The sequence below is a fragment of the Promicromonospora sp. NPDC060271 genome (genome assembly GCF_042726755.1).
GTDB lineage: Bacteria > Actinomycetota > Actinomycetes > Actinomycetales > Cellulomonadaceae > Promicromonospora.
Genome location: NZ_JBHXBG010000002.1, coordinates 23,794 through 65,817, shown reverse-complemented (window position 1 = coordinate 65,817; position 42,024 = coordinate 23,794). Strand labels below are relative to the sequence as shown.

General features: G+C 71.5%; 37 protein-coding genes. 11 read left to right on the top strand and 26 right to left on the bottom strand.

From position 1 onward, the window contains the following. Positions 1 to 192: 192 nt before the first annotated feature. Positions 193 to 1,725: a PLP-dependent aminotransferase family protein gene (locus tag ACFWE2_RS00715; protein ID WP_377222278.1), complete on the bottom strand. Its 1,533-nt coding sequence runs from the start codon at positions 1,723 to 1,725 to the stop codon at positions 193 to 195. A gap of 152 nt (positions 1,726 to 1,877) precedes the next feature. On the opposite strand from ACFWE2_RS00715, the gene ACFWE2_RS00710 reads away from it, so the two are divergent. Beyond that, positions 1,878 to 2,807 (top strand): DMT family transporter, encoded by a 930-nt coding sequence (locus tag ACFWE2_RS00710; protein ID WP_377222277.1) that lies wholly within the window; start codon positions 1,878 to 1,880, stop codon positions 2,805 to 2,807. Here ACFWE2_RS00710 and hemC read toward each other — a convergent pair. Genes hemC through ACFWE2_RS00690 form a run of 4 tightly spaced genes read right to left on the bottom strand, consistent with a single transcriptional unit; the run spans position 2,782 to position 6,146 of the window. Next, positions 2,782 to 3,717 carry a hydroxymethylbilane synthase gene (gene hemC / locus ACFWE2_RS00705; protein WP_377222276.1) on the bottom strand — a complete coding sequence of 312 codons (936 nt, stop codon included), beginning with the start codon at positions 3,715 to 3,717 and terminating at the stop codon, positions 2,782 to 2,784. The two genes, ACFWE2_RS00710 and hemC, sit on opposite strands and share 26 nt — an antisense overlap. 5 nt (positions 3,718 to 3,722) lie before the next feature. Next, on the bottom strand, positions 3,723 to 4,313 hold the full coding sequence (locus tag ACFWE2_RS00700) for an O-methyltransferase (RefSeq protein ID WP_377222275.1): 591 nt from the start codon (positions 4,311 to 4,313) through the stop codon (positions 3,723 to 3,725). Continuing rightward, positions 4,310 to 5,293, bottom strand: a complete 984-nt coding sequence (locus tag ACFWE2_RS00695) for a hypothetical protein (RefSeq protein ID WP_377222274.1) — start codon at positions 5,291 to 5,293, stop codon at positions 4,310 to 4,312. Before ACFWE2_RS00695 ends, ACFWE2_RS00700 begins: the two co-directional genes overlap by 4 nt. 31 nt (positions 5,294 to 5,324) lie before the next feature. Beyond that, positions 5,325 to 6,146, bottom strand: a complete 822-nt coding sequence (locus ACFWE2_RS00690; RefSeq protein ID WP_377222273.1) for an HAD hydrolase family protein — start codon at positions 6,144 to 6,146, stop codon at positions 5,325 to 5,327. A 238-nt stretch (positions 6,147 to 6,384) separates the two neighbouring features. Between ACFWE2_RS00690 and ACFWE2_RS00685 the strand changes: the two genes are divergently transcribed. Continuing rightward, positions 6,385 to 7,131, top strand: a complete 747-nt coding sequence (locus tag ACFWE2_RS00685; RefSeq protein WP_377222272.1) for a GntR family transcriptional regulator — start codon at positions 6,385 to 6,387, stop codon at positions 7,129 to 7,131. Positions 7,132 to 7,309: 178 nt separating this feature from the next. On the opposite strand, the gene ACFWE2_RS00680 is transcribed toward ACFWE2_RS00685, so the two are convergent. From ACFWE2_RS00680 to ACFWE2_RS00635, 10 genes are all read right to left on the bottom strand, one after another. After that, positions 7,310 to 7,837: a hypothetical protein gene (locus ACFWE2_RS00680; protein WP_377222271.1), complete on the bottom strand. Its 528-nt coding sequence runs from the start codon at positions 7,835 to 7,837 to the stop codon at positions 7,310 to 7,312. 704 nt (positions 7,838 to 8,541) lie between these two features. Continuing rightward, positions 8,542 to 9,225, bottom strand: coding sequence for a response regulator (locus tag ACFWE2_RS00675; protein WP_377222270.1), 684 nt, complete (start codon positions 9,223 to 9,225; stop codon positions 8,542 to 8,544). A 32-nt stretch (positions 9,226 to 9,257) separates the two neighbouring features. Beyond that, entirely contained in the window at positions 9,258 to 11,828 is a 2,571-nt protein-coding gene (locus ACFWE2_RS00670; protein ID WP_377222269.1) for a DUF4118 domain-containing protein, read from the bottom strand. A 4-nt stretch (positions 11,829 to 11,832) separates the two neighbouring features. Next, positions 11,833 to 12,459: a potassium-transporting ATPase subunit KdpC gene (kdpC, locus tag ACFWE2_RS00665; protein ID WP_377222268.1), complete on the bottom strand. Its 627-nt coding sequence runs from the start codon at positions 12,457 to 12,459 to the stop codon at positions 11,833 to 11,835. A gap of 59 nt (positions 12,460 to 12,518) precedes the next feature. After that, the gene (kdpB, locus tag ACFWE2_RS00660) at positions 12,519 to 14,765 is read right to left on the bottom strand and encodes a potassium-transporting ATPase subunit KdpB (protein WP_377222267.1); all 2,247 of its coding nucleotides are present in this window, start codon (positions 14,763 to 14,765) and stop codon (positions 12,519 to 12,521) included. Next, a complete protein-coding gene (gene kdpA, locus ACFWE2_RS00655) occupies positions 14,762 to 16,441 on the bottom strand; it encodes a potassium-transporting ATPase subunit KdpA (protein ID WP_377222266.1) in 1,680 nt (559 codons plus the stop codon). Before kdpA ends, kdpB begins: the two co-directional genes overlap by 4 nt. A gap of 7 nt (positions 16,442 to 16,448) precedes the next feature. Next, entirely contained in the window at positions 16,449 to 16,541 is a 93-nt protein-coding gene (locus tag ACFWE2_RS00650; RefSeq protein WP_274993490.1) for a potassium-transporting ATPase subunit F, read from the bottom strand. Positions 16,542 to 17,050: 509 nt separating this feature from the next. Further along, positions 17,051 to 17,485, bottom strand: a complete 435-nt coding sequence (locus ACFWE2_RS00645; protein WP_377222265.1) for a zf-TFIIB domain-containing protein — start codon at positions 17,483 to 17,485, stop codon at positions 17,051 to 17,053. A gap of 77 nt (positions 17,486 to 17,562) precedes the next feature. After that, entirely contained in the window at positions 17,563 to 18,756 is a 1,194-nt protein-coding gene (locus ACFWE2_RS00640) for a hypothetical protein (RefSeq protein ID WP_377222264.1), read from the bottom strand. A 2-nt stretch (positions 18,757 to 18,758) separates the two neighbouring features. Continuing rightward, positions 18,759 to 19,868, bottom strand: a complete 1,110-nt coding sequence (locus ACFWE2_RS00635) for an SPFH domain-containing protein (RefSeq protein WP_377222263.1) — start codon at positions 19,866 to 19,868, stop codon at positions 18,759 to 18,761. 218 nt (positions 19,869 to 20,086) lie between these two features. Between ACFWE2_RS00635 and ACFWE2_RS00630 the strand changes: the two genes are divergently transcribed. Next, positions 20,087 to 20,470, top strand: a complete 384-nt coding sequence (locus ACFWE2_RS00630; RefSeq protein WP_377222262.1) for a universal stress protein — start codon at positions 20,087 to 20,089, stop codon at positions 20,468 to 20,470. Positions 20,471 to 20,497: 27 nt separating this feature from the next. Here ACFWE2_RS00630 and ACFWE2_RS00625 read toward each other — a convergent pair whose 3' ends face one another. The 5 genes from ACFWE2_RS00625 to ACFWE2_RS00605 form a co-directional block, all read right to left on the bottom strand. Then, on the bottom strand, positions 20,498 to 21,337 hold the full coding sequence (locus ACFWE2_RS00625) for a carbohydrate ABC transporter permease (RefSeq protein ID WP_377222290.1): 840 nt from the start codon (positions 21,335 to 21,337) through the stop codon (positions 20,498 to 20,500). A 5-nt stretch (positions 21,338 to 21,342) separates the two neighbouring features. Further along, entirely contained in the window at positions 21,343 to 22,224 is an 882-nt protein-coding gene (locus ACFWE2_RS00620) for a carbohydrate ABC transporter permease (protein WP_377222261.1), read from the bottom strand. Between the two features lie 4 nt (positions 22,225 to 22,228). After that, a complete protein-coding gene (locus tag ACFWE2_RS00615) occupies positions 22,229 to 23,557 on the bottom strand; it encodes an ABC transporter substrate-binding protein (RefSeq protein WP_377222260.1) in 1,329 nt (442 codons plus the stop codon). 73 nt (positions 23,558 to 23,630) lie between these two features. Continuing rightward, positions 23,631 to 25,802 carry a glycoside hydrolase family 36 protein gene (locus tag ACFWE2_RS00610; RefSeq protein ID WP_377222259.1) on the bottom strand — a complete coding sequence of 724 codons (2,172 nt, stop codon included), beginning with the start codon at positions 25,800 to 25,802 and terminating at the stop codon, positions 23,631 to 23,633. Between the two features lie 86 nt (positions 25,803 to 25,888). Next, positions 25,889 to 26,926, bottom strand: coding sequence for a LacI family DNA-binding transcriptional regulator (locus ACFWE2_RS00605; protein ID WP_377222258.1), 1,038 nt, complete (start codon positions 26,924 to 26,926; stop codon positions 25,889 to 25,891). A 294-nt stretch (positions 26,927 to 27,220) separates the two neighbouring features. On the opposite strand from ACFWE2_RS00605, the gene ACFWE2_RS00600 reads away from it, so the two are divergent. Further along, positions 27,221 to 29,884: a hypothetical protein gene (locus tag ACFWE2_RS00600; protein WP_377222257.1), complete on the top strand. Its 2,664-nt coding sequence runs from the start codon at positions 27,221 to 27,223 to the stop codon at positions 29,882 to 29,884. 83 nt (positions 29,885 to 29,967) lie between these two features. Here ACFWE2_RS00600 and ACFWE2_RS00595 read toward each other — a convergent pair whose 3' ends face one another. Beyond that, positions 29,968 to 30,864, bottom strand: coding sequence for a ketopantoate reductase family protein (locus tag ACFWE2_RS00595; RefSeq protein ID WP_377222256.1), 897 nt, complete (start codon positions 30,862 to 30,864; stop codon positions 29,968 to 29,970). 57 nt (positions 30,865 to 30,921) lie between these two features. On the opposite strand from ACFWE2_RS00595, the gene ACFWE2_RS00590 reads away from it, so the two are divergent. Continuing rightward, complete coding sequence (locus tag ACFWE2_RS00590) at positions 30,922 to 32,082, top strand: GTP 3',8-cyclase MoaA (protein ID WP_377222255.1); 1,161 nt, start codon at positions 30,922 to 30,924, stop codon at positions 32,080 to 32,082. Between the two features lie 57 nt (positions 32,083 to 32,139). Next, a complete protein-coding gene (locus ACFWE2_RS00585) occupies positions 32,140 to 33,471 on the top strand; it encodes a glycosyltransferase family 4 protein (RefSeq protein WP_377222254.1) in 1,332 nt (443 codons plus the stop codon). On the opposite strand, the gene ACFWE2_RS00580 is transcribed toward ACFWE2_RS00585, so the two are convergent. Then, positions 33,437 to 33,856, bottom strand: coding sequence for a molybdenum cofactor biosynthesis protein MoaE (locus tag ACFWE2_RS00580; RefSeq protein WP_377222253.1), 420 nt, complete (start codon positions 33,854 to 33,856; stop codon positions 33,437 to 33,439). The two genes, ACFWE2_RS00585 and ACFWE2_RS00580, sit on opposite strands and share 35 nt — an antisense overlap. Before the next feature lie 85 nt (positions 33,857 to 33,941). Then, positions 33,942 to 35,210 carry a gephyrin-like molybdotransferase Glp gene (gene glp / locus ACFWE2_RS00575; protein ID WP_377222252.1) on the bottom strand — a complete coding sequence of 423 codons (1,269 nt, stop codon included), beginning with the start codon at positions 35,208 to 35,210 and terminating at the stop codon, positions 33,942 to 33,944. Between the two features lie 82 nt (positions 35,211 to 35,292). Between glp and ACFWE2_RS00570 the strand changes: the two genes are divergently transcribed. Next, on the top strand, positions 35,293 to 35,931 hold the full coding sequence (locus tag ACFWE2_RS00570; RefSeq protein ID WP_377222251.1) for a hypothetical protein: 639 nt from the start codon (positions 35,293 to 35,295) through the stop codon (positions 35,929 to 35,931). 60 nt (positions 35,932 to 35,991) lie between these two features. Here the strand turns inward: ACFWE2_RS00570 and ACFWE2_RS00565 are convergent, their stop codons facing one another. Continuing rightward, positions 35,992 to 36,483, bottom strand: coding sequence for a dsRBD fold-containing protein (locus ACFWE2_RS00565; protein ID WP_357505405.1), 492 nt, complete (start codon positions 36,481 to 36,483; stop codon positions 35,992 to 35,994). 152 nt (positions 36,484 to 36,635) lie between these two features. Between ACFWE2_RS00565 and ACFWE2_RS00560 the strand changes: the two genes are divergently transcribed. Next, positions 36,636 to 37,814, top strand: coding sequence for an XdhC family protein (locus tag ACFWE2_RS00560; protein ID WP_377222250.1), 1,179 nt, complete (start codon positions 36,636 to 36,638; stop codon positions 37,812 to 37,814). Positions 37,815 to 37,841: 27 nt separating this feature from the next. Here ACFWE2_RS00560 and ACFWE2_RS00555 read toward each other — a convergent pair whose 3' ends face one another. Both ACFWE2_RS00555 and ACFWE2_RS00550 read right to left on the bottom strand, forming a co-directional pair. Continuing rightward, positions 37,842 to 38,177 (bottom strand): DUF86 domain-containing protein, encoded by a 336-nt coding sequence (locus ACFWE2_RS00555; protein WP_377222249.1) that lies wholly within the window; start codon positions 38,175 to 38,177, stop codon positions 37,842 to 37,844. Continuing rightward, positions 38,174 to 38,713 (bottom strand): nucleotidyltransferase family protein, encoded by a 540-nt coding sequence (locus tag ACFWE2_RS00550; protein WP_377222248.1) that lies wholly within the window; start codon positions 38,711 to 38,713, stop codon positions 38,174 to 38,176. The genes ACFWE2_RS00555 and ACFWE2_RS00550 overlap by 4 nt, the downstream gene beginning before the upstream one ends. 70 nt (positions 38,714 to 38,783) lie before the next feature. Between ACFWE2_RS00550 and ACFWE2_RS00545 the strand changes: the two genes are divergently transcribed. The 3 genes from ACFWE2_RS00545 (at position 38,784) to ACFWE2_RS00535 (ending at position 41,930) form a co-directional block, all read left to right on the top strand. Continuing rightward, positions 38,784 to 39,809, top strand: a complete 1,026-nt coding sequence (locus ACFWE2_RS00545; protein WP_377222247.1) for a S66 peptidase family protein — start codon at positions 38,784 to 38,786, stop codon at positions 39,807 to 39,809. A 134-nt stretch (positions 39,810 to 39,943) separates the two neighbouring features. Beyond that, positions 39,944 to 40,363 carry an Hsp20/alpha crystallin family protein gene (locus ACFWE2_RS00540; protein WP_377222246.1) on the top strand — a complete coding sequence of 140 codons (420 nt, stop codon included), beginning with the start codon at positions 39,944 to 39,946 and terminating at the stop codon, positions 40,361 to 40,363. Between the two features lie 280 nt (positions 40,364 to 40,643). After that, the gene (locus ACFWE2_RS00535) at positions 40,644 to 41,930 is read left to right on the top strand and encodes a family 16 glycosylhydrolase (protein ID WP_377222245.1); all 1,287 of its coding nucleotides are present in this window, start codon (positions 40,644 to 40,646) and stop codon (positions 41,928 to 41,930) included. The last annotated feature ends 94 nt before the right edge of the window (positions 41,931 to 42,024 follow it).

The window sequence follows — 42,024 nt, the reverse complement described above, 5'->3', positions numbered from 1 at the left end:
TTGTCAAACGCTCGCCGGACGTCCCCCCCCGGGCGGGTTTTTGAGTTTTTTCCCCCCTGATGTCCGCCCCGGGGGGGGGGGGTCAAAAACACTACGGGTCCGCCCCTTACCCTATACGCGGTAATGGCCCTCACTGGTTTGCGAACGACCGGATCGCATAATTCATCACCGCACGTCGAACGGCGTTCTTGATTACCCGAGAACCTGCGCGATCCGGCGCACCGCCTCGTGGAGCTGGTCCGGGGTGCTCGCCGCATAGCCGATCACCAGGCCCGATGGCCCGTCGCCCAGCCGGTACGCCGAGAGGGGCTGCACACGAACCCCCGCACTGCCCGCCCGCCGGACGACGGCGGCGTCGTCGATACCCGGCACCGTCACGAGCAGGTGCAGGCCGGCGGCCACCCCATGGGCCGTGCTGCCGGGCAGCTGGGTCGCGAGCGACGCGAGCAGGGCGTCGCGGCGGGCACGGTGCCGCCGTCGGACCTGGCGGAGGTGTCGCTCGAACCCGCCGGTCGTGATGAAGTGGGCCAGCGCGAGCTGGGACAGCGCCGGACCGGCGAGGTCGGACCAGTAGCGGGCCTCGACCAGCTCGGCCTGGAGCGCGGCAGGCGCGAGCAGCCAGCCGATCCGGATGGCCGGGGCGAGCGACTTGGACACGCTGCCGAGGTGGACCACATGGTCGGGCGCGAGCGCGCGCAGCGCGGGCACGGGCGGGCGGTCGTAGCGGTGCTCCGCGTCGTAGTCGTCCTCGATGACCAGCCGGCCAGGCAGGTCACCGAGGCCCGGCGGTGGTGCGGTGCGCGCCCAGGCGACCAGCTCCCGGCGTCGGTCCGGGGCGAGCACCACGCCGGTGGGGAACTGGTGCGCGGGAGTGACCACCACGGCGTCCACGCCGGTCCTGTCGAGCGCCGCGACGTCCAGGCCGTCCTGGTCGACGGCGACGGGAACGGGTTCCAGGTCCCACCGCCGCAGGTGCTCGCGGGCGCCGAAGGATCCCGGGTCCTCGAACCCGATCCGGTGCAGCCCGCGCGCACCGAGCGTCCGGGCGAGCAGCGTGAGGCCCTGCGAGACGCCGTTGACCACGAGGATGTCGTCCGGGTGCGCGCGGAGTCCCCTGGTGCGCGCGAGCCAGCCGGCCAGCGCCGTGCGGAGGGCCGGGAGTCCGCGCGGGTCGCCGTAGCCGAGCTCGCTCGACGCCAGCCCGGACAGGGCCGCGCGTTCCGCGCGGGCCCAGGCGGCGCGCGGGAAGGCGGAGAGGTCGGGCAGCCCTGGTGAGAGATCGATCAGGTCGGTCGCGGAGGCCGGCGGGCCGGTCGGCTCCGGTGGCATCGCGCCGGCGAGGCCCGACGGCGAGGCGGCGCGCCCGCCGGCACCGGCCGGCTCTGCTCCGGCGTCGGCGGGCGGTGTTCCGCGGACCGGCCGCGCCCTCGGGGCGGTCGTCGGGGCCGACGGGGCAGACGTCGGGGCCCAGGCCGCGCGGACCGTCGTACCGCCCCCGCGCCGGCCGGACAGCAGACCCTCGTCCGTGAGGCGGCGGTAGGCGTCGACCACCACGCCGCGTGAGCAGCCGAGCTGGTCGGCGAGCACACGCGTCGCGGGCAGCCGGTCGCCCGGGGCGAGCCGGCCGTCGGACACGGCGTCCCGCACCGTCTCGACCAGCCATGCGGTGAGGTTCCCGCGGCCGGCTTGCGCGGGATCGAGCTGGAGGAAGTCCGCCCCGGGCATCTTGGTCCCCTCGATCGAGGTCAGTTTGGCACTGTCAGATATACCAAAGTTCGAGCAGGCTCGCGGACATGACGACCAGGACGCCACCGGCCTTACGGGCTCCCGAGCCCATCCCTGCCGAATCCGGCCCCGAGCACCACACCCACCCGCACGTGAGGCAGTGGTCCGGGCCGCTGTACGCGGGTATCGGGATGGTGCTGGTCGGCAGCCAGGTCGCGGTCTCCGGCGTGCTCGCCGACGCCCCGCTGTTCGCCGTGCAGGCACTCCGGTACACGCTGGCCGCGGTGGTGCTGTTCCTGGTCCTGCGGTTCACCGGGCGCTCCGTCCCGGCACCGCGTGGCCGGGAGTGGGTGTGGCTCGCGGGTGTGGCGCTGACCGGGCTGGTGCTGTTCAACGTGGGGGTCGTGCGCGGCGTCGCACATGCCGAGCCCGCGGTGATCGGGGTCGCCGTCGCGGCGGTGCCCATCCTGCTCGCGCTGGTGGGGCCGCTGCTCGGGCAGACCCGGCCGACGCCGGCGGTGGTGGCCGCCGCGGTGGTGGTGACCCTCGGCGCCGTCCTGGTGACCGGCGGTGGGCGTACCGACGCCGCCGGACTGGGCTACGCGCTGCTGACCCTGGTCTGCGAGGCGGGGTTCACGCTGCTGGCGATCCCGGTGCTGCGCCGGCTCGGGCCGCACGGCGTCTCGCTCCACGCGGTGTGGATCGCGGCGGTGGCGCTGTGGGCGCTCAGCCTGGCGGCGGAGGGTCCGGGCGCCGTCGGGACCCTGCGGGCGGAGCACGTGCCCGCGATACTGCACCTCGCCCTGGGCGTCACCGTCGTCGCATTCCTCCTCTGGTACACGGCGGTCGGCCGGATGGGTCCGGGGCGCGCCGGGCTGTTCACCGGGATCGTGCCTGTCGCGTCGGCCGTCGGCGGGGTTCTGCTCGGCGGGCCCGTGCCCGGGCCGGTCGTGTGGCTGGGCGTCGCGGTCGTCGTGGCCGGCGTCGTGCTGGGGATGCGCCCCGGTCCCGTGCGGCCTTTGGAGGTCCGGACGCAGACCCCTGCGATGACCCGGGTCAGGGAGTCTGCGCGGCGGCGCTGATGACGTCCCGAGCCCCCTGCTTGACCAGTGCGAGTGCGACGCTCATGCCCAGATCTGCCGGGGTGAAGGCGCCCGAGTCCTCCGCGGTGGCCAGGGCGGTCTTCCCGTCGAGCGAGTAGACCGCACCGCTCAGGACCAGCTCATCATCGACATGCGTTGCGTAGCCGGCGATGGGGCTGTTGCAATGGCCCTGCAGCACGTGCAGGAACATTCGCTCAGCAGCGGCCTCGCGCCACGTCGCGGGGTCGTTGAGCGGGGCCAGCACCTCAAGGGTGGCGTCGTCGTCAGCACGGCACTGCAGAGCGAGAATGCCCGCCCCGACGGGCGGGAGCATGACCTCTGGCTCAAAGATCTCGGTGATCGCGTCGACGCGGCCGATCCGTTGCAGCCCACTGACAGCCAGGATTGCCGCGTCCACCTCACCGCCGGCGATCTTCTCCAACCGCTTGTTGGCATTGCCGCGGAACAGCACGAAGTCAAGGTCAGGGCGGACGGCGGCAAGCTGAGCCCGTCGACGCACCGAGGAAGTACCGATCTTGGCCCCGGCACGTAGCTCAGCCAACCGGAGCCCGGCCGGGCTGACGAGGCAGTCGCGCACGTCATCGCGCGCGAGGTAGCCCGCGATCGTCATGCCCGGCGGGAGCGGCTTCTCGCCGGGCATGTCCTTGAGGCAGTGCACGGCCACGTCCGCGGCTCCGGCGGCCAGGACGGCGTCGACCTCGCGGACGAAGTTCTCCTTGCCGCCCAAAGCGCTCAGGCTGCCGGTCCACCGGTCCGCGGTAGTCGTTACGGGGACGACCTCGACCTCCAGGTGCGGTGAGGTCTGGGCGAGGAGGCCGCGGACGCGCTCGACCTGGGCGCGCGCCATCGGCGACGACCGGGTCACGATCCGCAGGACGGGGGAAGACATGAGGCCTACGGTATCCGCGCCGGGGCCTTCTTCGCCGCGACAAGGAGCCCACTGGCCCACCCGATCGGAGTCGCGACCATGTCGGGTCGAGGCCAGGACCGCCAGAACTGCGCAACGCGCTCCGGATGGTCAGCGGGCCAGGTGTCCTGCGGCAACAGATCGTCCACGACATACAGCCCGCCTGGAGCAAGTAGATCGGCGAGCAGGTCGAGCTGCTCGAACTTGCCGGGTCTCCAGTCGACGAAGGCCAGGTCGAACAGGTCGCCCTCGTACTCCTGCAGCCACCGGCCGGCGTCGGCGCAGACGAACTGCACCCGTGCGTCGTCGGCGAACGTCACCGACGCGGCCGCGTGGACCCGTGGGTCGATGTCGATCGTCGTCAGATGAGCGCTCAGATCCATCCCGGACAGCATCCACGCGACACCGGCACCGACGCCGGTGCCGATCTCCAGGAACCTCCCGCCGGGCTTGGATGCCGCCAGGGTTGCCAGCAGCGAACCAGTGCGGTCCTCGCATGACATGTGGAACCCGAGCCGGTCGGCCGCATCCTCGACGGCAGCGAGCCGGCCCGGACGGGTCAGTGGCGCGTCGTTCATGATTTGGCTCCGTCGTGCAGGGACTGGGCGATCGACGCCGCTGCGAAGGTCAGGACGTGGTCAGCCCCCAGCCGGAACAGCATCCGGTGGTAGTCCAGAGCCACCTGGTCGGGTAGGTCACGTAGCGCAGCCCACTCGCCCGACGTCGAGTACGCCACCACTGGCACGGAAGTTTGGCCACCGAGCGCGCTCAGCGCATCGGTGTTGGTCATCACCGGCTGCAGCGTCAGTGTGTCGGCACCTTCGGCGAGCCACCGGTCTGCGCATGCCATCACATCGGGCACGAGCCGGGCCGGATCTATCTGCAGCCCGTGGCGACGGCCGGACGCCGGCTGGGTGCCCATCACGTTCCTGAACGGCCCGTACAAGGCAGTGTCTACTGCGATGTTCGGATTCACCGATACATCGCGCCAGCCATCGGAATCGAGCGCCCGGCGCACAATCCGGATCGAACCGTCGAGCATCGCTGTAGGAGAGACGACGTCGACCCCTGCGCGCGCGTGCAGCACAGCCATCTCGCCCATGAGCTCGTAGGTGCCGTAGAGGTCGATCCGCCCGTCCGAATCGCGCAGGACGCACTCGTGCGATGACGTCCAGGAGCATCCGCACACCTCGGTGGTGATCGCCAGGTCGGGCGCCGCCGCCTTGATCGTCTCGACCGCCAGGATCATGCGGTTCCTCGTGGCTCTTGCGCCCGAGGCATAGGCGTCGCGATCGTGCCCCGTCACGAACACCTTCACACCGCCAAGTCCCAGGTCTGCAAGGCGAAGCACCTCCTGCTCAAGCCCTGCCAGATCGACCTCGCCTGGGAGTGCGCCTGTCGCCTCGCCGTCGGGACGGACCAGGAGCGGCGCGGACAGTCGGCTGGGGGCGAGGTCTTCCCTGTCGTACAGGCGACGGATCGCGCCCCTTGCGCGCCCTGGGTTGACCCCGTCCGGCCTGTGCCAAGGCCTTGCTTCACGGTTCGCGGTCTCAAGCATCGGCGGTACTCCTCTGGCAGTGAGCGGACAGTCAGGTGAGAGACGTGGAGAGTGGACGGCGAAGTGACCGACGGCCATCCACCGTCCCGAACGCCAGGGAGCGCAGGACCGGGACGACGCCGTGGTCGTCGATGGTTCCGGTGACGTGGTCGGCTAGGGCTTTGAGAGCATCAGGCGCATGCGCCATCGCCACTCCGTGGGCGGCCCAGACGAGGGCTTCGGCGTCGTTCATGCCGTCGCCGACAGCGACCGTGAGTTCGGGCAGGACGCCGAGGTTGGCGCGGATCTTCTCGAGCGCGGAGGCCTTGGACCTGCCTGCTGGAGTCACATCGAGCCACCCGTCACCAACGCGGTTGACGGTCACTCGCAGGGCACGGAGCCCGTCCACGATCGAGTGGACGTCGTCGGCCTGCACGATCACCCGGGCAGAAGACAGCTGCCCGATCGCGTCCCGGTCCACGATGCGTTGTGTGCCATTGATCTGGTCGGGCTCGAACTGCTGGTTCACCCAGTAGCCGACGCCGGTCTCCTCCACGCCGATCCGGGCCCCAGGCAGCAGCCTCAACGCGAGATCGATCACCGGGCCGACGTCGAAGCGCAGCACATGTTCCAGCACGAATCCAGCTGAGGCTCCTGGGGTCAACCGCGCCGTCACCGCGCCGTTCGAGGCCACCACTCGACCGTTCGTGATCCCGAGCTGGTGCGCCACCGGCAGCACGCCGACGAGCGACCGGCCCGAAGCCAGGATCACGTGGTGCCCCGCGGCTCGCGCCCGCTTCACCGCCTGCACGGTGACCTCGGGCACGGGCTCCCCGGTCCGCAGCAACGTCCCATCAATATCGAGCGCGACCATGTGCGCAAGCCCCATCCCATCCCCCTCGTGCGCTCGACAGGTTCTCGGCATCGAGTTGTCGCGCGGCTTGCTCTAGTGTCTAGAACCACGTGCTTATGTCTCACTCAGCTGCGCACTGGCCAGAACAGGGCACTTTTCAGCACCTCGCCGGAGCTATGCTGGTGTGGGTGTCCTGGCGTGCTCCGCTATCGACAGTAGAGCAAGAAGTAGAGCACGGCAAGACAAAGTAGAGCACTCGATGGAGGGAAGAGAGCGCGACATGGCCAAATCTGCGGGATACGCCGCGATCGCCGAGCACTTCCGGAATCTGATCCGCGACGGCGCCATGCGCCCTGGCGACAAGATGCCGACCGTGCGGAAGGTCATGGAGGAGTGGGAAGTCTCCAACGCCACCGCTGTCAGGGCCTACAAGGTCCTCAAGGAGGAAGGGCTGACTGCCGCAAGCACCGGCGCCGGGACCGTCGTCGCGAGCTACAGCAGCGACAACATCGCCGCTCGCGTCCGGACGCACGCGGCTACAGGCAAGGCGCTGGCGACCGGAGAGACGTCGGAAATTATGGAGGTCAGCACCGTCGGTGCCGACGAGGCCATAGCGGCGCGGCTGGGCGTCGAGCCCGGCTCACCGGTGCAAGTCCGACAGCGGCTCGTCAGGCGCGGCGGCTCACCAGTTCACCTGTCGTCGTCCTACTACCCGCCGTACGTCGTGGAGGCAGCACCAGAACTTGCAGAGCCGGTCTCCACGGGTGGCTCACGCGAACTGGCAGCCGAACGGCTCGGGGTGGCCCAAGGGCGCGTACTCGAAGAAGTAACCTCCCGGTTCGCCAGCGATTCCGAGCGGGCGGCCCTGGGGCTCACCGGCACGGTGATCGTGACCCAGGTGCTCCGGACTGTTTTCCTGACCGATGGACGAGTTGTGGAGGTCGCCGTCAAGGTCAGCCACGGCTCGACCGTGCTCAAGTGGTCGACACCGCTCGCCGACGGGTAGTCACGCCAGTACTGGCGATGCTCGTCCCATGACGTGGCGGACCCGGTCGCCACGTCCCACGCCAGGTCCGCGATCCGCTCGCTGCCCATACGACGTCAACGGCGACTGGATGGCGATGGCCCACACCCAGACAACGCCTTCCCGACCCCGGCTGCAGAACGCGCACCGGAGCAGCTGACTAGTCACGAGACCGTCGCCGCCAGAGTCTGAGTTCCGGCCCTTCCAGGCTTCCAATGCGCAGTTCCGACCGAGCGGCGACGAGAAACTCGGCAAGAGCAACTTCACGGTCTGCCTTGCCCTCTGCGTTCACCTTTACCGCCAGGATGGCCCTCGTCTTCGCATGCAGAGCTGGTGAGTACAACTGGATGCGACTCAGCGCATTTTCGGTTGCCTCGTCTGCGGCCTCAATCGCACGCGAAAACCGCTCAACCTCAGCGTTCATCTCGACCCGGTCGTACACGGGGGACCCGTCTGCATCCGTCACGCTGCGGTCCGAGATCGCTTCTCTCATGGCCCAATCCTTCTCGTGAAGCGCGCGTGAAGCCGTCAAAAAATCGACCACCGCGTCGCGGAGATTCGCCGTACGCATCTCCCAACGCTTCTCCCTCGCCTCCACGTGGAAGTGCAACAAACTGAACAGGGCAGTACACACGGCACTGACGACACCTGCGGCAACGGCTGATGTGGCAACGACTTCAAGGTTCATGCGGAGACGGTAGCCCGCGTCAGTCGCGTGGCATTACCCTCGGCCGCAGGTGGCACTCCGCGGCTAGTCCTGGCCACCCGAACCGGCGGTCTGCGGGCGGCGGATGGGCACCACAGTTCGTAGGCTGGCAGGGCGACTGGCCGCAAACGTCACGATCGCGCCCACGAGATCATCTCCAAGCAGACCTCTTGGGCAGGTCGAAGAGGAGAGAGGCTGGTATAGCACCCGTAGCGGTCAGGCCTCGACCCGCCGCAGGTCTCGGCCCAGGAGACGCAGGGCGTCGAACCATGGGTCGGCGCCGGTCTCGGCGAGCGGCTCGCCAAAGACGCCGCGCGACCCGCCGGGCCGGCTCGCGATCTGCCGAGCGAAGTCGAGGACCAGCTCGATGACGTCGTCGGGCCGGTAGGTGTCGACGAGCGCCGTCGCGACGTCCCAGGCGTGGACCGCGGTGTCGAGCCCCTCCGGCCGACCGCGCGACCTTCGAGCGGGCGCTCACCGGGCTGGTCGAGTCGCTGGACGACCCTCGCGACCGCCGAGGGACCGGGTCGGCCTTGTCCGCCTCGCGACTTCGGTCGGCTGCACGGCCGCTGATCTCGCTTCGGTCGCTTGCCCTGAGATCAGTCAGTTGACTGACCGATCTCAGGGCAAGCGACCGAAGTCACGGAGGTTCCGGTGCACAGGACCGAACTCGCCGGAAAACCAGCTCACTCCTCGAAGCGGTAGCCCGCTCCCGGGTGGGTCAGGATGTGCCTCGGGTGCGACGGGTCCTTCTCCAGCTTGCGGCGTAGCTGCGCCGTGTAGACGCGCAGGTAGTTGGTCTCGGTCGAGTACGCGGGGCCCCAGACCTCGTGCAGCAGCAGCTTGCGGTCCACGAGCCGGCCGCGGTTGCGCACCAGCACCTCCAGCAGCGCCCACTCGGTAGGACTCAGCCGCACGTCGGACCCGTTGCGAGAGACCTGCCGTCGCGCCAGGTCGATCCGCAGCTCCCCCGCGACGACCACCGGCTCCTCCGGGTGGGCGGGTTCGGCCCGGCGGACGGCGGCGCGCAGCCGCGCGAGCAGCTCGTTCATCGCGAACGGCTTGGTCACGTAGTCGTCGGCGCCCGCGTCGAGGGCGTCCACCTTGTCGTCGCCGAGCTGCCGCGCGGACAGCACGACGATCGGCACCCGCGTCCAGCCGCGGATCCCCGCGATCACGTCGAGGCCCGGCATGTCGGGCAGCCCCAGGTCGAGCAGCACCACGTCCGGCCGGGCGGACGCCGCCGCGTCCAGTCCCGCCGCACCCGTCGGCGCGACCGTCACGTCCCAGCCGTGCGCCCGCAGGTTGATGGCCAGGGCGCGGGCGAGCGCGCCGTCGTCGTCCACCACGAGGACACGGTTGCCCGTCACCGCCCGTCCTCCCCCACCGTCCGGCACCTCCGTCACGGAACCATCCCATCATCCGGCGCCGGTTCGCGCGGCACGGTCAGTACCATCGTCAGGCCCCCGCCGGGGGTGTCCTCCGCCGCGATCCGGGCGCCGACGGCGTCCGCGAGCCCCGACGCGACCGCCAGCCCGAGGCCGAGGCCGTCGACGCTCGTGTCGTCGAGCCGCTGGAAGGGTTCGAACATGGTGGCCTTGCGGGCGTCGGGCACGCCGGGCCCGGTGTCGGCGATCCGCAGCTCCACGGCCGCGCGCGTCGCGGACGCCGTGAACAGCACCTTCGTCCCGGGCGGGGAGTGCCGGACCGCGTTGGAGACCACGTTCGCCACCACCCGCTCGAACAGGCCGGGGTCCGTGTGCACGAGCGGGAGGTCCTCCGGCACGTCGAGCGCGAGGTCGGAGAGCCACGGCTCGACGGCGATCGGCACCACCTCCTCCAGCGACGCGGCGCGCAGCACCGGCCGGACGGCGCCGGTCTGCAGTCGCGACAGGTCCAGCAGGTTGCCGATGAGCCGCTCCAGCCGGTAGGTCGAGTCCGCGATGGTGGCCGTCAGGACGTCCCGGTCCTCGCGGTCGAGCTCGACGTCGGGCGAGGCGAGACCGTCCACCGCCGTGCGGATCACCGCGAGCGGGGTGCGCAGGTCGTGCGAGACGGCTGCGAGCAGCGCGGTGCGGGTGCTCTCGGTCCGCTCCAGCACCTCCGCCTGGGCTGCCTGCTCCCGCAGCCGCCGGTGCTCCAGCACGATGCCGGCCTGTGCGCCGAACGCCTCGACGACCTGCCGGTCGCTCGCCGGGAGGACGCGGCCCGCGAGGACGAGCCGGTGCCTGTCGTCGATCGCCACCTCGGTGACGGACCCGTCGTCCGTGGCACCGGACCCGCCGGACCCTGCGTCGGAGCCGGCGCCCGACCCCTCCTCGGCGGTCGCCCACGTCTCGTGGGCCACCACCGTCCACGGCGCGCGGTCGTCGGCGCGTTCCTCGAGCCGCACCTCGGCCATCGCGAACGTCTGGGCGAGGCGTTCCACTATCGCCTGCGCCGTGTCCTGCCCCGAGAGCACCGAACGCGACAGCGCCGCGAGCGTCGACGCCTCGGCCCGCGCCCGGTACGCCTGGGTGGAGCGCCGCGCCGCGAGGTCGACCACCGAGGCGACCGCGACGGCGACCACCACGAACACGGCGAGGGCGAACACGTTCTCGGCCTCGGCGATCGTCCAGAAGCCCACCGGAGGTGTGAAGAACCAGTTCAGGCACAGGTTCGACACGACGGCTGCCACGACCGCAGGCCACAGCCCGCCGATCAGCGCGACCCCGACGACACCCGCCAGGAGCACCATCGCGTCGGTCGCGAGGGCCACGTCGTTCCGGCCGATCAGCAGCAGCACCCCCGTCAGGGCCGCCGGCAGCACCAGGGACGATCCCCAGCCCGCCGCCCGGCGCCTCGGGGACAGCGACGAGTACCGGGACCCGACGCCCGTCCCGACATGGGCCCGTTCGTGCGTCACCAGGTGCACGTCGATGGCGCCCGACAGACGCGCGATCTCCGCGCTGGAGGACCCGAGCAGGGCCTGCCGCCACACGCTGTGCCTCGACACGCCCACCACGATCATCGTCGCGTTCACCCCACGCGCGAAGTCCACGACGGCGGTCGGCACGTCCTCCCCCACCACCGTGTGGAACACCCCGCCGAGCGACTCCGCGAGCGCGCGGTGCGCCGCGATGGTGGCCGACGGCGTCGACGGCAGGCCGTCGGTCGGCAGGACGTGCACCGCCAGCAGCTCGGTACCGGCCGCCCGCTGGGCGATCCGGGCCGCCCGGCGCAGCAGCGTCTCCGTCTCCGGGCCACCGGTGACGGCCACGACGATGCGCTCGCGGGCCGGCCACGTGCCGCCGATCGAGTGGTCGGCGCGGTACCTGGTCAGGGCGTCGTCGACGCGGTCGGCGAGCCAGAGCAGGGCGAGCTCGCGCAGCGCCGTCAGGTTGCCGACGCGGAAGAACGACGACATGGACGCGTCGATCTGCTCGGCCCGGTACACGTTGCCATGCGCGAGCCTGCGCCGTAGCTGCTCGGGCGAGAGGTCCACGAGCTGGATCTGGTCGGCCTCGCGCACCACCTTGTCCGGCACCGTCTCGCGCTGCCGGACGCCGGTGATGGCCTCGACGTCGTCCGTCAGGGAGGCGAGGTGCTGCACGTTGACCGTCGTGACCACGTCGATGCCGGCGTCCAGCAGGTCGTGCACGTCCTGCCAGCGCTTGGGGTGCTTCGAGCCGGGGGCGTTCGTGTGCGCGAGCTCGTCCACCAGCGCCACCTCGGGCGCCCGCTCCAGCACGGCTGGGACGTCGAGCTCGGTGAGCGTCGTGCCCCGGTGCTCGACGAGCCGCCGCGGAAGCATCTCGAGGTCCCCCGTCCGCTCGACCGTCGCCGTCCGGCCGTGCGTCTCGACAAGGCCGATCACGACGTCGGTACCCCGTGCGCGGCGGCGGTGCGCCTCGTCGAGCATGGCGTAGGTCTTGCCCACGCCCGGGGCCGCCCCCAGATAGACGGTGAGGCGGCCCCGGCGTCCGGTGGTCATGGCCTCAGTGTGCGTCATCGAGGGCGAGGTTGAGCTCCAGCACGTTGACGCGCGGGTCGCCCAGCACGCCCAGGTCGCGCCCGGCGGTGTGCTCCGCCACCGCCCGCTCGACGTCGGCGACGGACAGGCCGCGCGCCCCCGCGACCCGAGCCACCTGGATCGCCGCGTACGCGGGACTGATGTGCGGGTCCAGGCCGGAGCCCGACGCCGTGACGGCGTCGGCCGGGACGTCCGCCGGGTCCACACCTTCCAGGGCCGCCACCGCGGCCTTGCGCTCCTCGATCGTCGCGACCAGGTCGGGGTTGAGGGGACCCAGGTTGGACCCGCCCGAGGCGAGGGTGTCGTACCCGTCCCCGGCCGCGGACGGGCGGGGGTGGAAGTACTCGGGACCCGTGAAGCCCTGTGCGACGAGCGCGGAGCCAACGGCGTCGGAGCGCGAGGTGGTCGGGGCGCCGTCGGACCGGACGAGCGAACCGTTCGCCTGCCAGGGGAAGGCCACCTGCCCGACGGCGGTCATCGCGAGCGGGTACGCCAGCCCGGTGACGAGAGTGAGGACGAGCAGCATGCGCAGCCCGGCCAGCGAGTGCCGGGTCAGCGTCGCGAGGTCGCTCGCCACTGTTGTCGTTGCCATCTGAGTTCCTCTGTGTTTCTTGGCTTCTGTGTTTCTGGGCTTCGAGATCGGGGTCCGGGCTACAGGCCCGGGAGCAGCGAGACGACCAGGTCGATGAGCTTGATCCCGATGAACGGGGCCACCAGCCCGCCGAGGCCGTAGACCAGCAGGTTCCGCGTCAGCAGTGACGACGCGGACGCCGGCCGGTACCGCACCCCGCGCAGCGAGAGCGGGATCAGCGCGAGGATGACCAGCGCGTTGAAGATGACGGCCGACAGGATCGCCGAGCCTGGGCTCGCCAACCGCATGATGTTCAGCACCTCGAGCTGCGGGAACACCGTCATGAACATGGCGGGCAGGATCGCGAAGTACTTCGCGACGTCGTTCGCCACGGAGAACGTCGTCAGGGCGCCGCGCGTGATGAGGAGCTGCTTGCCGATCTCCACGATCTCGATGAGCTTGGTGGGGTCGGAGTCGAGGTCCACCATGTTGCCCGCCTCCTTGGCGGCGGACGTCCCGGTGTTCATCGCGACGCCGACGTCGGACTGGGCCAGCGCCGGGGCGTCGTTCGTGCCGTCGCCGGCCATGGCGACCAGCCGGCCGCCCTCCTGCTCGCGGCGGATCAGGTCGAGCTTGTCCTCGGGGGTTGCCTCCGCCAGCACGTCGTCCACGCCGGCCTCCTCCGCGATCGCCCGGGCCGTCACCTGGTTGTCGCCCGTGACCATGACGGAGCGGATGCCCATGGCGCGCAGCTCGTCGAACCGCTCGCGCATGCCCTCCTTGACCACGTCCTTCAGCCGGACGACGCCGAGCACCCGCGCGGGCGCGTCGCCCACCTGCTCCGCGACGACCAGCGGCGTGCCGCCCGTCCGGGAGACGGCGTCGACGTGCCCCTCCAGCTCCGCGGTCTCCTGCGCGGAGACCTGCGCACCGGTGCTCTGCACCCAACGCTGGACAGCGCTGGCGGCCCCCTTCCGGATGCGGCGCACCGACGTGTCAGACGCAGGGGTCACCCCGGTGACCTGTGGGTCTGACACGGGGAGGTCCACCCCCGACATCCGCGTCTGCGCCGTGAACGGCACCCACTCCACCCCGTCCGTTGAGTGCTGGATATTCGCCCCGTCAGACCCCGTTCGGGGGGCGAAGATCCCGCACTCAGCGGAGGGGTGGCTTGCGTCCACCAGCTCGACGATGCTCCGGCCCTCCGGCGTCTCGTCCGCGAGGGAGGCCAGCCGAGCCGCTGCCGCCAGCTCCTTCGGCGTCACCTCGCCGACCGACAGCACCTCGGTCGCCCGCCGGTTGCCGTAGGTGATGGTGCCGGTCTTGTCGAGCAGCAGCACGTCGACGTCGCCCGCCGCCTCGACCGCGCGGCCCGACATCGCCAGCACGTTGCGCTGCACCAGCCGGTCCATGCCCGCGATGCCGATGGCGCTCAGCAGCGCGCCGATCGTCGTCGGGATCAGGCAGACCAGCAGCGCCACCAGGACAAGCAGCGCCTGCCGCGAGCCCGAGTACACCGCCAACGGCTGCAGCGTGGCGACCGCCAGCAGGAACACGATGGTCAGCGACGTGAGCAGGATGTTGAGCGCCACCTCGTTCGGCGTCTTCTGGCGCTCGCTGCCCTCGACGAGCGCGATCATCCGGTCCACGAACGTGGACCCGGCGGGCGCCGTGATCCGCACGACGACCTGGTCGGACAGCACCACGGTGCCGCCCGTGACCGCGCTGCGGTCACCGCCGGACTCGCGGATCACCGGTGCCGACTCGCCGGTGATCGCCGACTCGTCCACGGACGCGACACCCTCGATGACGTCGCCGTCGCCCGGGATCGTCTCGCCCGCCGCGACCACCACGACGTCGCCCACCTGGAGGGTCGAGGACGGCACCTCGACCGCCGGCAACAGGTCCAGCCCGGTGCGGGTGGCCAGGGTCTCCGGCGAGGCGTCGACCTTGCGCGCCGTCGTCTGCTTCTGCGTGGCGCGCAGCGTGGAGGCCTGTGCCTTGCCGCGGGACTCGGCGATGGACTCCGCGAGGGTCGCGAAGAGCACCGTCGCCCACAGCCACACCGTGATCCACCAGGCGAAGACGCCCGGCTCGATGATCGCCAGCACGGTGGTCACGAACGCGCCCACCTCGACGACGAACATGACCGGCGAGGTGTACAGGACGCGCGGGTCGAGCTTGCGCACCGCCCCCGGGAACGAGGCGCGTACCTGTGCCCAGGTCAGGGCACGAGGTGTCGTGCGCTTCGAGTGGTGCCGGCTCTCCGCGTCGGTCACGGGCTCGTGGATGGGGACGTCCGGGAGGTTCCGGGTGTCGATGGTCATGACAGGGACTCCACAACGGGACCGAGGGAAAGAACAGGGATGAACGTGAGCCCCACGACGACGATCGCGACCGTGGCCACCAGGCCGACGAACAGCGGGCGGTGCGTCGGCAGGGTGCCCGCCGTCGCGGGGACCGCCGTCTGGCTCGCGAGGCGGCCGGCCAGCGCCAGCACCAGCGCGATCGGGACGAACCGGCCGGCGAGCATCGCCAGGCCCATCGTCACCTCGTAGAACGGGGTGCCGGTGGTCAGGCCGCCGAAGGCCGAGCCGTTGTTGTTCGCGGCCGAGGCGTACGCGTACAGCACCTCGGACAGGCCGTGCGGGCCGGACTCCTGGATACCTGCCAGGCCCGGTTCGACGACGACGGCGACCGCCGTGCCGACGAGCACCAGGGCGGGCACCGTCAGCACGTACAGCGCGACGAGCGTCATCTCCTGGCGGCCGATCTTCTTGCCCAGGTACTCGGGCGTGCGACCCACCATGAGGCCCGCGATGAACACCGCGACCACCGCGAGGATCAGCATCCCGTACAGGCCGGCTCCGGCCCCGCCCGGGGCGACCTCCCCCAGCAGCATGTTGAACAGCACCAGGCCACCGCCCGGCGCCGTGAACGAGTCGTGCATCGAGTTGACCGCACCCGTCGACGTCGCCGTCGTCGCGACCGCGAACAGCGCACTTCCGGCGAGCCCGAACCGGGTCTCCTTGCCCTCCATGGCGGCGCCGGCCGCGTGCGGGGCAGCACCGGGGCCTGCCAGCTCCGCCCAGGTGGTCAGCACCAGCGACGCCAGGAACAGCGCGCCCATGGCACCGAGGACCGCCCAGCCCTGGCGCTTGTCGCCGACCATGATGCCGAACGCGCGCGGCAGCGTGAACGGGACGAGCAGGATCAGGAAGATCTCGAGGATGTTCGTGAACGGCGTCGGGTTCTCCAGCGGGTGGGACGAGTTCGCGTTGAACGGGCCGCCGCCGTTGTTGCCGAGCTCCTTGATGGCCTCCTGCGAGGCGATCGGGCCACCGAGCGCGTGCTGGGTGCCGCCCTCGACCGTGGTGAGCGCGGTGTGCGGGTCCAGGTTCTGGATCACGCCGCCGACCATGAGGACGATCGCGGCCAGCACGGAGATCGGGAGCAGCACCCGGGTCACGCCGCGGGTCAGGTCGCGCCAGAAGTTGCCGACACGGGCGTCGGTCCCGGAGCGGGCGAAGCCGCGCACCAGCGCGATCGCCACCGCCATGCCGACCGCCGCCGAGACGAAGTTCTGCACGGCCAGCCCGGCCATCTGCACCAGGTGTCCGGCCGCTGCCTCACCCGAGTACCACTGCCAGTTGGTGTTGGTGGTGAAGCTGACGGCGGTGTTCCACGCACCCGCCGGGTCGAACCCGGAGAAGCCGAGGCTCCACGGCAGGAACTCCTGCAGCCGCAGCATCCCGTACAGGAAGAGGACGGAGACCAGCGAGAAGCCGAGCAGGGACATCAGGTAGGTGGTCCAGCGCTGCTCGGCGTCCGGGTCGACGCGGACGGCGCGGTACCAGAGACGCTCGATCCGCAGGTGCTTCGGGCTGGTGTAGCTGCGCGCCAGGTACGCGCCGAACGGCGCGTGCACCGCGGCGAGGGCGGCGAGCAGCACGAGGATCTGCGCCGCTGCCGGCAGAGCTGAGTTGAGGACTGCGGTGCTCACCGGCCGATCACCGCGTCCGGTCGGCGCGGATCAGCGCCACGAAGAGGTACACGAGGCCCGCGAGGGTGAGCGCCAGGCCAACGGCGTCGAACGGGTTCACTTCCGCCTCCCCCGAGGGCTGACGGACGACTCGTTCGAGGAGGCGCGACGCGCCACCACTGCCACCACGGCGAAGAACGCCACGGTCAGGAGGATGAAGGCCAGATCGGTCATGCCACCGGTCTATGCCCGACGGCGCCCGGCGGACCGCGCCCTTGACGGAACGTTGACACGTGCGCCGGCGACCCTGACGCCCTCCTGACGCCGAGACCTGGCCGCCGGCGTGGAACCGCGGCGAGCCCGAGCCGTTGCCGGACAGAACCGCAGCGAGATGGTCGGCCAGCGAGACAGACGCTCAGCGGCCCGCGCGTGAGTACTGATCGACTGCCTCGCTGGCCGGCCACCTCGCTGCAGGACGACCCGTGGGCCCCTGTCCACGCCGAACGCTAAGACCCCAACTGAAGTTGAGGTCAAGGCCGGCCGAGAGAGCGACAGAGCGACCCCAGCACGATGCACGCGACCGTCGGCGTGTCGCGTGCATCGTGTCGGGGTCGTTCGAGCCGGGCGGCGTCAGAAGTCGAAGAGGTCCTCCAGGAAGGACTCCTTGCGCTTCTTCTTGTACCGCGGGTCGTTCCGGTGGTCGCCGTCGTACCGGCGGTCGCGGTCCCGGTCGCTGTCGTAGCGGCGGTCGCCATCGTACCGACGGTCCCGGTCGCTGTCGTAGCGGCGGTCGTCGCGCCGGCGGTCGTCGTAGCGCGGGTCGTAGGCCGGCTGCGGCGAACCGTAGGGCCCCGCCTGCACGGGGTTGGGAGCCGACGGCGCCACGGGGGCCGACGGCGGCGCCGGCCGGTTCTCCGCGGCGATCTCGGTCTCGACCGAGCGGTCGATGACCTTGTCGAGCTCACCGCGGTCGAGCCACACACCACGGCACGTGGGGCAGTAGTCGATCTCGATCCCCTTGCGCTCGGACATGACGAGCGTGGTCTGGTCGATGGGGCACAGCATCGTGTGGTCTCCTATGCGGTCGTCGTCTGCAGGTCACCCAACGGACAAGCCGGTCGTGCGGTTCCGTGACGTCGGTGTCAGCCGGGATCCGCGGAAAGACCCACGTTCTCACGAGAGACCGGATCACCCAACAGCGCGAGCCCCGAGTAGACGACGGTCGCGGCGCCGTCGTCCTGGGCCGCGACCACCGCCCACACGATCCCCGCGACCAGCGCCAGCCCCGCGAGGACCGCGAACGCGATCTTCCAGGCCGACCAGGGTCGCTGCCCCACCACCTCGGCGGTGCGGGCGTTGACCAGCACCTGGAACGGCTTGCCGCCGTACAGGTAGGTGGCGATCCACACCGGCAGCAGCAGGAGCTTGTACGTCACGTCGAAGTAGCTGGTCGCCACGTGGTGCACCCGCTGCACGTCGCCGCCGATGTCCCGCTCGCAGTCGTTCTCGATGACCGGCGCCATCTCCTGCTTGGCCGCTTCCAGCCCGGCCTCGGGCTCGACGTCGTACCGCAGGGTCTCGTAGCCCGCGAGGTAGTCCGGCTGGTAGGCCGCCGCCTGTTCCAGCGGCCAAGGGCTCAGCCTGGCCAGGTGCTCGGGCATGACCCGCCGCGTCCCCGCGACGAGCACGTCGTCGAAGGCCCGCGCCACCGTGCCCGACGCCGGGTACCAGGCCGTCTTCTGCACCTGCCGCGTCTGCGTCTGGCTGCGGCCCTCGGAGTCGGTGGTCGTGTACGTCTCGGTGACCCAGTAGTGCTCGCCCCGCTGCCCCGTGTAGTCCGTCCGTGTCTGCGTGTCGAACGTCCAGTGCGGCAGGTAGACGCCGTGCGCCTGCTCGGCCGAGACGACCTTCTTGAGGGCCGACGGCGCGAACCACCGCGAGCGCACCCACTTCCGCAGCGCGTCCTGCATGGCCGGCCGGTCGACCCCGAAGGGCAGCACGGCCTCCGGCTCGACCAGGCCGAGGCTCTCGACCTCCGCGACCATGGGCGACCCGCAGAACCCGCACTTCTGCGACAGGTGGTCGCTGGTCGTCATCGCCCCGCACGTGCCGCACCGGTAGTCGTGGGTGGCCGGTGCGGCGGGGCGCTGCCTCGCGGCGAGCGCCGCGAAGTCGTGCTCGCGCACCTCGCCGCCGGCCGGCGTCACCTTCTGTGTGTGCCCGCAGTACGGGCAGGTCAGCGCGCCGGTGCCGGCGACGAACTCGACGCTGGCCCCGCACTGCTCGCACGGGTAGGAGCGGTGGGCGGTGACGCCCCCCTCGGTCAGCTCAGCCATCGTCAGGCCTGCGGGAGGGGCGGCGGGGTGGCGCCGAGGTGCTTCGCGACGTCCGGCACCGACGACGCCGGCTCCCAGCCGGCCATGCCCGCGCGCCAGATCAACGTGCCCGCGGTCAGCGTGCCGGCGGCGGCCTGGGCGGCGAGCGCCGCGTCGTCGAACGGGCCGGTCTGCGCGCCACCGTTGCCGAGGTACCAGCCGGGCAGGGGCGGCGGGCCCGACGCCGGGGTGGTCTGGGCTGGAGCGGTCTGGGTGGGCGGCACTATCGCGTTGCCGACCGACTGCCCGAGGCCCATGCCGATCACCGCGCCGGCGCTGCCACCGCCCTCTGCCGCCGCCTCCATCGCCTGCCCCGCCTGGAACTGCTGGAAGGCGGCCATGCTGCCGACCGTCCCCGAGGAGACGATGCCCATGGAAGTGCGCTTGTCGAGCGCCTCCTCGACCTCGGGCGGCAGGGAGATGTTCTCGATGACGAACTTGGGCACGGCGATGCCGAGGTCCGCGAGCTCGTCGGTGAGCCGGGTCGCGAGCTGGTCGCCGAGGTCGCCGTGGTGGGCGGCGAGCTCGATGACCGGGACGCCGGACGAGGCGAGCACGCTCGCGAGGTGGCTCACCATGTTCTGGCGCAGGTACTCGTGCACCTCGTCGGTGCGGAACTGCGGGTCGGTGCCGACCAGCTCGCGCAGCAGCTTCTGCGGGTCGACGACGCGGACCGAGAACGCGCCGAAGGCGCGCACGCGCACCATGCCCAGCTCCGGGTCCCGCATCATGACGGGGTTCTTGGTGCCCCACTTCAGGTCGGTGAACTGGCGGGTGCTGACGAAGTACACCTCGGCCTTGAACGGTGAGTGGAAGCCGTGCTTCCAGCCCTTCAGCGTCGAGAGCACGGGCAGGTTCTGCGTCTCGAGCGTGTAGGTGCCTGGCTCGAACACGTCGGCGATCACGCCCTCGTTGACGAAGACCGCGGTCTGGGACTCGCGCACCACGAGGCGCGCGCCCATCTTGATCTCGTTCTCGTACCGGGGGAACCGCCACACGATGGTGTCCCGCGTGTCGTCGAGCCATTCGACGATGTCGACCAGCTCGCCCTTGATCTTGTCCAGCAGGCCCATGACGTGCTCCCTGTTCGTGGCTCTCCTGCCCGGACGCTGCGGGCAAATGGACCCTACAAGTCCGGCGCACCCGGGGGAACGAAAGTGGCCCGGAACCGGTCCGGTGGTCCGTCGTGTCGGGCACCAGGCAAGACGCGACTGCCAGTGACCTGGACATGTGAGAGAGTTTCACCAGCAGGGGTGACACCCGGCGAACCTGTCCGGAGGTGCAAGGACCGATGACCGTCCTCGTGGCGTACAACGAGTCACCCCAGGGTGAGGCCGCGATGCGCGCGGCCGTCACCGAGGCGACACGACGTGAGCAGGAGCTGGCCGTTCTCGTGCTGACTCCGCAGGTGGGGGCCAAGGTCCCCGCGGCGCTCGCCCACCTGCTCGACGCCGTCCCCGGCAGCGTCACCATCGCGCCGATAGTGTTCCGCGCCGAGCACGCCGACGTCGCCGACGCGATAGTCGACCAGGCCGAGGCGGTCTCGGCCGACCTCGTGGTGATCGGCTCGCGCAAGCACTCGACGGTCGGGAAGTTCCTGGTCGGGGCGACGACTCAGCGGGTGCTGCTCGACTCCCCCGCGCCGGTCCTGGTGGTCAAGGCCGGCTACGCCTGACCCCTGTGTCGCCGTCGGCCGGTGCCGCTACTTCACCGCTCCCGACGTGATCCCCGAGATGATCTTGCGCTGGGCGACGACGAAGACCGCCAGGAGCGGCAGGCTCATCAGCACCACGTAGGCGAAGATCAGGTGCCAGTTCTCCAGGTACAGCCCGGCGCTGGCGACCTGGAACAGGTTCAGCGGCAGCGTGTCCAGTCGCCCGCCGACCACGAAGAACGCGTAGAACACGTCGTTCCAGACGTACAGGCAGATCAGGATGGTCGCCGTCGACAGAACGGGCGCCAGCAGCGGCAGGATGATCCGGCCGAACACGCGCAGCGGGCCTGCGCCGTCGACCCGTGCCGCCTCCTCGAGCTCCACCGGGATCGTCCGGATGAAGCCGGTGACGAAGAAGATGACCGTCGACAGATACATGCCCATGTAGACGCCGATCATGCCGATCGCCGTGCCCGCGAGGCCGAGCTGGCGCAGCAGCAGCACCACGGTCACGACGGCGGGCGGCAGCACGATGCCGCTGATCGCCAGCGCGTAGAGCACCGCCATGAGCCGGGAGCTGCGGCGGGCGAGCACCCACGAGGCGAGGGAACCGAGCGCGAGCACCCCGATGACCGCGGGGACCATGACGAGCAGGCTCCCGAAGAACGCGGCGGGCACCCGGCCGTCCTCCCAGACCGCAGCGAAGTTCTCGGCGTACTGCCAGGTGGTGGGCAGGGAGAGGTCGGGGTCGAGGGCCTCGCCCTGGCTCTTGCCCGCCGTGACCACCACTATCCACAGCGGCATGCCGATCAGCAGGACGACGGCGAGGACGGCCGCCACCGGCTGCACGCGCCGCCAGACGCCGTGCCTGTCGTTCACGTGCCTCATAGGGCTCACAGGACTTCCTCTCGCTTGCGCAGGGTCCGGATGACGGGGAACGCGAGGGCCACGACGACCACGAAGAGCACGAGGCTCATGGTCGTGGCCTGGGCGAACAGCCCCTGTCCGAACGTGCGGAAGACAAAGATGTTGAGCAGCTCGGTGGTGCGCGCCGGCCCGCCGCCGGTGGTCGCCTGGACGATGTCGAACCCGTTCATCGAACCCAGCAGCGCGGTCGCGACGTTGAAGGTCAGCGCGGGTGCGAGCAGCGGGAAGCGGATGTGCCGGAAGGCGCTCCAGGCCGAGGCGCCGTCGAGCCGGGCGGCCTCGAGCACGTCCTCGCTGATCGTCTTCAGGCCCGCGAGGTAGATGAGCATGGACAGGCCCATCCACTTCCAGGCGTGGACCAGCGCCACCACCACCAGCGTCCATGTCGTGTCCCCCAGCCAGGGGATCGTGACCGGCTGGCCGGTCAGGACGCTGAGGATCGCGTTGGCGGCGCCGTCCGGTTTGAGGATCGCCTGGAAGACGTAGCCCACGGCGAGCGCGGACATGACGACCGGGACGAAGAACATGACCCTGGCGAAGCGGTTGATCCTGGTGTCACGTTCGAGCAGAAGCGCGAGCAGCAGCCCGAAGACGTTCTGGAAGATCGCCACCAGGACCGCGTAGACCAGCGTGATCCGCAGGGACGACAGGAGGGTGCCGCTCGAGACGAGGTCCTGGAAGTTCTGCAGCCCGACGAAGCGGATCTCGCTCTTGAAGCTCGACCAGTCGGTGAGCGCGTAGACGAAGTTGAAGACCGTCGGCAGGAAGAAGAACACCCCGAGGACCGCGAACGCGGGGACGAGGAAGGCGGCGGGATGGTCGGCGCGGTGGCCCGAGGCGGTGCGCACCGGGTCAGAAGCCTTCGATGCCCTGGGCTCGGGCGAGCTGGGCGAACTGGTCCTGGGTCTGCTGCGCGACCTCTTCGGGCGTGGTCGTGCCCTGGATCATGTCGGCCAGGTAGATGTACAGGTCGGGGTTCGCCACGGCGAGCGCCTGCATGGACCCGACGGACTCGCCGAGCGACGCGTGCGCGTCGAGGAGCGCCTGCGGCACCGAGTCCGGCGTCGGGACGCCGTCCTGCAGCGAGATGGTGTCACGGTCCGCGACGAAGTCCGCGTAGCCGTCACCGAGCCAGTACGACAGGAGCTGGCGTGCCGCCGCCTCGCGGTCGGCGTCACCGGTCCTGAAGGCGACCAGGGCGTTCGACTGGTCGGGGATGAACGTTCCGACGTTGCCGGTGGGCGAGATCGGGAAGAAGCCGATCTTCTCGTCGAGCTCCGCGGCGTCCGCCTTGGCCTGCAGCTGGCCGAAGAACGAGTTGACCTGGACGGCCATCGCCGCGTCGCCGGCGAGGAGGGCGTCCGCCTGGTCCTCGAACGTCGCGGTCCTGATGTCCTCGTTGAAGAGGCCTTCGTCGATCAGGCCCTTGTACGTCTCGATGGCGCCGAGGATCGTCGGGTCGGTGAACTTCTCCTCGCCGGTGTTCACGCGGTCCCACAGCCCGTCCTCGGCGGCGTCGGCGAGCTGGACCTGGACCCACCACTGCGTGGCCCACTGGTCGGCGGCCATCTCGAAGAACGGCGTCTCACCCTCGGACTTCAGGGTGCGGGCGGTCTCGATGAAGCTGTCCCAGTCGGTGGGCGTCTCGGTGATCCCGTGCTCCGCGAAGACCTCCTTGTTGTAGTACACGCCCTCGACCGCGGGGCTCGTGACGAGGGCCGCGTAGCGGGTGTCGTCGAGGAGGCCGGTGATGTCGGCCAGGCCCTCGCCGTACGAGTCGAGCCACGGCGCGCCGTCGAGCGGCTGCAGGTTGGTCGGCGCGTTGAGCGCGGTGAGCATGGAGCCGGTCGGCTGCCAGAACGCGAGGTCGGGCAGGTCGCCCGTGGCGACCTTGGTCTGCACGCCCTGCTCGTACGGGTCGGGGATCGTGACGACCTCGACCTCGGCGCCGGTCAGCTCCTCGAACCCGGCCACGACGGCTTCGGGCGCGGTGTTGGAGTTCTGGGCGGCCCAGATGGTGAGCTTCGTGCCGGTCAGGTCCGTGTCCTGCGCGGGCCACTCCGCCTGGGTGCCCGAGCCGCCCGGTCCGGCCCCGCCGGGACCGGCCGTCGGGTCGCTGCAGCCGGCGACGAGGAGGCCGACGGCGACTGTCGCGGCCGGGATGGTCAGATACTTCTTCATATCGACTCCTTGGATGGGCGCAGTCATCAGTGACTGCGGGTCGTGTGCGGGGCCGCGGTACCGGCCCCGGTGGTCAGACGAGCCCGGCGTGGCGGACTCTCAGGACGCGGGCCTGTGGGCCCGCGGGGATGTGGACACGGACGGGACCGTCCCCGTCGCGGACGACGCGCCAGCCGTCGGCAGGCGGACCGAAGGCGATGTCGACGGCTCCGCCGGGCAGGCCGAGCTCGACCTCCGTGTCCCCGGTCCCGCGCCACCAGACGACGACCAGCGACTCGTCGGTGCCGCGCAGGCCGGAGGCCACGAGCGGGGCGTTCCAGTCCGGCAGCCCAAGCGGCCAGAACGGGACGGCGTCGACCAGCAGCGACCTCCACTGCTTCGCCAGACCCACACCGTCGGCGACGAGCGCCGCCTGCTCCGGGGTCATGTCATGCAGCTTGCCGGAGAGGTAGAGCTGCCCTGCGAGCCCGGTGGAGAGCGTGAAGACGATCTCCTCGTCGGTCATGTCGGGCTGCGGGTAGGCCCAGTTCGCCGCCTGCTCCGGCAGGATGCCGACCAGCGCGCCGGCGGCGATCGGCGGGTAGAGCAGGGGGTTCTGCTGGTCCGACGTCGACTGCAGGTCGAGCCGGGACAGCAGCGCGTAGTCCGAGCGCATGGCGCCGGACGCACAGTTCTCGATCACCAGGTCGGGGTGCCGTGCCAGCACGCCGTCGATCCAGTCGAGGTGCGCGCGGTTCTGCCGGAGCAGGCCGTCACCGGGGCTGTCGGCGTCCAGGTCGGTGCCCGCCCCCGGCGTGACGTTGTAGTCGAGCTTGAGGTAGCCGACGCCGAAGCACTCGACCAGGCGGTCGACCACCTCGTCCAGGTGCTTGACGACGTCGCGGTGTCGCAGGTCGAGCAGGTGCCTGCCGTGCTCGGTGATCCGCACGCCGTGGCGCTGCAGGAACGCCTCGTCCGGCAGCCGCTCCGCGAGCGGGCTGCGCACGCCCATGACCTCAGGCTCCAGCCAGAGCCCCGGCACCATCCCGGCGGCGCGGATCGCGTCGACGACGCGGCGCAGGCCGCCGTCGGGAAACCGCGTGACCGAGGGCTCCCAGAGGCCTACGGAGTCCCACCAGTCGCCGCCGTCGTCGTACCAGCCGGCGTCGATGCAGAAGTACTCGGCGCCGGACCGGCCCGCCGCCTCGATGAGGGGCAGCAGCCTGGCGGTCGTCGGGTCCCCCATGAGCGTGTTCATGTAGTCGTTGAAGACGATGACGGGACGGCGCGGCCTGCGACGCAGCGCGCGGCGGTGCCGTGTCAGCTCGGCCAGCGACTCCTGCCAGCCGGCCGATGCCGCGACGGAGACCGGCACGGTCTCGAACGACTCACCTGCCCGCAGGACACGGGTCCAGGCGTGGTCGTCGTCGGTGGGGCCGAACAGGCCGAGCACCAGCACGTCGGAGTCCCGGGCGTCCAGGCGGACGCCGAGCTCCGCGCGCCACGCGCCGTTGTGCTCGACCTGCCAGGCGAGGGCCGGCCCGCCGTCGGCCAGGACGACGCCTGCCGGGTTGTACCGACCGGACGACCATGAACCCGTGCTGACCAGGCTGCGAGAGCCGCGGGCGTCCTGGTGCTGGTGCGCGGGCAGGTCGAGCCCGACGAGCCCCGCCTGGTCCGAGAGCTTCGTCCAGGCCCAGCGGTTCTCGCCCACCCACTCGCCGTGGCCCTCCAGCGACAGGGTCCCGGCGACAGGTGCTGTCCCGACCGGGCGTCCGATCACCAGCGACGACACCGCCTGGAGCACGAGGGGCGCCGAACCGTCGTTCCGAACCGTCGTCCACGACTGCAGCGAGGTGCCGTCCTCGCGGACCCGGAGGTGCGAGGTGACGTGCAGCGTGGTGTCGGGGTCGCCCTGGAAGACCCGGACCGTCCGCCAGCCGTCGGCCTCCGTCACGTCGTGGCCCAACACGCGGAGCCTCGCGCCGATCGCGGTAGCGGTGTTGCGGGTGTTGGCGTTGGCCCGGCCGTGCCCTGTCGCGAGGATCTCGACCAGCGGTTGGGTCGGTGCCTCGGCGCCGGCGGACCCGGTGTCCGCGTCCGTGTCCGCGTCCGTTTCCGTGTCGGCGAACGGGCCCGCCGTCGACAGCGCTGCCGGGGCGTCGGTGGACAGGACGAGCGCCAGCTCGGCCCCGTCCAGGGACCAGAGCGTTACTCGCGTCGCTGCTGGGTGGTGGTTCGCCGCAGTCGGCTGGCTTCCTTGCACGACGCCATGAAAGCGCATATCAGAACTGGCCGCAAGACTTCGGCCGGGAGGACTATCTACAGGGCGTTAGTGCACAGCAACCGCTTTCAGCGGACGTCGAGGGCCTGGTCGGAGCGCGGCGCGGACGAGGAACGCAGGATCAGATCGGGGACGAACCGCACCGACGCCGGGACGGTCCCGTTGTCGATCTGAGCGCTGAGCAGCTGGAACGCCCTCTGCCCGAGCCGGACGAAGTCCTGGCGCACCGTGGTCAGCGGCGGCGTCCACAGGTGGCTGAGCGGGTGGTCGTCGAACCCGATGACACTCACCGCGCCGGGCACGCTCCGGCCGGCGTCGGCCAGGCCCTTGGTCAGTCCCATCGCAAGCTCGTCGTTGCCGCAGAGCACCGCCGTCACCTCGGGCTGGAGGGCGAGCCGGGCACCCGCGTCGTAGCCGGAGTCCGGCGACCAGTCGGCGTACAGCACGGGCGGGACCGGGGCGCCCGCCTCGGTGAGGGCGTCGCGCCACCCCAGCAGACGGGCGCTCGGCCGGCCGGGGGACGGGATCGCCACGTGGTGCACGGTGTGGTGCCCGATCTCGAGCAGGTACTTGGTCGCGCGCGCGGCGGCGAAGCGGTCGTCCATGAACGCATGCGCCACCTCCTCGTCCGCAGGTCGGCCCGAGGCCGCGGCGACGACGGGCAGCCACGGCGGGATCGCGGCGAGCGCCGCGACGCCCGGGGGGTCGTACTCGAGCACTATGGCGCCGGCCATGGGCTGGCCGAGGGCGTGGTCGATCGCGGCGTCCACCGTGCGCTTGTCGTCGGTCTCGACCACGGAGATGACCACCATGTAGCCGGCCTGCCGTGCGGCTTCCTCGATGCCCTGGAGCGTCGAGGCGTAGCCGTAGCGCGTCGTGTCCCCTGCGAACACGGCGATCATGGGCTGGCCGCCGGTCGCGAGCGCCCGGGCGGCCCCGTTGGGCCGGAAGCCCAGCTCCTTGATCGCCGCCATCACGCGCGCGCGACGTTCGGGGCCTACCGGCACCGAGCCGCTGAGCACGCGGGAGACGGTGGGGACGGAGACACCGGCGACGCGCGCGACGTCGGCGATGACAGGCGGCTTCATCGGGCGGTCAGGTTCCACGGGCCCAGGCTACGTCGAAACCCTGCGGTTGCCGGAGGGTGCTCTTGCCAAGTCCGGATGATTAGCGCTTTCATAGTTTCGGCTCGCGTCCCGCACGCGATCCTCGCCCTCTCCCGGACCTCGCTACGTTGCGATGTCAGGCAATACGGAGCGTCGTCCGCCGGTCCCGATCCACGAAGGAGTGGAATACAGGTGAGCATTCCTGATAGCGCAGATCAGAACCCGTCGCGGCGGACGCCCCGTCAGCGATCATGGCAGCGGTCCCGACGGCGACGAGGATGGAGCGGTATCGCGGTGACGGCTCTGACAGCGGCGACGCTCACGGTCGCGCAGCCGGCGGCTGCCGAACCCGAGAGCCTGACGGTGGACTTCGGGGCGACGACCGGAGACTTCCGGGGCGGTGCCACCGGCACCCTCTACGGGTTCGGCGACGAGGGTGCGCCCACGCAGGCGCTCATCAACGGCGCGCACATCACGAACTCCTCGCAGAAGCCGCCGTTCGGCACGCAGCACCCGAGCGGGGACATCCTCAAGGTCGAGGACGGGTTCTTCGCCAAGCACGGCGAAGAGCTCGCGATCTACATCCAGGACCACTACCCCGACTGGCCGTACCACCGTGGCGTGCGCGTGGGCGACGTGCGCACCTACGACCAGGCCACCGGGGAGTACGTCGAGGAGCCCAACGGCGTGTGGGACTACCTCGAGGTCGTCGAGCTCATGGTGGAGGTGGTGGCCACGCAGTCCGACCACCCCGAGGAGTACCTGTTCATCCCGTTCAACGAGCCGGACGGCATCTGGTACCAGAACTGGCCGAACCTGCGTGACACCTTCCTCTCCGACTGGAAGGCGGTCCACGACAAGATCCAGGAGGTCTACGCCCGCCACGGGCTGGCGCCCGCCCGGATCGGCGGCCCCGGCGACGCGCGCTGGCAGCCCGAGCGGTCGCGGGACTTCCTCGCCTTCGCGAAGCGGAACGACGTGCTGCCCGACGTCTTCATCTGGCACGAGCTCGGCATCGAGAACCTCGCGACGTTCCGGTCGCACTTCGCGGACTACCGCGCGCTCGAGCGTGAGCTCGGCGTCGCGCCGATCCACGTGAACATCACCGAGTACGGCATGCTGCGCGACATGGGCGTGCCCGGCCAGCTCATCCAGTGGTTCTCCATGTTCGAGGACGCCAAGGTCGACTCGCAGACCGCCTACTGGAACTACGCGGGCAACTTCTCGGACAACAGCGCCCGACCCAACGGCGCCAACGGTGGCTGGTGGATGTTCAAGTGGTACGGCGACCTGGCCGGGTCGCAGACCGTCCGCGTGACGCCGCCCCAGCTCAACGTCGCCGACACCCTGCAGGGCATCGGGGCGATCGACGCCGCGAACCGCCGCGCGACCGTCCTGTACGGCGGCACCGACTCCGACGTCCGCCTCGACCTGCGCGGCCTCTCCCCCGCCGTCTTCGGCAGGTCGGTCGACATCGAGGTCCGCGAGGTCACCCTCACCGGAGCGGAGGGCCTTGCGGGCACGCCGCGCGTCGTCCACGCCGTCGACGGGGCGCGCGTCGCGAGCGACGGCGCGCTGGGGCTCACCGTGCCGACCTACGACCGCTACGCCGCGTACCAGGTGGTGGTCACCCCCGCGCAGGACCGCGCGGTGACCGTGGACCCCGTCTGGACGACGAGCATCGAGGCCGAGGACACCCAGCTCACGGCGGCCCGGACCTACGTACAGGACCCGCGGGGATCCGGTGGCTGGAAGTTCCTCGCCTCGGGCGGGGAGGACGTCGGTTCGTTCAACCAGCCGACGTCGGCCGCGGACTGGACGGTCACGGTGCCCCGCACCGGCACGTACCGGCTCCAGATCATCGGCGCCACGCCGGGCGAACCCGGCAGGCACGCGCTGTTCGTCGACGGTTCGCACCGCGACGACATCCAGTACACGGCCGACCTGGCCCTGACCGACACGGCCCGGTGGCAGTACCGCGGCAGCACGGAGGTCGCGGTCGAGCTGACCAAGGGCACCCACGTCCTGTCCGTCCGGGCGAGCCGGGACGGACGCCTGCTCCTGCCGGGCTCCGACATCACGCTCGACAAGTTCCTGCTGACCGACGTCACCGACGGTGAGCCGACCACGTACCCCGCCAGCACCCTGCGCTACTACGGCGGCGCGGGCCTGAGCTGGCAGTCCGGCACACGGGGCTTCGGCGCCGTCGCGGGCAGGGACCAGCGGGCCGACGCGTACGTCACCGCCATGGAGACGGGCTACTACGACGTCGCCGTCGAGTACCACACCGCCGGGGCGTCGGACCTGCGGCTGGAGCTCGGCGGCCGGGTCCTCGCGGACGTGCGGGTCCCCAACGGCGGCCACCGCCGCACCACCGTCCGCGCCCACCTCAACGAGGGCATCAACGAGCTGGAGCTGCGGTCGGGCCGCGGCGCGCGCGTGAAGTCGGTGACCGTCACCCGGGCCGCCGAGGGCGACGCCGCGGCGTCGACGTTCGAGGCCGAGGACCTGACCCTGCGCGGTGACGCCGCCGTGGTGGGCCTCGACCCGTCGTCGGGCTCGAACGCCTCCGGGGGCAGATATGTGGGGTGGGTCGGCCAGGGGAACGGCAACCACGTCGCCGTCCCGCGCGGCGCCGGGTTCGACGCTCCCGGCGACTACGACGTGGTGGTCCACTACGCGAACGCCGAGACCTCCGGAGAGCACGACTACAACCCGCAGGTGGTCGACCGGCAGGTGGTGGTAACGGAGGGCGAGAGCGCGGCGCCCGTCGGTTCCGCGTACTTCCGGTACACGTACTCGTGGCACAGCTTCTGGCAGCGGACCATCCCGGTCACGCTGACCACGGGCACCGGCGAGCTCAGGCTCGGCAACCCGACCGCCTGGGCCCCGGACATCGACAGGGTGACGGTGGCCCCGCTGACCACGGGAACCCCGCTGACGACCCGAACATCCTGACCCACCCCGCCCGTTGAGTGCTGGCTATTTGCGCCTTCCTGGCCCCGAAACGCACAAATAGCCAGCACTCAACGAAGCCGGGGTCAGGTTGTCGGTACCCGGGCCGAGATCTTGGCGATCGCCTCGTCCAGGTACGGGGTCGGGAGACCATGGGACGCCGCTCGGCGGCGGACCGCTCCGCCGATCGCGTCGAGCTCGCCCTCCCGGCCGGCCTCGATGTCGGCCTGCAGCGACGACCGCATGGTGGCCGGGAACCCGCCGAGGATGCCCTGGAGGTCCTCGCCCGTCGTGGGCACGCCCTCGGCGGTGGCCGTCGCCGCGATCTCGGCGAGCAGCCCGGTGGTCAGCCGCGGGTCGCGGGCCAGCGCGTCCCCGATGCTGGTCCCCCAGGCCGAGGTCAGCAGCGCGAGCGGCGCCAGGAAGCGCAGCTTCTTCCACAGCACCTCGGTGTCGGTCCCGCCGGTGAGCACCTCGATCGGGGTGTCCCGCAGGGCGGCGACCAGGCCGAGCTCAGCGGCGTCGTCGGGCACGACCGTCCGCAGCAGGGTCCCGCGGTGACGGACCAGAGCCGGACCGAAGCCGCCCGCGCCGGTCCGCAGCGTCTCGCCGGCGATGGTGGCGCCGACCACCCGCACGCCGGGCAGCGCCGAGCGCAGGACGTCGAGGTGGTCCAGGCCGTTGAGCAGCGACAGCACCTCGACGGGCGCGGCGCCGGCGAGCAGCGCCGCGGCGTCCGCCACCCCCTCCGCCTTGACCGCCACGACCACACGCGCACCGTGCGGAACCTCTGTCGCGGCCCGCAGCGGGGCGTGCCACGTGCCGAACTCGTCGGTCTCGATGTCGAGGCCGTGCTCCGTGACCTGCCGGGCGGTCTTCTCCCGGGCGACCACCACGACGTCGTGCCCCGCCTGCTGCAGCATGGCCGCGACCAGGCCACCGATCGCGCCCGGGCCGATTACCGCGATGAGGTTGTCAGTCATGCGCCACATGCTAGGCAGCCCACCGGCCGCTGATCCGGGCTGGTCTACCCTCTGGACATGGCAGCTGTTGCGCTCGGGGTCCCGTCGGTGCGAGGCGTGCCGCGGCGCGCGGCCACGCCGGGTGGGCGCCCGCGCCCCGCGACACCGCTGCTCGTGGACCGGTACGGGCGCGTCGCACGCGACCTGCGGGTCTCGATCACCACCGCCTGCTCGCTGCGCTGTACGTACTGCATGCCGGCCGAGGGCCTGCCGCTGGTGCCGCGCGACGAGCTGATGACGCCGGAGGAGATCGGCCGGCTGGTCGGCATCGGCGTGCGCGACCTCGGTATCCGCGACATCCGGTTCACCGGCGGCGAGCCGCTCATGCGGCGCGACCTGGAGGAGATCATCGGCGCGGCGCGGACGGCGGCGGACGACGCGATGGCAGCGCTCCGGCCGGGCACGACGGCGGCCGCCCCGGCTGCGGACGCCCCGGCTTCGGCTGAACGCGTCCGCATCGCCATGACCTCCAACGCCCTCGGGCTCGACAAGCGCGTCGACGCGCTGGTCGCGGCCGGGCTCGACCGCGTCAACGTCTCGCTCGACACCGTGGACCGGGCGGCGTTCGCGACCCTGACCCGCCGCGACCGCCTCGACGACGTGCTGACGGGCATCCGCGCGGCGCTCGCAGCGGGCCTGGCACCCGTCAAGATCAACGCGGTGCTCCTGCCCGAGACCCTGACGGGCGCCGCCGACCTGCTCGCCTGGGCCGTCGAGCACGGCTGCAACCTGCGCTTCATCGAGGAGATGCCGCTCGACGCGGACGGGCGGTGGACGCGCGACGACGTCGTGAGTGCCGCCGACCTGCTGGGCGTGCTGGAGTCCCGCTTCAGGCTGACTCCGGCCGGCCGCGAGGACCCGTCGGCCCCCGCCGAGGAGTGGCTGGTCGACGACGGTCCCGCGACCGTCGGGATCATCGCGTCGGTGACCCGGTCCTTCTGCGGGGCGTGCGACCGCACCCGGCTGACCGCCGAGGGCACCGTCCGCTCGTGCCTGTTCGGCAACGAGGAGACCGACCTCAAGGCCCTGCTGCGCAACGGCGCGACGGACGACGAGGTGGGCGACACCTGGCGCGCGGCGATGTGGGCCAAGCCCCGCGCGCACGGCAGCGACGCCGTCGAGCTGGCGGCCGACGCGTTCGCCCGGACCGAGCGCAGCATGGGCGCCATCGGCGGCTGACGCTTCCCCAGGTCGTGGCTGGTCAGGGGCGACGCGTGGGCGTGGTTGAATTTCGGCGTGAGTACAGCGACCGAACGGCCGCACCGCATCATGATCGTGACCGACGCCTGGGAGCCGCAGGTGAACGGCGTCGCCACGGCGCTCTCCCGCACGGTCGCCGAGCTACGTCGCATGGGCTGTGCCGTCGAGGTGGTGACGCCGTGGGACGGCTACCGGACCATCCCCCTGATCAGCTACTCCGAGATCCGCGTGCCGATCATGGCCCGCGACGACGTCGAGCGGCGGTTCCTGGAGTTCGCGCCCGACGCCGTGCACATCGCGACGGAGGGTCCGCTCGGCTGGTACGCACGCGCCGTCTGCGACCACTTCGGCTTCCCCTTCACCTCCAGCTATCACACGCAGTTCCCCGAGTACCTGACCGCCCGCTGGTCGTGGATCCCGCTCTGGGCCGGCTACCGGTACATGCGCAGGTTCCACGGCAAGTCCGGCGCCGTGCTGGTGACGACGCCGACCATGCGCGCGCAACTCACCCGGTGGCGCATCAGCAACGTGACGCCGTGGAGTCTCGGGGTGGACATCGAGCAGTTCCACCCCGGTCGCCGGGCGGCGACGGCGGAGCCCGGCCGGGGCCGCGGGGTGTACGGCGACCTGCCCGGGCCCGTCTTCCTGTACGTGGGGCGGCTGGCCGTGGAGAAGAACGTCCAGGCGTTCCTCGACCTCGACCTGCCGGGCTCGAAGGTCGTGGTCGGCGACGGACCGGCCAGGGCCGACCTGGAGGCCGACCACCCCGACGCGCACTTCCGGGGACGCCGTTCCGGCGAGGACCTGGCGCAGCACTTCGCCGACGCGGACGTCCTCGTCTTCCCGAGCCGCACCGACACGTTCGGCCTGGTCATCCTGGAGGCGATGGCGTCGGGCACCCCCGTGGCCGGCTTCGACGCGCCCGGCCCGCGCGACCTCATCCCGGGTTCCGGCGCGGGCGCCGTCGACGAGGACCTGCGGGCCGCCTGCCTCGCCGCACTGGAGTGCTCACGCGAGGAGACGCGCCGGTACGCCGAGCTCTTCTCGTGGCGGGCGTGCGCCGAGGCGTTCTACGCCCAGCTCGACGTGCCGCCCCCGCCGGTGCGCGAGCGCATCTGGCGACGGGGCATGCAGCGGCTGCCTGCCATCAACCTGAGCGTGCCCAGCCTGACCAGCTTCACCGTGACCGGCCTGTCGATGCCGAGCCTGACGCTCCGGTCGGCGCGTGACCTGACCCAGCGGATGCATCCGGCCCGGCTCCCCGAGCTGCTGCCGGACCGGATGCCCGGCAGCGACACGGTCCGCAGGGCGGCCACGCGCATGCGCCGGATCGCTACAGGCCGACCCACTCGGACTCGCCGTCCGTGAACTGCTGCCTCTTCCAGATCGGCACCTCGGCCTTGATGCGCTCCACCAGCAGGGAGCACGCCTCGAACGCCTCCTTGCGGTGCCCGGCCGACGCCGCGGCGACGAGCGCGACGTCCCCCACCACGAGGTGCCCGACCCGGTGGGTCGCCGCGACCCGCAGCCCCGTCTCGGCGGCCACCGCCTGGCACACTTTTTGCAGGACGTCCGTGGCGGAGGGGTGGGCCTCGTAGTCGAGGCTCGTGACGTCCCGGCCGCCGTCGTCGTCGCGGACCACGCCGCGGAACGTCACCACCGCGCCGCACTCCGGGGCCGCGACCGCCGCCTCGACGGCCCGCCCGACGGCGTCGTCGAGCACGTCCTGCGTCACCCGCACCACCTGGTCCATCAGCACTCCTTCGTCTGCGCCGAGCGCGTCTGCGCCCAGCGCGTCTGCGCCCAGCGCCTGTCGGGCGCCGGCGTCCGGCCCGGCGTCAGAGCGGCCACGTCATCACCTCGGCGCCCTCGTCGAGCCTAGTCGCGGCGGCGGGGACGTCGATCAGCACGTCCGCGGCCGCCATCGACGCCACGAGGTGCGACCCCGGCCCGCCGACGACGGCGACCCGCGCCCCGGCGCCGGCGTCGTCCACCCAGCGGCCCCGCAGGAGCTGACGCCGCCCGGCCGGTGAGACGACGGCGTCGTCGAGCACCGCCGGAACCTGCCGCACGGGCAAGAGGCCGCCAGCCTGCCGCAGGAGGTCGCGGAGGAACACGACGAACGAGACCTGGGCGCTGACCGGGTTGCCGGGGAAGGCGAGCACGGGCCGGCCCGCGAACCGCCCGAGGCCCTGCGGTCCGCCTGGCTGCATAGCCACCGAGCGGAACGCGACCTCCGGCAGCGCGTCCTTGACCACCTCGTAGGCACCCTGGCTGACGCCGCCGGTCGTGAGCACGAGGTCGCACAGCGCCGCCGCGCGCTCCAGGCCCGCGCGCACGACCTCGGGGTCGTCGGGGACGGTCAGGCGCAGGCCCACCTGCCCGCCCGCCGCGAGGACGGCGGCCGCGAGCGCCGGGCCGTTGGCGTCCCAGATCTGGCCGGGGCCGGGCTCGTCGCCGGGTCCGACGAGCTCGCTCCCGGTTGACACGACGGCCACCGAGACCGGCACGCGGACCGTCAGCCGCGCGATACCGCAGGCCGCGGCGGCCGCCACGTGGTGCGGCGCCAGCACCGTCCCGGCGCGCAGCACCACGGCGCCCTGGGCGACGTCGGAGCCGGGCTCCCTGACGAACTCCCCGGCCTGCCGCCCGCGGGCGATCTCGACGCTCGTCGCTGAGCCGTGCGGAGCGCCGTCGTCGCGGGTGCCGTCCCCGCGGGCGTGGTTGAACGTCACATGGTCCGTGTCCTCGACGGGGACCACCGCGTCGGCGCCGGCCGGTACGGGTGCGCCGGTCATGATCCGGACCGCGGTGCCCGGCTCCAGCGGCGCGGGCTCGCCCGGCGCCGCGGCGACGTCCCCCACGACGGGCAGGGTCACGGGCGCGCCGGGCCCCGCCGAGGCGACGTCCGCCGCGCGGACCGCGAAGCCGTCCATCTGCGAGTTGCGGAAGCGCGGCAGCGGCCCCGGGGCGAGGACGTCGCTCGCGAGCACCCGCCCGAGCGCGCCCTCGTGGACGGACACCTCCTCGGTGGGCCGGCCGGCGAGCTCCGCGAGGAGCTCCGCGACGTCGGCCCGGTGCTGTTCCACGTCAACGCGCTCGCTCATGCTCGCAACCTACCCGGGACGCCCCGGGCGGGGCACACCCGCTGCCCTGGCGTCCGGGCGGCCTCCGGCGCCAGAATCGACCATGCACATCCACGCGCTGAGCAACAACGGGACGACGCCCGACGGCGCTCTCGTGCGCCGGGACTCGCAGACCCCGGACGGCCTGCGGATCCTCGACTCGGTACTGGCCATGCGGCCGACACCCTCCGTCGTGCTGCAGGCCAGGCAGCGGGTGGAGTACGACGGCAACATCCGCAACTGGGTGCGCTACTCCACGCAGCGCGAGCCCGGCGGCGTTGACGTCACGTTCGAACGGTCGGACCTGCCGCCCGGTGCGCGGGACGGCGTGCCGTCGTTCGCGCGGTACCTGCTGGTGCTGGAGCTCGCGACGGTCGGCGCGTGGACCGAGTACACCCAGCTCGACGACGCCGACCCGACGCGCACGCGGCAGGCCCTGCTGATCCGCACCGACACGCAGCCGCTCCTCCTGCCCGACGGCGTCTCGACGTCGGCGATGCGCATCGACCAGCTCCTCGACGGCAGCCCCGCCAACGCGTTCTGGTGCGACAGCTTCGGCGTGCTCCAGGCCGACTACATCGAGACGTTCCCCGACGGCACCCAGATCAGCGGCATCTCGTGGCGCACGACCTGGGAGGGCATAGTGCCCTGGCTCGACACCGAGGTGCGGGACGCGCTCGACGCCTCGGGCATCCTGGCGTAGCCGGGCAGCCTGGCCCAGCGGGCGGCCCGGCGCCCTGGCCCGGCTCGCGGCGTGACCCGCCTAGCGGTGCACGTGCGCCCGGTGGCCGACCGCCGCCGAGACGTCCTGCTCCGCCACGGCGAGCAGCCGGTCGGCCAGCCGCCGCAGCGCCCGGCCGGCGGCGATCTCGTCGCCGATCAGCGGTACCTCCGCGTCCCCGGGCGACTTCCTCGCGTGCCCGACGGCGCGCAGCGCGTCCGGCGGGCCGTTCGTCACCGTCGCCTCCGCCGTCGTGCTGCCACCCGACTCGACCACGGTGATCCGCACGTCCCAGGTGAGCGCCCTGGCCTGCCGGGGCTGCTCGCGCCACTCGTCCGAGCCGGCCTCGACCTGGGCGTCGACGATCGTGTCGGAGCCGGGGTAGACGAGCGTCTCCTCGCCGGTGTCGGACCATCTGACCCGGTAGGGCGGCGAGCCGTCGTCGTGGGGACACTCGGTCACCACGCCGTCGCGCACCACGCCGCCGACCACTCCCGAGGCCGTGACTATCCGGTCGCCAACCGCTGCCTTCATGGGGTCCTCCTCGCGTCGCTGCGATCGGTTCCATCATCTCCCCCTTTCGCCCGCCGTGTCGGACGCACCGGTAACTCGCACGACATCGGCGCTTGACGCGTGCGTGCGATTCTGAAGCTCAGGCAGGTGCTCGGACGAGGGAGGTGCGCCGGATGCGGGATCTGCTGCCGCGGCTGCTGGGCTGGTGGCGCGCCGACGAGCACGTCGCGGTCGCCACGGTGGTGCGCACCTTCCGGTCGGCGCCGCGCGCGCCGGGCGCCGCGATGGCCGTCGGGCCGGGCGGCGAGGTGATCGGCTCGGTGTCCGGGGGCTGCGTCGAGGGCGCGGTGTACGACCTGTGCCTGGAGGTCGCCGAGACCGGGCGGCCCGTCCTCGTGCGGTACGGCGTCTCCTCCGATGCCGCCGTCGAGGTGGGCCTGACCTGCGGCGGGACCATCGAGGTATTCGTCGCCCCGCTCTCGCGCACCGCCTGGCCGGACTTCGAGTCCTTCGCCGCACAGGTCCTGGGCACCGGCCTCGCGCTGCCCGACGACGGCCCGCGCGCCTCAGGCGTCTGCCTCGCCACGGTCATCGCCACTGCCGCGGGCGCGGACGGCGGCCCGGACGCGAACGCCGACGTCGACATGCTGGGCGGGCACCTCACGGTCGCGGCCGCGCAGCACCCGGCGACGACGAGTCCGCTCCTGGCGGCGGTCGCCGCCGACGCCGTCGGGCAGATCGCCACCGGCGCCTCCGCCGTCCGGGAGTACGGGCCGCGCGGCGAGCGCACCGGGACGGGGACGCGCGTGTTCCTCCAGGTCTTCGCGCCGCGCCCGCGTCTGCTGGTGTTCGGCGCCATCGACTTCGCCGCGGCCATGGTGCGCGCCGGGCGGCTGCTCGGCTATCGCGTGACGGTGTGCGACGCGCGCCCGGTCTTCGCGACGCCGGCCCGCTTCCCGGAGGCCGACGACGTCGTCGTCGACTGGCCGCACCGGTACCTCGCCGCGGAGATCGAGGCGGGGCGGGTCACCGAGCACGACGCCGTGTGCGTGCTGACGCACGACCCGAAGTTCGACGTGCCGCTGTTGCGCACGGCCCTCACCGAGCTGCCGGCCGGGACTTACGTGGGCGCGATGGGCTCGCGCCGGGCGCACACGGAACGGGAGGCCCGGCTGATCGAGGACGGCGTACCGGCCGCGGCCCTCGCGCGGCTGCGCAGCCCGATCGGCCTGGACCTCGGCGCACGGACCCCGGACGAGACCGCCGTCTCGATCGCCGCCGAGATGATCGCCGCCCGCTCGTGCGCCTCGGCACGGCCGCTGCGCGAGACGGACGGCCCGATCCACGGCTGACGCCGTATTGTCGGACCCGATCCGCTGTTACTCGGGCGACCGCCGTGGAAGGAGACCGCGCAGGGCGCCCTCGTACTGGACAAGGTCGCTCTCTACGGTGCTGCGGATCAGCTGCGGGTCGATGTACTCGTAAGCGTGCGCGATGCGGTTCCGTGTCGACCAGATTGCTTTCCACATTGGCCCGAAGGCCTGTGCACGGGCCTCCGCGCTCAACTTGGCAGCCACTTCGATCGAAGCTCCAAGCCGAAGACATACGGCGTCGAATAGCACCGGATCGTCCATCGTGCCCTGCTTGAGATAGGACTTCAGAACATCGAGATGATGTAGCGCAGACTCGACATGGCGCTGGTCCTTGTCGATCACAGCGGGATTGCCTCGACTGTCTCGGCGACGCTCTCGCGCAACGCCCGAGCGATCACTACGTCGACCTCACGTCCCAGCATCTCCTTGAGTTCGCTCTCCAGCGCGCCGATCGCGAACATGCCGACCCCCGGGTCAAGGTCGACGAGCAGGTCGACATCCGACTCTTCGGTGTCCTCACCCCGCGCCACCGACCCGAAGACACGGACGTTGCGCACGCCGTGACGTGCGGCGGCATCCACGATCTCATCGCGTCGGTCACGGAGCAGCAGCGTCAGCAGCGGCACAGGACCGTGCACATGATCACTGCCGCCGCTCTCCGCTTCGAGCCTCAGCAACCGAGCGATCTCTGGCTGACTACGACCGAGCGCAAGTCCGATCCTGCGCTGGCTCCAGCCCAGATCTCGTGCCTGGCTCGCCGCAACGACCAGTTCCCTTGTCGCCGCCGCCCGTAGGTCGCCGGCATGGCGACTCGTTCGCCGAAGGTGTTCCACAAAGGCGCGCTCGACCGCTGATGCACCGTCCGTTCGTCGTTCCACGGGGAACCACCTCCTGATAGGAGATGCTATCAGGAGCGTCGACTCCCCCGCAGCGTCCTAGGCTGCGGGCATGCCAGCGCACGTACAGACCGTCGTCCCGCCCAGGCTCCGTTCCGGCGACACCCTCCGGGTGGTAGCGCCCGCGCGGTCCCGGACGATGATCATGGAGCACGACAACACCCGGTGGATCGACGAGCGGTTCGCCGCCATGGGCCTCACCCTCACGTTCGGCGAGCACGTCGACGAGGACGACCAGTTCCGCAGCAGCACCATCGAGCACCGGGCCGCGGACCTGCACGCGGCGTTCGCCGACCCGGACGTCGCCGGGATCCTCACCGTGATCGGCGGCTTCAACAGCAACGAGCTGCTCCCCCACCTCGACTTCGACCTGATCGCCGCCAACCCGAAGGTGTTCTGCGGCTACTCGGACATCACCGCGCTGCAGAACGCGATCCTCGCCCGCACCGGTCTGGTCACGTACTCGGGCCCGCACTGGTCGAGCTGGGGCATGCGCGACCACTTCGAGCCCACCGGGGACTGGTTCCGCGCGGCGGTCATGAGCGATGCCCCGATCGCCGTCGAACCCGCGAAAGCCTGGACCGACGACCTGTGGTTCGCCGACCAGGACGCCCGCACCCCCGTGCCGAACGAGGGCTGGTGGGCACTGCGCCCCGGGCAGACCTCTGGCCGGATCGTCGGCGGCAACCTCGGCACGCTCAACCTGCTGCAGGGCACCGGGTACATGCCGTCGCTCGACGGCGCGCTCCTCTTCCTCGAGGACGACTTCGAGTCGGACGCCGCCCACGTCGCGCGCTGCCTCACGTCCCTGCTCCAGCTGCCGGGCGCGGACGGCGTCACCGGCCTGGTGATCGGCCGGTTCCAGGCGAGCTCGGGCGTGACACGCGCGGCGCTCGACGAGATCGTCGCCCGCCAGCCCGCCCTGCGCGGCAAGCCGGTGCTGGCCGGTGTGGACTTCGGGCACACGAGCCCGCTGCTCACGTTCCCGGTCGGCGGGACGGCGGAGCTGTCGGTCGGGACGGCCGACCGGGGGCCGGGCGCCGCCACTGACGCGACCCTCACGATCACCCGGCACTGACCCGACGTGTCAGACGTTTGGGTCACCCGGGTGACCTGTACGTCTGACACGTCGTCCGCCGTCGGCGAACCCGGAAATTGAGTCGGGTCGACTCAGGTTGAGCCTGGTATCAATCCCATCCGGAGGAGAACACCATGACCACCGTCCTGACCCGTTCGCCGTTCACCCACACGTGGCTCCGCGACCCGTGGAGCCCGCAGTCCGCCGTCGCCCAGGGCCCCGTGCCCGCTGCCGACGTCTACCGCGAGGGTGAAGACCTCGTCGCCCGCCTCGACCTGCCGGGTGTGAACCCGGCCGACGACATCACCGTCGAGGTCGAGGGCCGCAAGCTCGTCGTACGCGGCGAGCGCAAGGACCAGCGCTCGCAGGAGTCCGAGGGCCGCCGTATCTCGGAGGTCCGCTTCGGCTCGTTCCGCCGCACGGTCACGCTGCCGAGGACGGTGGACGGCGACGCCGTCACCGCGTCCTACGACGCCGGCGTGCTGACGGTCACCGTCCCCGGCGTCTTCGCCGGCACGACGCCGCAGCGCATCGAGGTCACGACCGCCGCCTGATCCCCGGCGACCGCACGACGGCGCCCGACCGCACTCGCGGCCGGGCGCCGTCCGCGTTCCACGCGCTCCGGCCCGCCGTGGGACAGCGTCGGGGAAAACCCGTATGTACCGGTCCGCCCGTTGTGCGCCGTGGCACGGCGCCGAATACTTCTCGTGAGCACCGTTTCGTCATCACTCACGCATCGCCCGTGACACACCGGAGTGCACGCGCGACTGCCGCTGCTGTGCCCGTCGCGCGGTTCCGTGCGGCGGGAGAGACATGTTCGCGAAGGAGCGTTCGATGCGTAGCACGAGACACCGCACCACCCGCACCGGCCTGACGGCGGTGGCGGCCCTGACCCTGGTCCTGTCGGCCTCGCTCGTCACCTCCGCCGCGGCGGCACCCAGGGCGTCCGACGGCCGGGCCACGCCGGCGTCGGAGACCGCCGCCGCACAGGACGCCGCGGTCCAGGCCGCAGCCCTGACCTGGTCCGACGAGTTCAACGGCGCCGCGGGCAGCGCGCCCAACGGCGCCAACTGGAACTTCGAGACCGGCGCAGGCGGCTGGGGCAACAACGAGCTGCAGAACTACACGAGCTCCCGGAACAACTCAGCCCTGGACGGCAACGGCAACCTGGTGATCACCGCCCGCCAGGAGGGCGGCGGCTACACCTCCGCCCGGCTCACGACCAAGGGCAAGGTCCAGCCGCAGTACGGTCGCCTGGAGGCGCGGATCAAGATCCCGCGCGGGCAGGGCATCTGGCCCGCGTTCTGGATGCTCGGCGGCCAGTTCCCGGGCACGCCGTGGCCGAACTCGGGTGAGATCGACATCATGGAGAACATCGGCCGCGAGCCCAACCGCGTGCACGGGACGCTGCACGGCCCGGGCTACTCGGGCGCCAACCCCATCACCGGGTCGTACCAGCACCCGCAGAACTGGTCCTTCGCCGACGACTTCCACACCTTCGCGATCGACTGGAGCCCCAACTCGATCACCTGGCTCGTGGACGGGAACGCGTACCAGACCTTCACGCCGGCGAACACGGGCAGCAACCCGTGGGTCTTCAACCAGCCGTTCTTCTTCATCCTGAACGTCGCGGTCGGCGGCAACTGGCCCGGCTACCCCGACGGGAGCACGCAGTTCCCGCAGCAGATGGTCGTCGACTACGTGCGCGTGTACGACTCGACGGGCGGCGGAGGCAGCCGCACGGGCACGATCCGGGCGAGCAACGGCATCTGCCTCGACGTCGCGGGAGCAGCCACGGCGAACGGCACGCCGATCCAGCTCGCGAACTGCAACGGCAACGCCGCCCAGCAGTGGACGGTCGGCACGGACGGCACCGTCCGCGCGCTCGGCAAGTGCCTCGACGTGTCGGGCGGCGGCACCGCGGCGGGCACCGCCGTCCAGCTCTGGGACTGCAACGGCACCGGAGCCCAGCAGTGGGCCTCGACCAGCGGCACGCTGGCGCTGCGCAACCCGCAGTCGGGACGCTGCCTGCAGCCCGTCGGCCGGGTGCAGACCGACGGCACCCGCACCGAGATAGCCAACTGCGACGGGAGCACCGTCCAGCGCTGGACGCTGCCGTAGCGGGCGCCGAACCTCGCCCCCACCCTCCTCGTTGAGTGCTGGGTTTTTTTTTTGAAGGGTGGCCCGTTGGAAAAAAAAAAACCCACAAAAAACA

Excerpts from the sequence above, each read along its gene's own strand:
- ACFWE2_RS00560 (WP_377222250.1), top strand. The coding sequence starts at position 36,636 with ATGCGGGATCTGCTGCCGCGGCTGCTGGGCTGGTGGCGCGCCGACGAG.
- ACFWE2_RS00690 (WP_377222273.1), bottom strand. The coding sequence starts at position 6,146 with ATGGTCGCGCTCGATATTGATGGGACGTTGCTGCGGACCGGGGAGCCC.
- ACFWE2_RS00565 (WP_357505405.1), bottom strand. The coding sequence starts at position 36,483 with ATGAAGGCAGCGGTTGGCGACCGGATAGTCACGGCCTCGGGAGTGGTC.
- ACFWE2_RS00680 (WP_377222271.1), bottom strand. The coding sequence starts at position 7,837 with ATGAACCTTGAAGTCGTTGCCACATCAGCCGTTGCCGCAGGTGTCGTC.
- ACFWE2_RS00685 (WP_377222272.1), top strand. The coding sequence starts at position 6,385 with ATGGAGGGAAGAGAGCGCGACATGGCCAAATCTGCGGGATACGCCGCG.
- ACFWE2_RS00570 (WP_377222251.1), top strand. The coding sequence starts at position 35,293 with ATGCACATCCACGCGCTGAGCAACAACGGGACGACGCCCGACGGCGCT.
- ACFWE2_RS00640 (WP_377222264.1), bottom strand. The coding sequence starts at position 18,756 with ATGGCTGAGCTGACCGAGGGGGGCGTCACCGCCCACCGCTCCTACCCG.
- ACFWE2_RS00630 (WP_377222262.1), top strand. The coding sequence starts at position 20,087 with ATGACCGTCCTCGTGGCGTACAACGAGTCACCCCAGGGTGAGGCCGCG.
- ACFWE2_RS00590 (WP_377222255.1), top strand. The coding sequence starts at position 30,922 with ATGGCAGCTGTTGCGCTCGGGGTCCCGTCGGTGCGAGGCGTGCCGCGG.
- kdpB (WP_377222267.1), bottom strand. The coding sequence starts at position 14,765 with ATGACCATCGACACCCGGAACCTCCCGGACGTCCCCATCCACGAGCCC.
- ACFWE2_RS00615 (WP_377222260.1), bottom strand. The coding sequence starts at position 23,557 with ATGAAGAAGTATCTGACCATCCCGGCCGCGACAGTCGCCGTCGGCCTC.
- ACFWE2_RS00540 (WP_377222246.1), top strand. The coding sequence starts at position 39,944 with ATGACCACCGTCCTGACCCGTTCGCCGTTCACCCACACGTGGCTCCGC.
- ACFWE2_RS00670 (WP_377222269.1), bottom strand. The coding sequence starts at position 11,828 with ATGACCACCGGACGCCGGGGCCGCCTCACCGTCTATCTGGGGGCGGCC.
- glp (WP_377222252.1), bottom strand. The coding sequence starts at position 35,210 with ATGAGCGAGCGCGTTGACGTGGAACAGCACCGGGCCGACGTCGCGGAG.
- hemC (WP_377222276.1), bottom strand. The coding sequence starts at position 3,717 with ATGTCTTCCCCCGTCCTGCGGATCGTGACCCGGTCGTCGCCGATGGCG.
- ACFWE2_RS00715 (WP_377222278.1), bottom strand. The coding sequence starts at position 1,725 with ATGCCCGGGGCGGACTTCCTCCAGCTCGATCCCGCGCAAGCCGGCCGC.
- ACFWE2_RS00635 (WP_377222263.1), bottom strand. The coding sequence starts at position 19,868 with ATGGGCCTGCTGGACAAGATCAAGGGCGAGCTGGTCGACATCGTCGAA.
- kdpC (WP_377222268.1), bottom strand. The coding sequence starts at position 12,459 with ATGGCAACGACAACAGTGGCGAGCGACCTCGCGACGCTGACCCGGCAC.
- ACFWE2_RS00535 (WP_377222245.1), top strand. The coding sequence starts at position 40,644 with ATGCGTAGCACGAGACACCGCACCACCCGCACCGGCCTGACGGCGGTG.
- ACFWE2_RS00700 (WP_377222275.1), bottom strand. The coding sequence starts at position 4,313 with ATGAACGACGCGCCACTGACCCGTCCGGGCCGGCTCGCTGCCGTCGAG.
- ACFWE2_RS00595 (WP_377222256.1), bottom strand. The coding sequence starts at position 30,864 with ATGACTGACAACCTCATCGCGGTAATCGGCCCGGGCGCGATCGGTGGC.
- ACFWE2_RS00545 (WP_377222247.1), top strand. The coding sequence starts at position 38,784 with ATGCCAGCGCACGTACAGACCGTCGTCCCGCCCAGGCTCCGTTCCGGC.
- ACFWE2_RS00645 (WP_377222265.1), bottom strand. The coding sequence starts at position 17,485 with ATGCTGTGCCCCATCGACCAGACCACGCTCGTCATGTCCGAGCGCAAG.
- ACFWE2_RS00695 (WP_377222274.1), bottom strand. The coding sequence starts at position 5,293 with ATGCTTGAGACCGCGAACCGTGAAGCAAGGCCTTGGCACAGGCCGGAC.
- ACFWE2_RS00625 (WP_377222290.1), bottom strand. The coding sequence starts at position 21,337 with ATGAGGCACGTGAACGACAGGCACGGCGTCTGGCGGCGCGTGCAGCCG.
- ACFWE2_RS00580 (WP_377222253.1), bottom strand. The coding sequence starts at position 33,856 with ATGGACCAGGTGGTGCGGGTGACGCAGGACGTGCTCGACGACGCCGTC.